Here is a 57,671-nt window from a genome sequence, read left to right on the forward strand (position 1 = left end):
TGGAAAACGCCAATGACATCAAAGTCGGCCAGGTTTTGCGGGTCCAGCCCCCGGATGGCAGCTCAGGGTCCACCGGTGGCGCGCAGATTGGCAATGTGGCGTCCGGCTCAGGGGTTGAGGTAAGGTCGCTGTCGGCGGCGTCGTCCACTGCTGCGGCAGGTAATTCCGGCAATGCCGGCAACAAGAGCGGGCCGCGTGGCGACAAGCGTCCGTATTCCGATAGCGCGCTGGCGGAGTTGCAAAAGCCGGATGCGGCATCCTCCAGCGAGGCGCCGAAGGCGGCGCCGGCAGCCGCGGCGTCTGCTGCTACTGCTGCGGCCAATACCGCAGCCAATACCGCAGCCTCGGCGGCGCCGTCGTCCGGCGATGAGGATCGTGTGGACTGGATGTGGCCGGCAGAAGGCAAGCAGGTCGGCTCTTTCGATCAAGGCAAGAAAGGCATCGATATTTCCGGCAAGGCCGGGCAGTCCGTGGTTGCGGCAGCCGGCGGCAAGGTGATGTATGCGGGTAGCGGTATTCGCGGTTACGGTAATTTGGTTATCATCAAACATACCAGCAACTTGTTGTCCGCTTACGCGCATAATAAGACTATCTTGGTGAAAGAGGGGCAGACGGTGAGCAAAGGCCAGAAGATTGCCGAAATGGGGAATTCGGACAGCGATTCAGTCAAGCTGCACTTCGAAATTCGCCAGCAGGGCAAACCTGTCGATCCATCGAAATTCTTACCTAATCGATAAATGAGCAAACGGCCGACAGATCATCAGGATGACGAGCATGATGCATCGTCGGAGCAGCTTGCCGACGACGATCAAGAGGATATCGATGCTGCCGTCGCCGGACAGGACGCAGACGACGAAGTCGTGGTTGATGGCGTCGTCGTTGTGGTTGATGGTGTCGAAGAGCTCAAGAAAGTGTTGGCAGCCGAGCTGTCGACCGACACCACGCAACACTACCTGAATCAGATCGGCACCCGGCCGCTATTGTCGGTGACGGAAGAAGTGCATTTCGCGACCTTGGCGAAACAAGGCAATTTTGAAGCTCGTCAGAAAATGATCGAGCACAATCTGCGCCTGGTGGTGTCGATTGCCAAGCACTATATCAACCGTGGCGTAGCCTTGCTCGATTTGATCGAGGAAGGCAATCTCGGCCTGATGCGGGCGATCGACAAGTTCGAGCCCGAGCGCGGCTTCCGCTTTTCTACTTATGCCACCTGGTGGATACGTCAGAGTATCGAGCGCGCCATCATGAACCAGGCGCGCACCGTCCGCTTGCCGGTGCACATGGTGCGCGAATTGAATCAGATTCTGCGTGCCAAATACCACCTGGAAGCGCAGCACCACGACGGCAAGGATGCCAGCGCTGAGGATATCGCCCATCTGGTGGACCGTCCGGTGGAAGATGTGCAGGATGTGCTGGCGCTGTCGGAGCATGCGGCATCGCTGGATGCGCCGCTGGACCAGGATCCGCTCGCCAGCCTGATGGATCTGTTGCCGAGCGCGACTGAGGAAAATCCCGATTCGCGCGCCGAACAGCAGGAAATGTCGATCCTGGTGCGGGTTTGGCTGGAAAAGCTGACGGACAAGCAGCGTAACGTGATCATGCGCCGTTTTGGGCTCGATAATGACGATCCTTCGACGCTGGAAGAGTTGGCGGCTGAAATAGGCGTTACGCGCGAGCGGGTGCGGCAGATTCAGCAAGAGGCATTGATCAAGCTGAAACGCCTGCTGGGCGCCAAAGGTGTCGGCAAGGACTCCTTTTTGTAGCGTGGGCTCAGGTTGCGCATAAGGTAAATATTGGGTGCCCGTTCGGGCAAACATGGCGCCGCTGCATTTTTTCTCGCTTTTTTTCTCGCTTTTTTCTTTATAATCCACCCCTTCATCTGATCAGCCAGGGACAGCGTAATTCGCCACAAGGCACACCTTGGCGGCTCTTGAGCACTTTCCCGTAATTCTAGAATTTTCTATGCAACAAGATACTATCGATATCAAATCCCTCGACATGGATGCGCGCGGGATCGGCCATCTGCAAAATGAAGACGGCAGCCAGGGCAAGGTCATTTTTGTCGAGGGCGCTTTGCCGGGCGAGCGCGTCAGTTTCGTGTCGTATCGCAAGAAACCGAAATGGGAAGCGGCCACCATGACCGCCTTGCACAACGAATCGGTATTGCGGGTAAAGCCGCGCTGCGCGGTATTCGGCCTGTGCGGCGGCTGCGCCATGCAGCATCTGGAGCCGACTGCGCAGGTAGCCATCAAGCAGCGGGTGCTGGAAGATAATTTGTGGCATATCAGCAAGGTCAAGGCGGAATCAATGTTGCGCCCGATTTACGGACCGACCTGGGGATATCGTTACCGCGCTCGTATTTCGGTGCGTAATGTGCCAAAAAAAGGCGGGGTGCTGGTCGGTTTTCATGAAAGAAAATCATCTTTCATCACGGACATGAAAGCCTGTGAAGTCTTGCCGGCGAATGTCTCGGCGATGCTGGTGCCGTTGCGCCATCTGATCGGTTCGCTGAGCCTGATCGACCATATTCCGCAGATCGAACTGGCGATCGGCGAGGGGGCGCAAGGCAAGGTTACGGCACTGGTATTGCGCATCATGGCTGCGTTGACGGCAGACGACGAGATCAAGCTGAAAGCGTTCGCCGACCAATATCAAGTCAGCTGGTGGCTGCAAACCGCTGGCCCGGACAGCGCTTATCCGTTTTATCCCGAACAGAGCGAGTTGTATTACACCTTGCCGGAATTCGGCGTGCGCATGCCTTTCAAGCCCACCGATTTCACCCAGGTGAATCACCAGATCAACCGGGTAATGGTGGCACGTGCCTTGCGTTTGCTGGATGTGCAGCCGCATGAGCGGGTGGCGGATCTGTTTTGCGGCCTGGGAAATTTCACTCTGCCCCTGGCTACCCAGGCGCAGGAAGTGGTCGGTATCGAAGGTAGTCAGGCCCTGATTAATCGTGCGGGCGAGAATGCCGCAGTGAATCAGCTGGGCGACAAAACCACTTTTTATTGCCGCAATCTGTTTGAGGCGAGCGCCGAGGATTTTGTCGCACTGGGCAAGTTCGACCGGATGCTGATCGATCCGCCGCGAGATGGCGCAGCGGCAGTGTGCGAGGCGATCGTTGGCCTGGCGGCAATTGGCCAGGCATCGCTGATGCCAAAGCGGATTGTGTACGTCTCCTGCAACCCTTCAACCTTGGCGCGTGACGCCGGCTTGCTGATGGCTGGCGGCTATCGCTTGAGCCAGGCGGGAGTGGTGAACATGTTTCCGCATACTGCGCACGTGGAATCGATGGCGGTGTTTGATTTACCCTGAGCAATGGGTTTGACGCCACAAATAAAAAACCGGCCAAAAGGCCGGTTTTTTGCATGAACAACAGGTTTCACTCAGTTCCGGTTACCGCCGAAAATGCCTAACAGGGACAGCAGATTGACAAAGATGTTGTAGACATCCAGGTACAGACTCAGTGTTGCCGAAATGTAATTTGTCTCGCCGCCGTTGATGATGCGTTGTACGTCATACAAGATGTAGGCCGAGAAAATCGCGATGGCAATTACCGATACCGCCAGGTAAAGCGCTGGTATCTGCAGGAAAACATTCGCCAGAGACGCCAGCAGCAGCACGACTACGCCGGCAAACAGCCATTTTCCCATGTTAGAGAAATCACGTTTGCTGACCGTTGCGATGCTTGCCATGACAACAAAAACACTGGCAGTGCCGCCGAAAGCCATCATGATCAGTGTGGCGCCGTTGGAGAAGCCAACCAGCGTATGGCCGATCAGGCGTGACAGCATCAGGCCCATGAAGAAGGTGAAGCCGAGCAGGAGCAATACGCCCCAGCCGCTGTTTTTGGTCTTTTCAATTGCATAAAAGAAACCAAACGCCACGGCCATGAAGGCCATGAAGCCGATCAGCGGACTGTTTCTAAAGAAACTGAAATCCATCTGTACCCCAAGCCAGGCGCCGGCAATCGTCGGCAGCATGGATATTGCCAGCAGCCAGTACGTATTGCGCAGTACGCGGTGCTGCACGCTCAGTGCGGTGCTGCCCGGCGAGTAGGTCGATTGCAGATTTTGATCCATCAGGAACTCCTTTGAAAATTGCAAAAGTATTAAACTGTTGCGATCATAGCATTTACCGACACATCTCTACATCAGACAGTAAAGCCGCAAAGTGGTTCTCTGCGCGTTGTCTACGCTGCTTAATGACCGGCAACTTGCGTTTTGGCTGGTTTTGACGATTCTATATAGGTGTTTCGTGTTAAAATCAAAGGTTGATTGAATTAGCTTGAATTCATTTTGAATCATTAGGCGATCATTTAAATAAGCACCTTAACCCTTTCTTTTTATTGGAGTTTTTCAGATGGCAATTGAACGCACCCTGTCGATTATCAAACCGGACGCAGTCGCAAAGAACGTAATCGGCCAAATTTACACCCGTTTTGAAAACGCTGGCCTGAAAATCGTTGCTGCCCGCATGACACATCTGTCGCGCGCAGAAGCTGAAGGCTTCTACGCTGTTCACAGCGAGCGTCCTTTCTTCAAGGACCTGGTTGATTTCATGATCTCCGGTCCAGTGATGATTCAAGCGCTGGAAGGCGAAAACGCAGTATTGAAGCACCGCGACCTGATGGGCGCAACCGATCCTAAGAAGGCAGAAAAAGGCACTATCCGTGCTGATTTCGCTGATTCGATCGACGCTAACGCAGTACACGGTTCGGACGCAGTTGAAGCGGCAAAAGTTGAAATCGCTTATTTCTTCCCGGCTGCCTAATTGTTGCAAGTAAGTGCTGTAAGTAAGTGTCGTAAATAAGTGCTGCCGGCAAGTCAAAATAAGTCAAAACTTGTTTGTGGCTTGCCGTGCAAACTGATGTAATTGCTTTAAATGTTTTGCTTAGTTGGGGGCAGGGTAATTCGCCGCACTTAGGCGGCTTTTGAACTCTGTCCCACAATTATTTTAAATTGGAAATACCATGACTGCTCTCACCAACCTGCTGGATCTGGATCCCGCACAACTGACCGCTTATTGCGGTGAGTTGGGTGAGAAGCCGTTTCGCGCAAAACAACTGCTGCGCTGGATTCATCAATTCGGTGCACACGATTTCGATGCAATGACCGACCTTGCCAAGTCATTGCGTGACAAGCTGGCTACCCGGGCGATGATCGCCGCTCCCGCCGTGATCAGCGATCACACCTCGACCGACGGCACCCGCAAGTGGCTGCTTGATGTTGGTCAGGGCAATGCGGTGGAGACGGTGTTTATCCCTGAAGAGAACCGCGGCACCCTGTGTATTTCCACCCAGGCCGGCTGTGCGGTGAATTGCCGTTTTTGTTCTACCGGCAAGCAAGGCTTCAGTCGCAACCTGACGGTCGGTGAAATTATCGGCCAGTTGTGGATGGCTGAATTTGAATTGCGCAAATCCAAAGGCGTCGAGCCAGGCCATAAAGGCGAACGCCAGATCACCAACGTGGTGATGATGGGCATGGGCGAGCCCTTGTTGAACTACGAACCGACAGTGACAGCGCTCAAGCTGATGCTCGACGATAACGCCTACGGTTTGTCGCGTCGGCGGGTAACTCTGTCTACTAGCGGCGTGGTGCCGATGATCGACAAGCTGTCGCAGGATTGTGCGGTGGCGATGGCGGTATCGCTGCATGCTTCCAACGATACCTTGCGCGACGGCCTGGTGCCGCTGAACAAGAAATATCCGCTGCGCGAACTGATGGCTGCCTGCAAGCGCTATCTGGAATTTGCGCCGCGCGACTTCATTACCTTCGAATATTGCATGCTGGATGACGTCAACGATACCGACGCCCATGCGCGCGAATTGATCGCTCTGGTACAGGGTCATGCAGGCGGGCCTGCGGTCCCTTGCAAATTCAACCTGATTCCGTTCAATCCGTTCCCGGAATCCGGTTTGAAGCGCTCGAATAATCCGCGCATCAAAGCGTTTGCCCAGATCCTGATGGACGCCGGCATCGTCACCACCGTGCGCAAGACGCGCGGCGATGATATCGATGCTGCCTGCGGCCAGCTCGCCGGCGAGGTGCAGGACCGGACAAAGGTGCAGGAGCGCATGCAGAAAATGACCGAATATCAACAAAAATTCGGCAAGAATTTTGGTCGCATCATCGAGGTGTCTCAGTGACAAAACAAGTAGGTAGCAAGCTGGGGAGCTGGCGTAGCCGGCTGTTGTTCGCCGCGGCGGGTTTGTCGCTATTAACCGGCTTGAGTGCTTGTGGCAATCAACCGCTTACTCGCGCCGACGAGGGTGGCTCAAGCCGCGAACTGGCCACCAGTTCGGATCAGACCGAGGCGCAGCGCCGGGCAGGGATTCGTTTGCAGCTGGCGGTCGGTTATTACGAACAGCACCAGCTGGAAGTCGCGCTGGATGAGATCAAGCAGGCGGTGGCGGCAGATCCGGATCTGGCCGATGCCTATAGCGTGCGCGGGCTGATCTACATGGAAATGGGCGAGAACCGGCTGGCCGACGATAATTTCCAGCGTGCCTTGCGGCTTTCCCCGAGCAATCCGGACTTTGCCAATAACTATGGCTGGTTCCTGTGCCAGACCGGACGGCCGAAGGAGTCGATTGCGCATTTCGAGACAGCTCTGAAAAGCCGTAACTACCAGTCGCCGGCAAAGGCGCTGACGAATGCCGGTGTTTGCAGCCTCAAATTCAACGACACCGTGGCGGCGCAACGCTATCTGTCGCAAGCGTTCCAGTTTGACGCCGGCAATCCTTTGACGAACGCCAAGCTGGCGCAGCTGGCGTATGAGCGCAACGATTATGAGCGGGCCCGGTTTTATATTGGTCTCGTATTAAAAACCGATGTGCAAAATGCGGAAGCATTATGGACAGCAATCAAAGTGGAGCGAAAGTTGGGTGACACAGCTGCAGAAGCAAGTTTGGTGACGCAATTACGCCGTCGGTTTGGCAGCTCCTCGGAGTTCGCAGCATACCAGCGCGGAGCATTCGATGAGTGACCCTGGACAGCTGAAAACCGAACATGGCGAGCCGGCAGACGTGGAGCATGCAGCTCCCGAATCGGCTAGTGTCGGCCAGCTCTCGCTCGGCGCGCAACTGGCCAGCAAGCGCGAGCAGCTGGGCTGGTCGGTGCCGGATGTGGCTAGCCACCTGAAGCTGGCGCCACGTCAGATCGACGCCATCGAAGCCGATAATTATGCTGCTTTGCCGACCATGGTGATGACGCGCGGTTTTATCCGTTCCTACGCAAAATTGCTGGGCCTGGATGCGGCCGCTTTGCTGGCAACCATTTCGCCTGCTGTTGCTGCGCAACCGGCGGCCAGCCCGATCCATAGCCAGTTGTCGACGCCTTTCTCCGAATCGCCTTTCCATTTGATGGGGCGTAGCAAATTTGCCTATAAATGGCTGGTGGTGCTGGCTGTGTTGCTATTGCTGCTGGCGGTGGCGATACGGATGGATGTAGTGCCCGGTTTGCAGAACGCGATACAGTCGCTGAGTGAGAAATCGGCTGCTTCGGCAACCGATGGCGAAGATAGTAAGGCTAGTTTGCCTGCAGCCACAGAATTACAAGCTGCCGATGCCGCAGCTAACGCTGCCTTGACTGCCGTGCCAGCTTCGTCGGCAAATGCGGGGGCTGTTCCTGAGGCTGGCGTGAATGCTGTGCCGGCAACCACTGCAACAAACACGGCAACCAACGCCGCGGCAGCCAATCAGGCTACCGCCAGCGGTGGTGAACTTGTCTTGAACTTCCGGCAAGATTCTTGGGTCGAAATCAAGCGCGCTGACAACACCGTGCTGATTTCGCGTCTGGTCAAGGCCGGTAGCACTGAATCGGTCGACATGTCGCAACCGGTCAATGTCATTATCGGTAATCTTGCCGGTGTCGACGCTTCGCTGCGCGGCGCGCCGCTGGATCTGAAGGCCGGTTCCAAAACCAATGTGGCCCGAGTGACGTTGAAATAAGCGTGATCGAAAGAGATAAGCGAGAGAAGCCCATGACGGATACAAATCTGCCGATCGGTTCAGGTCCAAGCGTGCGCCGCCTTAGCCGCAGCGCGCTGATCAGCTATGGCGAGTGCAAGATAATGGTTGGCGGCGGTGCGCCGGTAGTGGTGCAGTCCATGACCAATACCGATACCGCCGACGCCATCGGTACCGCGATCCAGATCAAGGATCTGGCGCGTGCAGGTTCCGAGCTGGTGCGCATCACGGTAAATAATCCGGAAGCGGCAGCCGCAGTGCCTGCGATCCGCGAGCAGCTGGACAAGATGGGTATAGATGTGCCGCTGGTCGGAGATTTCCACTACAACGGCCACACGCTGTTGAATGACTATCCAGACTGCGCCAAGGCGCTGTCGAAGTATCGGATCAATCCGGGCAATGTCGGTAAAGGCGCCAAGCGCGATACGCAGTTTGCGCAAATGATCGAGGCTGCCTGCAAGTATGACAAGCCGGTGCGGATCGGTGTCAACTGGGGTAGCCTGGACCAGGCTCTGCTGGCCCGTATCATGGATGAGAACGCCTTGCGCAGCCAGCCGTGGCCGGCGCAAGCGGTGATGTATGAAGCCCTGGTTACCTCGGCGATAGAGAATGCGCAGAGAGCGGAAGAGCTGGGTCTGAAGGGTGATCGCATCATCTTGTCTTGCAAGGTATCCGGCGTGCAGGATCTGATCGCGGTATATCGCGAGCTGGCGCGGCGCTGCGACTATCCGTTGCATCTCGGTTTGACTGAGGCCGGTATGGGCAGCAAGGGCATTGTCGCTTCGACCGCGGCCTTGTCGGTGCTGCTGCAAGAGGGTATTGGCGACACCATACGGATTTCGCTGACCCCTGAACCGGGTGGCGACCGCACCAGAGAAGTGATTGTCGGACAAGAGATCCTTCAAACCATGGGCTTGCGAAAATTCGCGCCGATGGTAATTGCCTGCCCTGGTTGCGGTCGTACCACCTCGACGGTGTTCCAGGATCTGGCTGACAAGATTCAAACCTATTTGCGCGAGCAGATGCCGGTCTGGAAAAAAGCCTATCCCGGCGTCGAAGGCATGAATGTGGCGGTGATGGGTTGTATCGTGAATGGCCCTGGCGAATCGAAGCACGCCAACATCGGCATCAGCTTGCCAGGCACCGGCGAATCGCCGGCGGCGCCGGTGTTCATCGATGGCGAGAAAAAATTGACGCTGCGTGGCGACAAGATTGCCGAAGAGTTCCAGGCAGTGGTGCTGGATTATGTGAAAAGCCATTACGCGCAGCCCGCAGCCTGACGTTGAACTGTCAAAAATTAATCACGAAAAATTAATCACTATTGGTGAATTGAAAAAGAATGTCTGAAAATAAGAAGGCCGACAAGATCGTCGGCGTAAAAGGGATGAACGATATCCTGCCGGCCGACGCGGCCTTGTGGGAATTGTTTGAGAACACGGTACAGTCCGTGCTGAAGAGCTATGGCTTTCAAAAAATCAGTACGCCTATCGTCGAGTCCACCGCCTTGTTTGCGCGCGGCCTCGGCGCAGTGACCGATATCGTCGAAAAGGAAATGTATTCGTTCACCGATTCGATGAACGGCGACAACCTGACCTTGCGCCCTGAAAGCACGGCCGGCGTGGTACGCGCTGCGATTGAACACAATCTGACTTACGACGGCCCCAAGCGGCTCTGGTACAGCGGTCCGATGTTCCGCCATGAGCGTCCGCAACGCGGCCGGTACCGGCAATTTCATCAGGTTGGCGCCGAAGCCATCGGCTTTACCGGCCCGGACATCGATGCCGAGTTGATCATGCTGTGTCAGCGGCTGTGGGACGATCTCGGCTTGCAGGATGTGAAGCTGCAATTGAATTCGATCGGCGATGCCGAGGAACGCAACCGTCACCGTGCCGACCTGATCGCTTATTTTGAACAGCATCAGGCTTTGCTGGATGCTGATGCGCAACGGCGTTTGCATAGCAATCCCCTGCGTATCCTGGATACCAAGAATCCGGCCATGCAGGAAATGGTCAACGGTGCGCCGCAATTGCTCGACTATCTGGGTGAAGAGTCGCGCGCCCATTTCGAGGGTGTGCAGAAAATCCTGAATCACAACAACATTCCTTTCACCATCAATCCACGGCTGGTGCGCGGCATGGATTACTACAACCGCACCGTGTTCGAGTGGGTCACCGATCAACTCGGTTCGCAAGGTACTGTGTGCGGCGGCGGTCGTTACGATCCGCTGGTGGAAATGTTTGGCGGCAAGCCGACCCCGGCCTGCGGTTTTGCGATGGGCATCGAGCGTTTGCTGGAATTGATGCGCGCCAATGGCGAGCAAGCCGTGCGTAACGAATGCGATGTCTATCTGGTGCACCAGGGCGAGGCGGCGCAGCTGCAATCGTTCGTGCTGGCTGAACGTTTGCGTAATGCCGGGCTGGATGTTGTGCTACATTGCGCTTCGTCCAATGCCAGTGGCAGCTTCAAGTCGCAGATGAAGCGCGCGGATGCCAGCGGCGCCGCCTACGCCATCATCATCGGTGAAGACGAAGTGGCTAACCATACCGCTACCGTCAAGACGATGCGCGCCGAAGGCGACAGCGATGGCGAAAAAGCTAGTGCCGGCAATCAAAGTGTCGTACCTTTCGATGCGGTCAGCGATTATCTGGTTGATCAGATCGTCGGCGCAGGCGGCGACCATGATCATGACCATGGCGATCATGAACACGTTCATTATCACCACTAATTGCAGCACTGATTTCATGACTGAAATCACCACCGAAATTACCACTACCCTCATCACTAAAAACTAAAATCATATGGCATTCGATCTCGACGAACAGGAACAACTGGCAACGCTTAAGGATTGGTGGAATAAATACGGCAATTTGACGACCTGGGTGGTGATTATCGCCCTGGGTGCTTACGCCGGCTGGTCTGGCTGGAATTACTACCAGCGCAGCCAGTCATTGCAGGCGTCGCAGCTTTACGACGAGCAGCAAAAGGCCGTGGCGGGTAAAGACAATGCCAAGGTACAACGCGCCGCTACTGACATTGAGCAGAAATTCGGACGTACCGCCTATGCCGGCATGGCTGCACTGTCGGCGGCTAAGGTCGCTTTCGATGCAAACGATCTGAACACAGCGAAAGATCAGTTGCAATGGGTGGTCGATCATGGTCGCAGCGACGACTACAAGGCTCTGGCCAGAATCCGTTTGGCTGGCATCCTGTTGGACCAGAAGGCTTATGACGATGGCTTGAAAGTACTGGCGGCAGACCTGCCGGCGCCTTTCGCCAGCGCCGCAGCTGATCGCAAGGGTGACATCCTGGTAGCGCAGAACAAGCTGGACGAAGCGCGCGCCGCTTACCAATTGGCTTTGGATAAGATGGACAGCAAGAATCCTGGCAAGGAATTGATTCAATTGAAACTTGATGCGATTGGCGGAGCTCCCGCCAAAGCTGCCGCCTGATAATTCGGAAAAAGGAAGAATATGCGTGTGAAGACTATGCGAGCGGTTACTGCGGTTGTTTATGCTGGCGCCTTGTTGGTATTGGGCGGCTGTTCCCTGTTCAGTGGTAAGAAACCGAGTAATCCGCCGGCGCCTTTGGTCGAGTTTACGCAGAGCCTCAAAGTACACACCGCCTGGACCCAGTCGATAGGCAAAGCCTCCATCTTCACTTTCTCGCCTGTTGTCGCCGGCGATAGCGTCTACGCGGCGGCGGCTGACGGTACTGTTGCGCGTATCGATGCCGCCACTGGCAAGGTTGCATGGAGCATCAAGGCCGGCATGAACCTGACCGGCGGCGCCGGCAGCGACGGCACTACAGTTGCGGTGGCGGGCGAAAAAGGTGTTGTGCTGGCGTTTGATGCCCAGGGCAAAAAATTGTGGCAGGTGCAAGCTTCGAGCGAGGTATTGTCTGCTCCGGCTGTCGGCCAGGGCTTGGTTATCGTACGCAGCCAGGATAATCGGGTCGCCGCTTATGATGTGGCGACCGGCGAACGTCGCTGGGCCGTGCTGCGTACCTTGCCGACACTGACTTTGCGTTCGGCGCCTGGTATCCTGGTTGTGCCGCAAGCAACTTTCCTGTCCTTGCCTGGCGGCCGTCTGTCAGCGTTGAACCTGACCAACGGTGGTCCATGGTGGGAGATGGCAATCGGCGATCCACGCGGCACCACAGAGCTGGAGCGGATTGCCGATGCTTCCGGTACGCCGGTGATTATCGGGCGTGACGTCTGCGCTGTCGCCTACCAGGGCCGGGTTGGCTGCTTTGATGCCGGCAGCGGTACCGCACACTGGGTCAAGCCGTTCTCCAGCGGTGTTGGCGTCGGTAGTGATGGCAAGAACGTGTATGCCGCCGACGAACATGGCGCCATATCGGCGTTCACCGTGGACAGCGGTGCGGTAGTATGGCAAAACAAACAGCTCGCCAACCGTGCGCTGACTACTCCGGTAGTATTAGGCAATACGGTAGTCGTAGGTGATTTTGAAGGTTATATTCACTTCTTGTCACGTGACGACGGCGCACTGAAAGCACGTATTCGTGCTGATAGCAGCCCGGTTCTGCCAAATCCGGTGGTAGCAGGCTCTAATGTGATTTTTCAAACAAAATCCGGAACACTAATTGCTGTTACTTCAGAGTAATGGCTTAAAACCTGTTTAGGATCTGTAGCGAGCGGGCGTCAGTTGGTGATAAACGGCGCGGAGAAACCGGAATGTACTTAAGTACATGAGGATTTCGAGCACCGTTTAGCGCCAAATCACGCCCGCGCAGTAAGATCATAAATAGGTTCTTAGTGAAAATAACTTAGTGAAAACAACTTAATGAAGCCAGTAATTGCACTTGTAGGACGTCCCAATGTCGGCAAATCGACGTTATTCAATCGCCTGACGCGTTCCCGTGACGCGTTGGTCGCCGATTTGCCCGGCTTGACTCGCGATCGCCATTATGGCGAAGGGCGGGTCGGCGAACGCCCGTTCCTGGTGATCGATACTGGTGGTTTCGAGCCGGTTGCCAAAGACGGCATCATGCACGAGATGGCGAAGCAGACCAAGCAGGCGGTGGCTGAAGCCGATGTGGTTATCTTTATCGTCGACGGCCGTCAAGGTTTGACGCCGCACGACAAGACCATCACCGATTTCTTGCGCAAATCCGGCCGCTCCGTAATGCTGGTGGTGAATAAATCCGAAGGCATGAAATACACCTCGGTCACCGCCGAATTCTATGAGCTCGGCATGGGCGACCCGTACGTAATTTCGGCTGCCCACGGCGACGGCGTCACCGATCTGGTGGAAGAGTCGCTGGATCTGGCGTTCGCACAGCGGCCGCCAGAAGTGGAAGAGCCAGAGGGCAAAGAAGATCGCGGCATCAAGATCGCTATCGTCGGTCGCCCGAACGTCGGTAAATCCACATTGGTGAATACCTTGCTGGGTGAAGAGCGCGTGATTGCGTTCGACATGCCAGGCACCACGCGCGACTCGATTGAAATTCCGTTCGAACGCGACGGCAAGAAATATACATTGATCGATACTGCCGGTATCCGGCGCCGCGGCAAGGTTTTCGAAGCTATTGAAAAATTTTCCGTGGTCAAGACCTTGCAATCCATTTCGGAAGCCAACGTGGTTTTGCTGTTGCTCGATGCGCAGCAGGACATCTCCGAACAGGACGCCCACATCGCCGGCTTCGTGCTGGAGACAGGGCGCGCATTGGTGGTCGGCGTTAATAAATGGGATGGCTTGACCAGCGATCGCCGCGATGAAATCAAGATGGATATGGATCGTAAATTGAATTTCCTTTCATTTGCGAAATTCCATTTTATTTCCGCACTGAAATCAACCGGCATCACGCCTTTGATGAAATCGATCGATTCCGCCTATGCAGCGGCCATGTCCAACCTGACTACGCCGAAGCTCACGCGCGCCTTGATCGAGGCAGTAGAGCATCAGCAACCGCGTCGCAAGGGCTCTATCCGTCCAAAGCTGCGTTATGCCCACCAGGGCGGCATGAATCCACCTATCGTGGTCATTCATGGCAATGCCTTGGAATCGATCGAAGATAACTATAAGCGTTATCTGGAAAAACATTTTCGAGAAACTTTTTCGCTGGTTGGGACTCCATTACGCATCGAGTTCAGATCCAGTCGGAACCCTTACGCGCGCCAGGAAAAATAATCTTTTAAAAACACTTTTTTTCTGAGCAGTAAATCCGAAAATCGTTTACATTCGTAAAACACCCACCGAGTCATTCGCTAGAATCATATTGGTTCTATATTTAATTTGCATTTGACTTCTAATCACAACAACACAGTGGAGTAGCCATGAGTAATAAAGGGCAATTGTTACAAGACCCGTTTTTGAACGCCTTGCGTAAAGAGCACGTCCCGGTTTCCATTTATTTGGTCAACGGCATCAAGCTGCAAGGCCATATCGAATCCTTTGATCAATACGTAGTTTTATTGCGTAATACCGTTACCCAAATGGTATACAAACACGCCATCTCAACCGTAGTTCCGGCACGCGCTGTCAATCTGAATCTTGAATCTGAAGCAGAATAACTATTTGCTATCGGCAAGGGCCGCAGCTACTACACGAATGAACCCATGCGCGCAGCGCTAGTCGGAGTGGACTTCGGCAAAGGTGACTTTGCCGCAAGTCTCGAAGAGCTGTCATTGCTGGCCAAGTCAGCCGGCGCGGTTCCGCTTGCCACCATTACCGGTAAGCGCAGCAGTCCGGACGCTGCCTTGTTTGTCGGCTCCGGCAAAGCACAGGAAATAGCCGACGCCGTGTTTGATGATGAGCTTGAAATCGTCATTTTCAATCATGCCTTGTCGCCAGCCCAGCAACGCAATCTTGAACGTGTACTAAAAGTAAGGGTTCTGGATCGCACCAGTCTCATACTCGACATCTTTGCCCAAAGAGCCAAAAGCCATGAGGGTAAAGTGCAGGTGGAGCTTGCTCAGTTACAACATCTGGCAACGCGGCTGATACGCGGCTGGACTCACCTGGAACGGCAAAAGGGCGGTATCGGTTTGCGTGGTCCGGGTGAAACCCAGCTTGAAACCGACCGTCGTTTGTTAGGCGATCGGGTCAAAGCCTTGCGCGCCCGGCTGGACAAGCTACATCGGCAACATGCAACGCAACGGCGCGCACGCGGGCGCAGTGCGACTATTTCGATTTCGCTGGTAGGTTACACCAATGCTGGCAAATCAACCTTGTTTAACGCGCTGGCAAAAGCCGGCGTATATGCTGCGGACCAGTTGTTTGCAACGCTGGACACCACTTCCAGAAGGGTTTATCTGGGCGAGGCGGGCAGTGTGGTGATTTCCGATACGGTCGGATTCATTCGCGAACTCCCGCATCAACTGGTTGCTGCATTCAGGGCGACACTGGAAGAAACCATCCACGCCGATTTGTTGCTGCACGTGGTGGATGCAGCAAGTCCGGCGCGTATGGAGCAAATCGAACAGGTGAACCTGGTGCTGAAAGAAATCGGCGCCGATCATATTCCCCAGATTCTGGTGTGGAACAAGATCGACGTTGCAGAACTGGAGCCGGGGGTAGAACGTGATGAGTATGATAAAATTCAGCGAGTTTTTGTTAGCGCGCAAAAGGGCCAGGGTCTGGATTTATTGCGGCAGGCTATCACCGAATTCGTAACCGGCAATCCGGTGGCAACGGCATATTCATTGCCAGCCATCGAAAGCACACAGCAGGTGTAAAACCGTTCTAAATTAAATAAAAGTAAACGCCTCTAACGAGCATTCCAACCTATTTGTTTTATTTACTTAAAGATAACGATCGAATGCTTGGTACCTTATTCAAAAAACTTGGCTTGAAATTTTCGTTGAACGACCCGCAATGGGGTCGGAATTCGCAAAATGACAACAAGCAAAACAACGATGGCAAAAAGCCAAACAGCGGCCCTCCGGATCTGGACAAGCTTTGGCAAGATTTCAATCAACGCCTGACACGCTGGCTGGGTAACAAGAGCGGCGGTGGTGGCGATTCAAATGGCGGCGGTTTTAATCCGGGCATGAAAGGCGCCGGAGTCGGCGCCGGCGCGATTGCAGTCGTGGTGGCTCTGTTGTGGCTGGCCAGCGGTTTCTTTACCGTCCAGGAAGGCCAGACCGGCGTTGTCATGACTTTCGGCAAGTACAGCCATTCGACCACCCCAGGTTTCAACTGGCGCTGGCCGTACCCGATTCAGAGTCATGAAATCGTCAACGTTTCGCAGGTGCGTACGGTCGAGGTCGGCTATCGTGCCAATGCCAAGAACAAGCAACCAAAAGAAGCCCTGATGCTGACCGATGATGAAAACATCATCGATATCCAGTTTGCCGTCCAATACACATTGAAGAGTGCATCCGACTGGATTTTCAACATTCGCGATCCGGAAGAAACCGTGCGCCAGGTGGCCGAAACTTCGATTCGTGAAATCGTCGGTAAAAACAAGATGGATTTCGTGCTGTACGAGGGCCGGGAGAAAGTGGCTCTGGATACCAGCCAGTTGATGCAGCAGATTCTGGATCGCTATCAGGCCGGTGTGCAAATTACCAATGTCACGATGCAAGGCGTGCAACCGCCGGAGCAGGTGCAAGCTGCGTTTGACGACGCGGTAAAAGCCGGACAGGATCGCGAGCGCCAGAAGAATGAAGGCCAGGCCTATGCCAATGACGTGATTCCAAAGGCACGCGGTGCGGCATCGCGTTTGCTGCAGGAAGCGGAAGCGTACAGCGCCCGTGTTACTGCCAACGCCGAGGGTGATGCTTCGCGTTTCAAACAGGTTCTGACCGAATACCAGAAAGCGCCTGCCGTAACGCGGGACCGTATGTATCTGGATACCATGCAACAAATTTTTGCAAATACGACAAAAGTAATGGTTGATGCTAAGAGCGGGAGTAATTTATTGTATTTGCCATTGGATAAGCTGATTGCACAATCGGCAGCCGCCGCAGTGCCGGGTGCCGGTTCAGGCAGCGCAGCAAGCGGTGCCGCGCCTTCAGTGATGAAGGATGGCGCCAGCACGATCGAATCGCGGCCGCAGACAGATGATCGTTCGCGTGATAGCCGGGACTCGCGTGATCGGGAGGGCAGATAATGAATCGCCTTATCTCGTTGCTGATATTCGTCTTCGTCGCGCTGTGGCTGATGCTCTCAACCATCTTCGTGGTTGACCAGCGCCAATATGCAATCTTGTTCGCTTTTGGTGAAGTGAAGCAGGTGATTAGCCAGCCTGGCTTGCATTTCAAATTGCCGCCGCCGTTTCAAAATGTGCTGTTCCTGGATAAACGGGTCTTGACTATCGATCCGCCGGATACAGACCGTTTTATTACTGCGGAAAAAATGAACATCCTGATCGACGCCTTTGTAAAATGGCGGATTACCGATCCCAAATTGTATTTCGTCAGTTTCGGCGGTGATGAAAAGCGCGCCCAGGACCGCATGTCGCAAATCGTCAAAGCCGCTTTGAACGATGAAATTACCAAGCGCACCGTGCGTGAAGTGATTTCCGGCCAGCGTGGCAAGGTGATGGATTCGATTCGTCAAAAGGTGCAGGATGAATCCAAGCAGATTGGTGTCGATATCATTGATGTCCGCCTGAAACGCGTGGATTACGTCGACCAGATCAATGCCTCGGTTTATGATCGCATGAAGTCGGAGCGTTTGCGGGTAGCTAATGAATTGCGTTCGACCGGTTCCGCCGACTCGGAAAAGATTCGTGCCGATGCTGATAAGCAACGTACGGTGATTCTGGCAGAAGCCTATCGCGATGCTGAAAAGATGCGCGGTGAGGGCGATGCCAAAGCCTCGCAGATTTATGCCCAGGCATTTGGTCAGAACCCGGAGTTTTACAAGTTCTATCGTAGCCTCGAAGCTTATCGTGCCAGCTTCAAGACGCGTCAGGACTTGATGGTGGTTGATCCGAATTCGGAATTCTTTAAATATTTCCGGAGTCCGGCCGGCGGCGGAGCAGCTGCACCTGCTAAAAAGTAAGTCTTTTCTGCAAGAATAAAGTTGTCCGGGAATGGCGCCCTCGCTTGAGGCGCCATTCCTTATTTTCGACGGCCGTATATTTGTGTTGTTTTTTTATAAAAAAATAATCGAAATAATCGATCGATTGATTAATTTATCAAATTAATCAAATCTTCAGTCTTTAGCCGAATTGATTCACAAAAGTAATTTTCCCTAGATTCATTTTTAATATGCCGAACTGGCTTCTCCCTGAAAATATTGCCGATGTCTTGCCTTCGGAAGCACGCAAGATTGAAGATCTGCGTCGCCTGATACTGGATAATTTCCGTTTGTATGGCTACGAACTGGTCATGCCTCCGATGCTGGAATATCTGGAATCCTTGCTGGCCGGCGCCGGCCAGGATACCGATCTGCGGACCTTCAAGCTGGTTGACCAGCTGTCCGGCCGCACGCTCGGCATTCGTGCCGACATGACCACCCAGGTTGCCCGTATCGATGCGCATTTGCTGAATCGCGAGTCGGTTACCCGTCTGTGCTACGTCGGCAGTGTCTTGCATACCCGCCAGATCGGCTTGCACGCCACCCGCGAACCGTTGCAGATCGGTGCCGAGATATACGGCCATCTGGGGCTTGAAGCCGATGCCGAAATCCAGGAACTGGCGCTGGCGACCCTGGCCTTGGCCGGAATTACCCAGGTGCGGCTGGATTTGTGCCATGTTGGCATTTTGCGCACAATTATCGGCGGCGACGATGCCGCCAAAGTGGATGAAAGCGAACTGGTCGCGTTGCTGGAAGCAAAGGATTTGCCTGGCTTACGCACCATCAGCGTCAATTACAAGCCAGAGACCCGCGCCGCCTTGCTGGCGCTGCCCGGTTTATACGGCGATGCCAGCGTATTGCAGCAGGCGCGGCAGGTGTTGCCGGCTTTGCCAGCCATCGCCAAGGCGCTGGACGAACTGGAAACCCTGGCGGAAGCCGCCGGGAAAGATTGCGTTACCGTCGATTTAGCCGACTTACGCGGGTATCATTACGAAAGTGGTTTGATTTTCGCCGCCTACGTGCCCGGTTTGCCGAACGCCATATTGCGCGGCGGCCGTTACGACGTCGGTGCGGCATTCGGCCGTTCGCGTCCGGCCACCGGCTTCTCGATGGATTTGCGCGAGTTGGCAAGACTGATTCCGGTAGCAATCCGCAAGCGCGCAATTCATGCACCTTGGGGAGTTGAAGCAGGTTTGAAGGAAAAGATCGTTGAGTTGCGCAAGGCTGGGGAAGTTGTGATCCAGAGTCTGCCCGGCCACGAAAACGATCAAGACGAGTTCGATTGCGACCGAGCGGTCGTACTCGAAAATGGAAACTGGATTATCAAAAATTTGGACTAAGTGATGTTACAGAAAAGCACCGCAAAAAACGTCGTTGTGATTGGCACCCAATGGGGCGACGAAGGAAAAGGCAAGATCGTTGACTGGCTTACCGATCACGCACAAGCAGTTGTGCGTTTTCAGGGTGGCCATAACGCTGGCCATACATTGGTCATCGGCGGTCACAAGACGGCATTGCAGCTGATCCCGTCCGGTATCATGCGGCCCGGCGTGGCCTGCTATATCGGCAACGGCGTCGTGCTGTCGGTTCCCGATTTGCTGCGCGAGATCGATAAATTGGAGGCAGTCGGAGTGGAAGTCGCTTCGCGCCTGAAAATCTCCGAAGCTTGCCCGATCATCCTGCCTTACCACACCGCTCTCGATGCGGCGCGTGAAGCGGCGCGCGGCGATGCCAAAATCGGCACCACCGGCAAAGGGATCGGCCCCGCCTACGAAGACAAGGTAGCACGCCGCGCGATTCGCGTTGCCGACCTGCTCAACGAGAAGCGCTTTGCCGAAAAACTGGCAGCCAATCTGGAATATCACAATTTCGTCCTGACCAATTACCTGAAGGCGCCGGCTGTCGATTATCAAAAGACGCTGGATGATGCACTGGCAACAGTGGAACGCCTGCGACCAATGGTGGCAGACGTTTCGAGCGACCTGTACGCAGCCTACAACGACGGCGCCAGCCTGTTGTTCGAAGGCGCGCAGGGTAGTCTGCTGGACGTTGACCACGGCACTTATCCGTTCGTCACATCGAGCAACTGCGTAGCGGGCAATGCCGCTGCCGGTAGCGGTGTCGGCCCCAACATGCTGCACTACATCCTGGGCATCACCAAGGCTTACACTACCCGTGTCGGTTCCGGCCCGTTCCCATCCGAACTGGCGACCGACCAAGGCGTTGGCAAGCATCTGGCGAGCGTAGGCCATGAATTCGGCACCGTCACCGGTCGCGCACGTCGTTGCGGCTGGTTCGATGCCGCGCTGCTGAAGCGTTCGGTGCAGATCAACGGCGTGTCCGGCATGTGCCTGACCAAGCTGGACGTGCTGGATGGCCTGGAAACACTGAAATTGTGCACCGGCTACACACTCAACGGCAAGACGGTCGATATCTTCCCGGTCGGCGCTGAAGAAGCTGCATTGTGCCAGCCTATCTATGAAGAAATGCCAGGCTGGACCGAGTCCACCGTTGGCGCCAAATCCATGGATGCCTTGCCGGCGACTGCCCGTGCCTACATCAAACGTATCGAAGAATTGGTGGGTGTGCCTATCGATATGGTGTCGACCGGTCCTGACCGTGAAGAAACGATCGTATTGCGCCATCCATTTAAATAATTGCAAAATAAGAGCAATATGAACAAGTCAGATGATAAAGACCTATGGGTCTCGTGGGATGAATATCACCGCATAATTGAAAAACTGGTATTGAATGTCCATGCCTCCGGCTGGCAGTTCGATCAGGTGCTGTGCCTGGCGCGTGGCGGTTTGCGTCCGGGCGACGTGTTTTCACGTATTTTCGATGTGCCGCTGGCGATCTTGTCGACCAGCTCCTACCGCGAAGATGCCGGCACGGTTCGCAGCGAACTCGATATCGGCAAACACATCACCATGAGCCGCGGCGCCTTGTCCGGCCGGGTTCTGGTGGTGGATGACCTGGTCGATTCCGGCGTTACGCTGGACAAGGTCTTGCATCACCTGAAAGAAAACTATGCACCGGTAACCGAGGTGAAGTCAGCGGTAATCTGGTGGAAGGCATGTTCTTCGCTCAAGCCGGATTTTTACGTCGATTACCTGCCGACCAATCCATGGATTCACCAGCCTTTCGAAGAGTATGACAGCCTGCGTCCACATCAGCTGGAAGCATGGAGTAAAAAGGGCGTATCGAGATAATCGAGCGCGCTTGCAAAGAAAGCCTCGTTGCTCACACAACGAGGCTTTTTTACATTCCTACCGAGGCAGGTTGACCCAACTCGAATCCTGCGCGTGGCTGCGCAGTACGGCCTCGATAAATTCCATTCCCGATACACCGTCCTTGACGGTCGTCAGATAGCGGCTACTGTCGGGCAGGGGCTGCCCGCCGCTCAGCGCGGCGATTTGCGCAGCAGCGTCTACGTACAGCTGGGCAAACGCCTCCAGATAACCTTCCGGATGCCCGGCCGGCACACGCGTGGCGTGCGCCGCCGCCTGGCCTGACGCACGGCCGCGCGTGATGCATTGCGCCTGACCACCTTGTGGGGTGAACCATAGATGGTTCGGGTTTTCCTGGTCGAAGGCCAGGCTGGCTTTGCTGCCATACAAGCGCAGCCGTAGCGCATTTTCGCAACCGGTGGCGACCTGGCTGGCCCACAAGGTTCCGCGCGCGCCGTTGGCGTAGCGCAGCATCACTTGCACATGATCGTCTACCTGTCGTCCCGGCACAAAGGTGTGCAGTTCGGCCAGCAGTTGCGTCGGCGTCGCGCCGCTGATGTATTGCGCCAGCTGATAGGCATGGCTGCCGACATCGCCCAAGGTGCCGGCCGGGCCGTTACGGACTGGATCCGAGCGCCAGCCGAGTGCGCCTGGATCTTGCGCGCCGCTTGCGGCAGCTGCGGCGGCCGCAGGTATTTCAGCGGCCAGCCAATCCTGGGAGTATTCGACCTGCAGCAGCCGCAGTTCACCTAATGCGCCGGACTCTACCAATTCCTTTGCATGGCGCACCAGCGGGTAGCCGGTATAAGTGTGGGTCAGAGCGAACACCAGGTTTTTCTGTTGTGCCAGGGCCGCCAGTTCTTGCGCCTCTTGCAAGGAAATGGCCAGCGGCTTGTCGCAGATGACGTGAATGCCAGCTTCCAAAAACGCCGTGGCGACCGGTGCGTGCAAATAATTGGGCGTGACAATGGCTACTACGTCGATACCGTCGGCGCGGGCCGCTTCCTGGCGTGCCATATCAACGTAACTGGTATAGCTTCGAGCCGGGTCGAGGCGAATGGCGGCAGCGCTTGATGCGGCGCGTGCCGGGTCGCCGGATAAAGCGCCGGCGACCAATTCGTAATGATCGTCCAGGCGCGCCGCCATGCGATGCACGGCGCCGATGAAGGCGCCGTCGCCGCCCCCTACCATGCCCAGACGCAGTCGCCGTGGCAGCCTGGTTTCCTGCTTGCCGTGATTGATTCCCATGGTTAGTCCAGTCCTAATATCTGTGCAATCTGCGCCGGCTGTACCTGGCCATCGGCAAAATCGTCAAAGGCCCGCTCACTGACGCGGATGATATGGTTGCGGATAAATTCCGCACCTTCGGCTGCGCCATCTTCCGGATGTTTCAGCGCGCACTCCCATTCCAGCACGGCCCAACCGGGAAAATCGTACTGCGCCATTTTTGAAAAGATCGCCTTGAAATCGATCTGGCCATCGCCCAGAGAACGAAAACGCCCGGCGCGATCTTGCCAGCCGGAGTAACCACCGTAGACGCCTTGCCGGCCGTCAGGGCGAAACTCGGCATCCTTGACGTGGAAAGCCTTGATGCGCTGGTGGTAGATGTCGATGAACGCCAGGTAATCCAGTTGCTGCAACAGGAAATGACTCGGGTCGTACAAGATATTGGCGCGCGGATGATGATCGACAGCGTCAAGGAAGCGTTCGAACGTCACGCCGTCATGCAGGTCCTCGCCGGGATGCAGTTCATAGCAAAGATCGACGCCAGCATCATCGAAAGCGTCAAGCACAGGGCGCCAGCGGCGCGCCAGTTCGGCAAATGCAGCTTCAACCAATCCCGGCGGGCGCTGCGGCCACGGATATAGATAGGGCCAGGCCAGCGCTCCGGAAAAACTCACGTGTGCACGCAAGCCCAATCGGCGTGAGGCGATTGCCGCGCAATGGAGTTGATCTTCGGCCCAGGCAGTACGCGCCGGCGAATTGCCGCGCAGCTCGGGCGGCGCAAAGCCGTCGAACAAAATGTCGTAGGCCGGATGTACTGCCAGCAGCTGTCCTTGCAGGTGGGTCGACAATTCGCTGATTTGCAAACCATGCTGCGCCAGCATGCCGGCGATATCGTCGCAGTAGGTCTGGCTTTGGGCGGCTGTTTTCAAATCAAACAGACGCACGTCGGTCGGCAGCTGCAAAGCTTTGTAGCCCAGGGCCGAAGCCCATCTGGCCAGGTTTTCCAAGGTGTCGAACGGCGCTTTATCGCCCATGAACTGGGCCAGGAACAGGGCAGGACCTTGTATCGTTTTCATGGCGCTAATCCTTTCGTTGCAAGGTCGTTGTAAGATCGTTGCTTCAAGCGTAGTGCTGCAGGCGGCAAGCCGGCGGCAGCACTACGGCCGCGAACCAGAACGGTGAATAAAACCGGCGAATTAAAACGGTGAATCAGGGAAGTAGAACTGCTTGGCGTTTTGATTGGTGATCAAGACCGAAGGAATGATGGTGGTAGGCGGCAGCTTTTCACCCTTCAGGCGGGCTTCCGCAGTCATCTTGATGGCGTCGTAAATGAATTTCGGCGAATAGGAAACGTCAGCCTTGATTATCTTGTCGCCATCGATGATTTTCTTGACCGCACCCTTAGCACCGGCGCCGCCGAAAATTTCCTTGATGTCGCTACGCTTGGCCTGGTCGATGGCTTTTTGCACGCCGACTGCCATGTCGTCATCCGCCGCCCAGACGGCGTCGATCTGGCGGAAGCGCGTCAGGTAGTCTTGCATCACCTTGAAGGCATCGTCGCGGTTCCAGTTGCCGTATTTTGCATCGAGGATCTTGATGTCAGGGTGTCCTTTCATTACAGCGCTGAAAGCGTCGAAACGCTCGTTATCCAAGGTGGTCGGGATGCCGCGCAGAACTACGATATTGCCCTTGCCATTGAGCTGTTTCGCCAGATATTCAGCCGGCAGTTTGCCGAACGCCGTATTGTCGCCGGCGACATAGGCATCCTGGGCGGAGGTGTTGGTCAGGCCGCGGTCAACCACGGTGACATAGACACCCTTGTTCTTGACTTGCGCCACAGGCTGGGTAAGCGCAGCAGATTCCAGCGGGAAGATCACCAGGGAATTGATCTTGTTGACGGTCAGCATGTCTTGCAGCTGGTTAGCTTGTTCCGACGCTGTAGCCGAGGTCTTGACAATGATCTTCAGATCCGGATGCGCTTTTTCCAGCTCTTTCTTGGCTTCGTTTGCCCACCACACGATGCCTGCGGTGAAACTATGGGTGGCGGTCGGGATGGCGACGCCTAGCGTGACTTTTTCGGCCGCGTGGGTGGGCAGGGCAGAAAGGGTCACTACGGTCACTGCGGTCACAGCGGCTGCCGATAACAAGCCACGGCTAAAAATACGGTTGATCGAATACATGGTATCTCCTCCAGGTAAAGGTGCCGGTAGCGGCATCCGGTTTGAAATGATGAAATCCACAAACGACTTTGACATTGCGTGGGCGACAGGTTTTTAGAACACCATTAATGTCGGCCGCGCTGGAAATACGCCACTGCGATGATGACGACGCCTTGTACTGCTGCATTCAGGTACACGCTGATAATGCTGGTCAGGTTAAGAATATTGCTGATTACGGATAACAAGACGGCGCCCACGATGGTGCCGACGATGCGCCCGGAACCACCTTTGAGCGCAGTCCCGCCTACCACCACGGCAGCAATCGCTTCAAGTTCCCACAGCAAACCGGTGGTGGGCGAAGCGGAGCCCAGGCGGGGCACATACAGCACGGTCGCGATACCGACGCATACGCCCAGCAGCATGTAAGTGCAGGTCTTGACGAAGTCGACGCGGATGGCGGCGTAACGGGCTACCTGTTCGTTAGAGCCGATAGCTTGCACGTGGCGCCCGAAAGCAGTGCGGTTCAAGATCAGCGCACCAGTCAGCGCCACCGCCAGGAACACCCAGATCGGGATCGGAATACCCAGCACGTTGGTGTAGTAGACCGGGCTGTACAAATCGGACAGCTGATTGTCCAGCGTCAGCGCGCCGCCATCGGCCAGATAAGTCAGCACCGAGCGAAAAATACCCAAGGTGCCGAGCGTGACGATAAAGGCTTCGATCTTGCCCTTGGTAATCAGCAAGCCGTGCAGGTAACCAAATGCCAGACCGAGCAGCAGCGCCATCGCGATGCCGGTCACGACGATGGTTAGCGGCCCTGGCGCAACGCCGCCGATGCCACCCATCAGCATATTCATGAGGTAAATCATGCTGCCGGCGATTAACGCAGCCATGGAGCCGACAGACAGGTCGATCCCGCCTGAAATGATGACAAAAGTCATGCCGACCGCAATGATGCCGATGAACGCGGTGCGGGTAAGCACATTCATCAGGTTGTCGATAGTGGCGAAATCGCGATTGAGCAGGGTGCCGGCGATACACAGGCCGATCAGCCCGATCACCGGGCCGAGGCCCTTCAGGTGATTGAGGTATTGCGTGAGGTTTTGCATGAGCCGGGCGGATGCGCCGGAATCAACGGGTGCCGGTAGCATGGGAAATCAACTCCTCTTCGGTCAGCTGGTCGCTGGCTAGCGTGGTTTGCAAAACGCCCGCGCGCATGACTGCGACGCGATGGCAGAGACCGATCAGTTCGATCAGTTCGGATGAAATGACGATCACCGCGCGGCCTTCGGCTGCGAGGCGATGGATCAGGAAATAAATATCGCGCTTGGCGCCGACATCGACGCCGCGGGTCGGCTCATCCAGGATCACCACGCGCGGATCGGCATGCAGGTATTTGGCCAGCGCCAGCTTTTGCTGGTTACCGCCGGACAGCATGCGAGCTTTTACTTGTGGATTGCCGGTGCGGATGTTGAAGTCTTGAATTGCGCGCGAAAGTGCTTTCTTTTCGGACGCCAGATCCAGCCAGGGATGGCCGTAGCGCTCCAGCGTCATGATGGTCAGGTTTTCGCGCAGGCCGAGGTCGACGTGTAAGCCCTTGCCCTTGCGGTCTTCACTCAGGTAGGTCAAGCCGTGCTGCATGGCTTGCCGTGGCGTGCGCAGGTCGACCTCCTTGCCATCGATGGCAATGCGGCCGCCGCTGCGAGGGCGCAAGCCGATCAACGCCTCCATGGCTTCGGTACGTCCGGCCCCGACGAGTCCGGCAAAGCCGAGGATTTCGCCGGCGCGCACTTCAAAACTGAGATCGGGAATCCAGCCCGGCACCGCCAGATACTCCACCTTCAGCAGTACCGGAGCATCTGCCGGTGGTGGCGCCTTGGCCGGGAACATGTCCGATACATCGCGTCCCACCATCAGGTTCGCCATCTGGTGGCGATCCAGGCTGGCGGTCGGCTCGCGGGTGATGAAACGGCCGTCGCGCATGATGATGACTTCATCCGTATGGCTTTCGATTTCATCCAGCTTGTGCGAGATATATATGATGGTGACGCCTTGTTCCTTGAGCAGCGCCATCAATGCAAACAGTCTTTGCGTTTCAGTCGACGTCAGCGTCGCGCTGGGCTCGTCCATGATCAGCAAACGTGCCTTGCGCGACAAGGCTTTGGCAATTTCAACCAGCTGTTTTTCCGCAACGATCAGGCTGCTGACCTTGGTGTCCGGACTGACGTCCAGGCCCACCTGGGCCAGGCAGATAGCCGCTTCATCACGCATGGCGGCATCGTCGAGCAGCCAGCCTTTACGCTTTTCGTGGCCCAGGAAAATGTTCTGGGCTATCGTTAGATGCTCGGCCAGATTGAACTCCTGGTGGATCAGGACAATCCCGCAAGCCTCCGCCTGAAGCGAACCGGTGAATTGACGGCTCTGGCCATCAATGAACAACTCGCCTTCGGTAATGCTTTCGTAGCCTGCCAAAATCTTCATCAAGGTGGATTTGCCGGCGCCGTTTTCGCCGAGCAAACCGTACACCCGGCCCAGCTTCAGATCGAAGCTGACGCCATGCAGCACCCGCACCGCGCCAAAATCCTTGCGAATATTCACGAAGCGCACCGCAGCGGCCATGGTTAGCTACTCTCTCTCTGGATCAGATGATGATCTAGCAGTACGCCTTGCACCTTGGCCTCCGGATCCGCCAGGCGTAGGAGCAACAGCTTCGCCGCAGTTTCCCCAAGCAGCCGCATGGGCTGGGCGATGGTGCTCAGCGGCGGCCAGGTTTGCGCTGCAATTGCGATATCGTCGAAACCGATGACGGCAACCTCTTCGGGTACGCGCTTATTCAGCTGGCGCATCGCGCTTAGCGCACCGATAGCAAGCGTATCCGATACCGCGAATATGGCGCTGGGTGCTTCTGGCTGCGCCATCATTTGCAACGCTGCGTGTTTGCCGGCATCGTAGTCTAGACTTTCGACCAGTTGACGCCATTCAGGGTGTATCGGTAATCCTGCTGCTCGCATGGCGTCAAGGTAGCCGCGCTGGCGCTCACGCGCATAGCGGTAGCGTTGATCCGAATTGATTAATCCGATACGTGTGTGGCCGCGTTCGATTAAATGGCGCACGGCGTCGCCGGCGGCGCGATAGTTGTCCACCCCTACATACGGCACGGCGATGGCGGGATCGAATTCGCAACACGCGACCCACGGTAAAACGTTCGATTCATTGGCTAGTGCGTGTTGCACCGTATCCGGATCGAGGCAGATCGCGCCGTCGGCCCGGTGCGTGCGCAACAGATCGAAATATGCGCTTTCGCGGCCTTCGTCGGCGCCGGTATCGCACAGCATGACGAAATAACCGTGCTCGCGCGCGACGCTATCGATGCCACGGACGATTTCGGAATAAAACGGATTGCCCACATCCGGCACCATGGTCAGCAACAGCCGGCTGGCGGCCGTGCGCAGATTGCGGGCCAGGTGATTCATGCGATAGCCCAAGGCCGTCACGGAGGCCAGCACCTTGTCGCGCGTCACCGGCCGCACGCCATCCAGGCCGTTCATCACACGCGATACGGTCGCTACAGATACACCTGCGTGCATGGCTACAGCGGCAATCGAGACGGGCGTGTTTTTTGATGGCATGTGCTGGAAAACGTTGCTCTGGTAAATTTAAATGTAATCGATTACATTCGATTTATACGTGCTCGCCAAACTCTTTGCAAGATGAATTCATGTTGTGATGCAACATCGCAATCAGGTGTGAAAGAAGGGGGAGGAGAGGTATAACGTAGGGGAAGCACTGAGGAATCGTTGCAGAAAAAACCCGTCTGGCTATCGCAATAGCCAGACCAAAATAAAGGGATTTAACTATGAGCAGCACGGCAATCGGCAGTAAAGCAGCCAGCACCGCAGCACCATTTGAACAGCACCCGCAAACCTGGCGCGCTGTCATTTCATCGTCGATCGGCAATGCATTGGAGTGGTTCGATGTTTTGCTTTACAGCGCCATGGCGGTCACTATCGCCAAGCTGTTTTTCCCGACCGAGAACCAGACCGTTTCACTGTTGATTACCTTTGCTACCTTCGGCGTTTCGTTTTTCATGCGGCCGCTGGGTGCGGTTGTTATCGGCGCCTACTCTGATCGCGTCGGCCGCAAGGCCGCACTGACACTATCGATCCTGCTGATGATGATCGGTACATTGCTGATCGCGATCATGCCGACTTACGCCCAAATCGGCCTGTGGGCGCCGGCCGGCATCGTTGCGGCCCGCTTGCTGCAGGGTTTTTCCGCTGGCGGCGAATTCGGCAGTTCGACCGCATTCCTGGTGGAGCATGCGCCGCACCGACGAGGATTCTTTTCCAGCTGGCAGGTTGCCAGCCAGGGCCTGAGTATCGTGCTGGCTGCGGTAGCCGGCGCACTTCTGTCGTCGCAATTGTCTACCGATCAGCTGGAGTCCTGGGGCTGGCGTTTGCCATTTTTCTTTGGTTTGCTGATCGGGCCGGCCGGCTACTACATCCGCCGGAATCTGGAGGAGTCGCCTGAGTTTGCCCAGGCCAGCGCCACCAGCACACCGCTGCGCGACATCATGACCAGTCAGAAAATGCGTTTGCTGATCGGTTCCGGCAGCGTCATCATGGCCACCGTATCGGTCTACCTGGTGGTCTACATGCCGACCTATGCGGTCAAGCAGTTGGGCATGACCTCGACGGCATCGTTCAGCGCCACCATCCTGGCCGGCGTGATCATGCTGTTGTTCTCGCCATTGGTTGGCCATCTGTCCGACAAATACGGCCGCACGCCGTTCATGTTGTGCAGCAGTGTTTTGTTCGTACTGCTGACTTACCCGTTGTTCTCCTGGCTGTCGCTCAATCCGAGCTTTATCAACCTGTTGCTGGTGCAAGGGGTGATCGGGCTGCTGATGACCATGTATTTCGCGTCGATGCCGGCACTGCTGTCCGATATCTTTCCGGTCCAGACACGCGGCACTGGCATGTCCTTGAGCTACAACATCGCCGTGATGATTTTCGGCGGTTTCGCCGGCATGACCATTACCTGGCTGATCGCTGTTACCGATAACAAGCTGGCAGTGACTTTCTATGTGATCGGCGGGGCATTGTTGAGCGTGATCGCTACGCTTGCGGCGCGTTATAGGTTACGCCTGCGTTAAAAGTTGTTTAAGAGTTGTTTATAACTGCATGGCAGGCGAGCAAGCAAGCTCGCCGTCATGCAAAAAATATTCGATTGTAAAAATAAACGAAAAATTGTTTCTATTTTTAAGATTCGTGCCTACAATGGCAGAAAGCGAAAGTAAAACCAGTCCATAAACGGAGACCAGACATGATTGACGTGGCAATATTCGGCGCCGGCCGTATCGGTAAGATCCATGCGGGCAATCTGGTGCTGCAACCGGGCGCCAATCTGAAATACGTCAGCGATATCAATACCCAGGCCGCGCAAGAGCTGGCGACACAGCATGGCGCGCAGGTGGCGGATATCGATCGCATTCTGGCCGATCCGAACATAGGCGCAGTACTGATTGCCTCCAGCACCGACACCCACTCGGAGCTGATCATGCGGGCAGCGGCAGCAGGCAAGGCGATTTTTTGCGAGAAGCCGGTCGACCTTACGCTGGAACGCGCCAAGGCATGTGCCAGCGCCGTCGCGAAAGCTGGAGTGACTTGCATGATCGGCTTCCAGCGCCGCTTCGACCCGACCTTCGATGCCCTCAAGACGCGCCTGGCCGCGGGGGAAATCGGCGATCCCGAAATGCTCATCGTCACCAGCCGCGATCCCGGCGCGCCGCCGGTTTCCTATATCAAAAGCTCAGGCGGTATTTTCAAGGACATGCTGATCCATGACTTCGATATCTTCCGCTGGATACTGGAAGACGAGGCGGTCAGCATCTCGGCTACCGGCAGTTGCCTGAGCGATCCGGCGATTGCCGAGGCCGGCGATATCGATTGCGCGGCAGTCACTATCCGCACCCGCCGTGGCCGCCTGTGCCAGATCAATACCAGCCGCCGCGCCGCCTACGGCTACGATCAGCGCTTCGAAGTATTGGGCAGCAAAGGCATGCTGCAGGCCGGAAACCACAAACCGACCGAAGTGACCGCTGCGACTGGGCAGAGCGTCAGTGCCGACAAGCCGGAACATTTCTTCCTGGAGCGCTATCGCGCAGCCTATGCCCGTGAGATCGCCCATTTTTTTGACGCAGTAGTCAACCAGGTCGCGGTGCGCACCACGATAGAAGACGGTGTCAAAGCGTTGGAACTGGCCGAGGCGGCGACGCTGTCGTGGCGTGAAAACCGCACCATCGAGTTGGCAAAATGAGTCACGCTCCAACATTGAAAGTCGGCATTGTGGGCCTGGGCAGGCTAGGGCGGCGCCACGCCGAAAACCTGGCATCGCGCGTTGCCGGCGCCGAACTGGTCGCTGCATGCAGCCCCTTGCCTGCAGAGCTCGAGTGGGCCCGCGACACGCTTCAGGTACCGCATCTGTATGCCGATTACACGGCGATGCTGACGCATGACGGGCTGGATGCGGTGTTCCTGGTGACGCCGACATCGTTGCATCCGCAGCAAATCATCCAGGCTTTGCAAGCCGGAAAACATGTGTTTTGCGAAAAACCCTTGTCGCTGGATCTGGAAGATTGCCGCCGCGTCAGCGCCGAGGCAGCACGGCATCCGCAATTGAAAGTAATGATAGGTTTTGTGCGTCGCTTCGACGCCAGCTATCAGGATGCCTGGAAGAAGATCCGGCAAGGCGCGATCGGCTCGCCGTTCATGGTGCATTCGCAGACTTGCGACCAGTATGATCCGGATGGCTTTTTCGTTAAATTCGCTGCCACCAGCGGCGGCATATTCCTTGATTGCAGCGTGCACGATATCGATCTGGCGCGCTGGCTGCTCGGCAATCCGCAGCCGGTCCGGGTCTACGCCAGTGGCACCCGGGCCATCCATCAGGATTTACAACAGTTTCAAGACGTCGATAATGGCGTCGCCATCTGTGAATTCGACAACGGCCGGATAGCAACCTTTTACGCCTCGCGCACCATGCCGCACGGACATGACACCATGACTGAAATAACCGGTACGGCAGGGCGTTTGACTGTGGGGAGCAATCCGCGCAAGAATCGCCTGGAAATTGCCGACGCTCACGGTTTTCGCAACGAATGCCTGCCGAGTTTCTTCGAGCGTTTCGAGGATGCCTTCCTGACGGAAGTCAGTACTTTCGTGGATGCCATACGCTGGCAGCGCAAACTGGAGTTGACTCTCGATGATGCTACCGAGGCGACGCGCATCGGCATCGCCATGCGCGAATCGCTGCTTTCAAAACAGCCAGTGATGTTATGAAACCCGTGATGAACCCCGGAGACCACCTGCGAGTTGTGCTGTTAAAAGCAGATTGGACTTAAGTTTTTACTTGAGTTGCTACGAAATAGACCATGGAAACCAACACCCCTGCAATACCGATGAGTTTCCAGGTCAAACCATGCAATTCCTTATGCATGGTGGATTCAAGGTCTTTGACATCGGATTTTGTGGCACATGCTTCCAGCCTTTCCTCTATGCGGGAAAGGCGGTCGCGGGTATCCAGCGCAAATCCTTCAAGTTTGGCGATTCTTGCATTCATGTCAACAACATAGCCGCCGCCGTCGCCCGCGGCAAGCCTTGATTTTTCGTTGCGCGGTTGAGCACGTTTGCCAGTCATCTGTTTAAGTTCCGCCATAGTCAGCCCTAAGTGCATGAAAGCATTTGATGAAGGGAATTCTATTGCAGTTTCCTGGTCATTTACTCGTCATAACCCTCAATTGCGCCGCTTTCCTCCACATTAAGCTCTAACCTATAAGCCAAGGCGATAAACAACGCCTGGCACAGGCACATCGCATTGGTCAGTGAACGGAAGGCGAAGGCGCTGCCTTCTTTCACGGTAAGCAATACCGAGGCATGCCTGGCCAGCGGACTCAGCTGGCTATCGGTGATGACCAGCGACTTGGCCTGATGGTGATGCGCAAGCCGGACGCAAGCCTGGGTTTCCTTACCGTAGGGCGTAAAGCTGATGGCGATCACCACGTCGTTCTTGCCTATGCTGCGGATCTGCTCGCGGATCATGCCGCCAAGGCCGGACAGCAGGTGCACCCGCTTGTTAGTGTGTTGTAAGGCATACACGATATAGGTGGCGATCGGGAAAGAGCGGCGCACGCCGATGACATAGATATTCTCAGCCTTCTGCAGCAGCTTTACAGCTGCATCAAACTGCACGTCGTCCATGCCGTTCAATAATTCATCGAGGCCGCTGCGGCTGGCGGCGATGAATTCGCGTGCCATCGAGCCGCCGGTGAGCGGGGTAGGCTTAGCGTCGATCAGCTTGCGGATGCGTTGCTGATAGTTCTGCGACGGAATCGCCTGCGCCGTATAGGCATCGCGGAAAACCGCCTGCATCTCGCTAAAGCCGCTGAAGCCGAATTGCTTGGCAAAGCGCACGATTGCGGACGGCTGCACCTGACAGTGCTCGGCGATATCGCTGATTCGTTCCAGCATCAGGCTGCTGCGATGCTGTTCTACGTAGGTGGCAATGATCTTCAACTGCCGCGAAAGTGTTGCGTATTGTTCCGCGATTTGCAGCATCAACTGATCGACAGTCGGTGTATCTGCCATGGCGTTCTTTCTAATTTATATTGTGAAGCAATTATAAAGACATTCTATGGATTCAATCCAACACATGGAAATAAAATTCTAAATTAAATTTAATTGAAAAAAACGTTGCATACCGAATGCGCTTGTTCTATTGTTTAGTACCGATGACGCTATCGGATCCGGGCGGTCAGCCTGCAAGTAATGAATAAAACAACAACGGAGATAACTATGCAACGACTCAGATGCAAGGGCCTGGCCAAGGTCCTGATGGTGACGGCGCTGGCGATGGGCTTTGGCGCCATGAACAGTAGTTATGCAGCAAATGAGAAATTCGTTCTGATCAGCCATGCACCGGATTCCGACTCATGGTGGAACACCATCAAGAATGCCATCAAGCAGGCCGGTGAAGATTTCAATGTCACCGTCGATTACCGCAATCCGCCGAATGGCGACCTGGCCGACATGTCGCGCCTGATCGAGCAAGCGGCAGCACGTCACTACGATGGCGTGATCGCCAGTATCGCCGATTACAGCGTGCTGAAAAAAGCCATGGAAAACGTCACCGCCAAGAAAATTCCACTGGTGACCATCAATTCCGGCACCCAGAAGCAAAGTGAAGAACTCGGCGCCATCATGCATGTCGGCCAGCCGGAATACGATGCGGGCCATGGCGCCGGTGAAAAAGCCAAGGCTGTAGGCATCAAATCTTTCCTGTGCGTCAATCACTACGCAACTAACCCGTCTTCGTTCGAGCGTTGCCGCGGTTTTGCCGATGCCATCGGCGTCGATTATAAAAAATCAACACTGGATGCCGGCCAGGATCCTACCGGTATCGAGAGCAAGGTAAGCGCTTATCTGCGGAATAACCCGGGTACGCAAGCGGTATTGGCGCTCGGTCCGGATTCGGCCTCGCCAAGCCTGCGCGCACTGCAAAAAATGGGACTGAAGGGCAAGATGTGGTTCGCCACTTTCGACTTGTCTGAGGAAGTCGCCAAGGGCATCAAGGATGGTTCGGTGCAGTTTGCGATCGACCAGCAACCCTACCTGCAGGGCTACATCCCGGTTGCTGTCCTGGCCATCATGACGCAAGACAAGATCACCGATGTCGCTGCCATTCAGGCCAAGCTGAAAGCCAATCCGAAGTTCCAGGCACGACTGGCAGAATATGGCCTGGCGCCGATCTATGGCCCGCGCCACATCAGCTCCGGCCCTGGCTACATTACCAAAGACAATCTAGACAAAGTGGTGAAATACGCAGGCCAATATCGCTGATCTGGCGCCTCGCCTCGCCTTGCCCTACACGACTGTCCGTAGCAACGACGCTGCGGACAGTCGGTAAATTGAAATCCACGGGGTACGAATCACCCGGGCCGTGCTACGTCCGAACGATCTCGCCACACCCCGTCAAGTCGCCAGTCTGAATCCGGGTTTGCAGCCTGACTACTGGCCAACACAGCAGGAGATACAGTCATGAATTCAAGCAGTGCGCACGCTGACAAGCTAGGTGCCGACGGCAATAGCCCAGCGCAGCAGAACGTCGCTCCGAAAGACGAGCGGGTTCGCAAGGAAGGCTCGCTCAAGCGTTTCCTGGGACGTCCGGAGTTTGCCTCGCTGGCCGGCGCTATCCTGGTGTTTATCATCTTCGGTTTTGCCGCAGGCGATTCCGGCATGTTCAACCTGGACGGCGTAATCAACTGGATGCAGGTGGCGGCCTACCTGGGCCTGATCTCAATCGGCGCGTGTGTGCTGATGATCGCCGGTGAGTTCGATTTGTCGATGGGTTCGATGATCGGTTTTGCCGGCATGATGGTGGCGATTCCTACCGTCTATTTTCACTGGCCGTTCTGGCTGGCAATCCTGTTTGCATTTGCCGGTTCCATGGCATTGGGCTGGCTCAACGGCTACCTGGTGGTCAAGACCAAGCTACCTTCTTTTATCGTCACGCTGGCGTTCATGTTTATCTTGCGCGGTTTGACGCTGGCGTTGTCGATCATGTTTGCCAACCGTACCATTGTCAGCGGCGTCGGTGACCTGGCTGCGCATGACTGGCTTGGCAGCATGCTGTTCACTGGAAATTTCGGCAGCGGGCTGTTTCACTGGCTGGCCAGCCACGGCTGGATCGCCACCGTGGCTAATGGCCAGCCGCTGATTGCCGGCATCCCCAAGGTCATCATCTGGTGGCTGGTGCTGGCGGTGGTTGCAAGTTTCGTCCTGGCGCGGACCCGATTCGGCAACTGGATCTTCGCTGTTGGCGGTGACGCCAATGCCGCCAAGAACGTTGGCGTACCGGTGAAACGGGTCAAGATTACGTTGTTTGTGTTTACCGCCTTCTGCGCCTGCCTGTTCGCCGTACTGCAAGTGGCAGACGTCGGTTCGGCGGCGGCAGATCGTGGCTTGCAAAAGGAATTTGAAGCCATCATCGCTGCGGTAATCGGCGGAGCCTTGCTGACCGGCGGCTATGGTTCGGTGATCGGGGCTTGCTTCGGCGCCTTGATCTTTGGCGTGGTGCAGATAGGCATCACTTATACCAATCTCAATTCAGACTGGTTCCGGGTATTCCTCGGCGTGATGCTGCTGGTGGCTGTGTTGTTCAACAATTATGTCCGTCGCCGCGTGACGGAGGCGAGGTAATCATGAGTGACACTATTCTGGCTCTGGAAAACGTCAGCAAGTATTTCGGTTCGGTGATTGCTTTGCAAAATGTCACCTTGCGTTTGAAAAAAGGCGAGGTGCATTGCCTGCTGGGTGATAACGGCGCCGGTAAGTCGACCCTGATCAAGACGCTGGCCGGCGTGCACAAGCCGTCGGAAGGGCAATACCTGGTCGACGGCAAACCGGTCTCTTTCAACTCACCGAAAGAAGCGCTGGATGTTGGCGTGGCAACCGTTTACCAGGATCTGGCGCTGGTGCCGCTGCTGTCGGTGGCGCGCAATTTCTTCATGGGCCGCGAGCCGACCAAGAAAGTGTTCGGCATCACCGTCATGGACATCGACTATGCGGCCGAGACGGCGCGTGAAAAGCTGGCGGAAATGGGCATCATGGTGCGCGATCCGCATCATGCGATCGGCACCATGTCCGGCGGTGAAAAACAATGCCTGGCGATCGCCCGTGCGATTCACTTCGGCGCCCGGGTGTTGATTCTCGACGAGCCGACCGCGGCGCTGGGCGTCAAGCAATCGTTCAATGTTCTGAAGCTGATCCACAAGGCGCGCGAGCGTGGCATCTCGGTAATTTTCATTACCCACAATGTGCATCACGCCTATCCGATCGGTGATTCCTTTACCTTGCTCAATCGTGGCAAATCGATGGGCACTTTCACCAAGGACAATGTCAGCAAGGATGAAGTACTGGACATGATGGCGGGCGGCGCAGAAATGCAGACACTGATGAATCAGCTGGAAGGGATACAGGTCTAGGCCCGAGCCTACATCTATGCATCTCAGTTTAAGCATCTAAGATCAAGTTAAGGACGCGCTCATGCAACACACCAACAACACCTTCGCACCTGGCCGCAAGCTCGACGTGGTTTGTATCGGTCGCCTGGCGGTGGATCTGTACGCGCAGCAAATCGGCGCGCCGCTGTCGGATGTCAGCAGTTTTGCTAAATACCTGGGCGGGTCTTCAGCCAATATCGCTTTCGGTTGCGCCAGGCTGGGATTGAAATCGGCGATGCTGGCACGGGTCGGTAATGAACATAATGGCCAGTTTTTGACGGCCGCCCTGGCGGCGGAAGGTTGTGATGTCAGCCATATCAAGGTCGATCCGGAACGGCTGACTGCGCTGGTGATGCTGGGCTTGAAGGATAAAGATACCTTCCCGTTGATCTTCTACCGCGACAACTGCGCCGACATGGCGCTGGCGGAGGAGGATATCGATGAAGCCTTCATCGCTTCCAGCAAGGCGCTGCTGATTACCGGCACCCATTTCTCTACGCAGCAGGTGCATCGTAGCAGCAGCCTGGCGTTGGAGTATGCGCGCCGCAATAATGTCCGCACGGTGCTGGATATCGACTACCGGCCGGTGCTGTGGGGGCTGACCCAAAAAGGTGATGGCGAGACGCGCTTTATCGCGAACGATGGCGTAACCGCGCATCTGCAAGGAATCTTGCCGAAATTCGACCTGGTGGTCGGCACCGAAGAAGAATTCATGATTGCCGGCGGCGGCCGGGACATCATCGCTTCTCTGCAGGCAGTGCGTGCGGTCAGCCAGGCTTCGCTGGTAGTCAAGCGCGGCCCGCTGGGCTGTAATGTAATTCATGGCGCGATTCCTGAGGCGCTGGATGACGGATTCAACTATAAGGGTGTGCAAGTCGAGGTGTTAAACGTGCTGGGCGCGGGCGATGCCTTCCTGTCGGGATTCCTGAAAGGCTGGCTGAATGGTGAAAGCGATGAAAATTGCTGTCGCTATGCCAACGCGTGCGGCGCCTTGGTAGTGTCGCGCCATGCATGTGCGCCGGCGATGCCGACGCCGGTCGAACTGGCTTATTTTCTAAAGCATGCCGAACGCATGCAGCGACCGGACCAGGACGCGCATCTGCAGCGTTTGCATAGGGTAACCGTGCCGCGTAAAAACTGGGATGAAGTCAATGTATTTGCCTTTGATCACCGCAACCAGTTCTTTGAACTGGCACGTGAATCTGGCGTCAGCGAAGCGCGCTTGCCGCAGCTCAAGCAGTTGCTGGTGCAAGCCGTCGCCGCGACCGAACAGGCGCTGGGCTTGCAAGGCAAGATCGGTATCTTGTCTGACGACAGTTACGGCCAGGATGCACTGAACGCCGCCACCGGGCGTGGCTGGTGGGTCGGCCATGCGGTCGAACTCCCGCTTTCGAATCCGCTGGAATTCGACTATGGCCGCTCGATAGGCTCGCATCTGCTGAGCTGGCCCAAGGAACACGTGGTCAAGTGCCTGGTGCAGTTTCACCCGGATGACGCGGTAGAAAAACGGCTGGAGCAGGAAGCGCAGATTCGCGGCTTGTATGACGCGATCCAGGTCAGCGGCCATGAATTGTTGCTGGAGATCATCCCGCCCAAGGATTTGCCGAAGGCGGACGATACCGTGCTGCGTGGCATCAAGCGCTTGTACAACCTGGGCATTTATCCAGAGTGGTGGAAGCTGGAGTCCATGTCGGCGCAGCAGTGGGATGCGATCGATCGCCTGATTGCCGAGCGCGATCCTTATTGTCGCGGCGTGGTGTTGCTGGGCCTGGCGGCGCCGGTGGAAGAACTTGCGGCCGGTTTCCGCGCCTCGCGCCATAGCAAGACTTGCCGCGGTTTCATGGTTGGACGGACGATTTTCCATGAGCCATCCAAGCGCTGGCTGCAAGGGCAGATAGATGATGCTACGCTGATCCAGCAGGTGCGGACGACTTTCGAGCAGCTTATCGGTGTCTGGCAAGCCAGCCGTAGTGAAGATCAACCCAACACAGCGGAGCGCGCAGCATGAGTGCAGCCAAAACCATACGCCTGACCATGGCGCAAGCGCTGGTGCGCTATCTGGCGGCCTTGCGCGTCGATACCGCAGAGGCAGGTAACGAGGTGCCTTTGTTTGGCGGCGTGTTCTCGATTTTCGGCCATGGCAATGTAGCCGGCCTGGGCGAAGCTTTGTATCAACACCGGGAACAATTGCCGACTTATCGCGCGCACAACGAGCAAGCCATGGCGCACGCCGCAATCGCCTATGCCAAAACCCATATGCGTCGACGCATGATGGCGGTCACCAGTTCGATCGGGCCAGGCGCTACCAATTTGTTGACCGCTGCAGCGCTGGCCCACGTGAACCGCTTGCCGGTATTGCTGCTGCCGGGCGATATCTTTGTTTCGCGGCGTCCTGATCCGGTATTGCAGCAGGTGGAAAATTTCCAGGATGGTGGCGTTTCCGCTAACGATGCGTTCAAGCCTTTGTCCCGCTATTTCGACCGCATCTACTATCCGGAACAGTTGCTGACAGCGCTGCCGCGGGCGATCCAGGTGTTGACCGATGCCGCCCAATGCGGCCCGGTGACGTTGGCTTTGCCGCAAGATGTGCAAACCATGGCTTACGATTATCCGGTCGATTTTTTTGCACCGAAAACGGTGAAATTCCGCGCTCAGGGGCCGGCTGTGGATGAGCTGCAGGCGGCGCTGGATTTGCTGAAGGATGCGAAGCAACCTCTGATCATTGCCGGCGGCGGCGTATTGTACGGCGAAGCGACCGAAGCACTGCGCTGTTTTGCTGAAAAACATGCCGTGCCGGTGGCGGAAACGCAGGCCGGGAAAAGCGCTTTGGCCTGGCGTCACCCCTTGCAGCTGGGCGCACTCGGCGTAACCGGTTCGCCGGCAGCGAATGCCTTGGCGCAAAAGGCGGATGTGGTGATTGCGGTTGGCACGCGGCTGCAAGATTTTACGACTGGCTCACACTCTCTGTTCGGTCAGGCGAAACTGCTCAGCATCAATGTCAATGCGGTGGATGCCATCAAATGGCAGGCGACGCCGATGCTGTCCGATGCGCGGTTAGGCCTGGCAGCCTTGTCGCAGGGTTTGAAAGATTGGCGCGCCGGCACGGACTGGCATGCGCTGGCGCTGGAACAGGCCAACTCATGGCGTGCTACCGTCGACAACATTACCGGCAGGCGTGAAATTGAAGCCCCGGCGCTGCCGTATGACGGTGAAGTGATTGGCGCGGTGCAGCGCTCCAGCATCGATTCGACCGTGCACGATATCGTGGTTTGCGCCGCCGGTACTTTGCCGGCCGAGCTGCACAAATTATGGCGTACCTCCACTCCCGGCGGTTATCACGTCGAGTATGGCTACTCCTGCATGGGTTACGAAATTGCCGGCGGCCTCGGCGTCAAGCTGGCGCAACCGGACCGCGACGTGATCGTGATGGTTGGCGACGGCAGCTACCTGATGATGAATTCGGAAATCGCTACCTCGGTCATGCTGGATAAAAAATTGATCATCGTGGTGCTGGATAACCGCGGCTATGGTTGCATCAACCGCCTGCAGCAGGCATGCGGCGGCGCGCCATTCAACAACATGCTGGAAGATTGCCTGCAAGGCCAGCATGGCGCGCCAGCCATCGATTTTGCGGCGCATGCAAAGTCACTTGGCGCGCTGGCGGAAAACGTCAAGACCATCGCCCAGCTGGAAGCGGCGCTGCAACGGGCGCGTGCTGCCGACCGCACCTATCTGGTATGTATCGATACCGATCCAACGCGTACCACGGAAGAGGGTGGTTGCTGGTGGGAAGTGGCGGTGCCGGAAGTATCGCAGCGGCAGCAGGTGCAGAAGGCAAGAGCTGAATACGAGCAAACCCGGCACAGCCAAAAAATCTGAGTGATAAGTGTGAATGTTAATAGAGAGATAGATACGGTGAGAGAGACCATGACATTTAACGTAAAGATCGGCATCAACCCGATTTCCTGGATGAACGATGACTTGCCATCGCTGGGTGGCGAGACGCCGCTGGAAGTGGCGTTGAGCGAGGGTGTGCAAATCGGTTATCGCGGCTTCGAGCTGGGCAACAAATTTCCGAAGGAACCTGCGGCGCTGGCGGCACTGCTCGGTAAATATCAGCTTGAATGCATCTCGGGCTGGTATTCCGGTCGTCTGGCGACTGGTTCCGTGGAGGATGAAATTGCTGCAGTCGGCCCGCATCTGCGTCTATTGGCGGAAAACGGCTCCAAGGTAATGGTGTACGGTGAAGTTGCCAATGCCATCCAGGGCCGACCGGATCCCTTGTATAAGCGCCCGCGGTTTCTGAACGATCTGGAATGGCAGCAATACGCCGACAAACTGACCGCCTTTGCGCGCTTTACTTTGTCGCATGGCGTGCGCCTGGCTTATCACCATCACATGGGCGCCTATGTCGAGACTCCCGCCGATATTGACCGCCTGATGGCATTAAGCGGCGATGAAGTCGGCTTGCTGTTTGACAGCGGCCATGTCACGTTTGCCGGCGGCGATCCTCTGAAAGTGCTGGAGCAGCATATCAAGCGCGTCTGCCATGTCCATTGTAAGGACGTGCGGCCGGCAGTCGTGAAGATGGCGCGCAACGGCAACTGGAGTTTCCTGCAGGCGGTGATCAATGGCGCTTTTACCGTACCGGGCGATGGCGCTATCGACTTTGACGGTCTGTTGCGCTTGTTGTATCAGCATGGCTACGCCGGCTGGTTGGTCGTTGAAGCAGAACAGGATCCGGCTGTCGCCCCGAGCTATCAATATGCCGAAATGGGTTATCGTCATTTGGCGGATCTGGTGAGCGCCATCGAGGCAGGAAGTGCCAAGGAGGCGGCATGAGCTTGCTCGTCAAGGGACACGCGCAAGGACGGGAAATCGTCAGTGTTACGCCGCAGTCGGCGAGTTGGCGCTTTGTCGGCTTTGCGGCATATCGATTGGCGGCAGCAGAGAAAATCAGTTTCGATACGGTCCGGCGCGAAGTATGCATCGTAGTGCTGCGCGGGGTGGTCAGCGTGCAGGCTGGCGATCACGCTTGGAAGGAAATCGGCGAACGTCAAAGCGTATTCGATCAAAGCTCGCCGTATGCGGTGTATGTGCCGCATAGCCATGGCGTTACCGTCACCGCGCATGGCGATGCTGAAATCGCGGTCTGCAGCGCTCCCGGCCATGGCGATCTGGGTGCGCGCCTGATAGAACCTGGAATGGCGAAACGTTCAGTGCGCGGGCAGGGCAGCAATACGCGTTATGTCTGCGATATCCTGCCGCAAAGCGAGCCGGCCGATCATTTGCTGGTGGTGGAAGTGGTGACGCCGGGCGGCCATTCATCGAGCTATCCGCCGCACAAGCACGATACCGACAACCTGCCGCAAGAGAGTTTTCTCGAAGAGACCTATTATCATCGCCTGAATCCACCGCAAGGTTTTGCGTTCCAGCGCGTGTATACCGACGATCGTTCGCTGGACGAATCGATGGCAGTGGAAAATCACGATGTGGTCATGGTGCCGCGGGGATATCACCCGGTGGTGGCGCCGCACGGCTACGACAGCTATTACCTGAACGTGATGGCCGGGCCTAGGCGCGAATGGCATTTCAAGAACGATCCGGTGCACGAATGGTTGTTGCAACGCTGATCCGCCGCCGATTTGCGACGCCAGCCATGAAGCACGACAATTAATTGCATAAAATCGCAAACTTCGATTGACCGAATCTATCAAATGCACGTATTATTCTGTCTTCGGAATTGCAGTGAGCCTTACTGGGCTTCGCATTACGGCCCACGTGGCGGAATTGGTAGACGCGCATGGTTCAGGTCCATGTGCCGCAAGGTGTGGGGGTTCGAGTCCCTCCGTGGGCACCAGGTAACTGGTGTTGGTAGTATAGAGAAACCGCATAAACATCAATGTTTATGCGGTTTTTTTCTTTTCCGGAGCGAAAACCCGGTGCAATTCCTGCTGGTATAGGCTCTTCTGATTACGTTTGGCGTTGCTTCTGCCATACTAATTATTGTTGCAGGTAAAACGATTGCCGTATCATGTGAAAACAATAACAACCTTGGGCGTCCTCAATGGTATTAATCGTTTCACTCTTGTTGGTCTCTCTGTTCGTCCTGTGGGGCGCACTGTCACCGCTCAGCCTGGCTGCACTGATGCAGTCGGCATTGGGCGCCACCATCGCCAATTTCGGCTGGTTCTACTTGTTGTCGATGTTCGGTTTCCTGGTGTTTGCGCTCTATCTTGCATTCGGCCGTTTTGGCACCATCCGGCTGGGCGGCGAGGATGCCGAACCGGATTTCAGCCGCCATAGCTGGTTTGCCATGTTGTTCGCCGCCGGCATGGGCATCGGACTGGTGTTCTGGGGCGTGGCGGAACCGGTTTCTCATTTTGCGACGCCGCCTAGCGGCCCCGCCGGTGGCCCCGAGGCGGCACGGCTTGGTTTGCGTTATGCCTTTTTCCATTGGGGCTTGCATCCTTGGGCTGCGTATTGCGTGGTGGCGCTGGCGCTGGCTTTTTTCCAGTTCAACCGCAATCGCCCGATGTTGATGAGCACCACCTTCGAGCCGCTGATCGGCAAGTATGCGCTGGGCCCGTTGGGTAAGACTATCGACATTCTGGCGGTACTCGCCACTGCCATCGGCGTCGCCACTTCGCTCGGTTTCGGCACGCTGCAAATCAGCAGCGGCCTGCACACGGTATTCGGCTTGCCGAATGGACTGACCTTGCAGTTGACGGTGATTGCAGTAGCTGCCGGCTTGTACCTGGCGTCTTCCCTGAGCGGCCTGGACCGGGGCGTGAAAATTCTGAGCAACCTCAATATGGTGTTGGCGCTGCTGCTGATGCTATTTGTGCTGATGCTGGGGCCGACGCTATTCATCATGGATTCGCTGACTACTACGCTGGGCGACTACCTGGACAGTCTGGTCAGCATGAGCATGCGTATGACGCCGTTTTCAAAAGGTACCTGGATTGCCGACTGGACCTTGTTCTACTGGGCGTGGTGGGTTACCTGGGCGCCGTTCGTCGGCACCTTCATCGCCCGCATCTCGCGCGGCCGCACTATCCGCGAGTTTGTTACCGGCGTGCTGCTGGTGCCATCGCTGATCAGCTTCATGTGGTTCGCCACATTTGGCGGCGCTGCGTTGCATGGCATCATGTTCGAACACTTGCCGCTGGTCGAGATCGTCAAGCAGGATAGTTCGCTGGCGTTGTTCGCGCTGCTCCAGCATCTGCCTTGGAGCACACTGACTTCGTTGATCGCAATTATCCTGGTCTCGGTATTTTTCGTTACTTCAGCGGATTCCGCAACCTTCGTGCTGGGCATGATGACCAGCAGTGGTAATCCGGCGCCTTCAGCCAGGATCAAGCTGGCATGGGGCGTGTTGACCGCACTGATTGCAGGGGTGCTTCTGATGGCCGGGGGCTTGAAGGGGTTGCAGACGACTTCAATCGTAATCGCCTTGCCGTTCATGATCATCATGCTGATCATGTGCGCCAGCCTGTTCCGGGCCTTGGGCGAGGAGGCCGACAGGCTGGAGCGTCGGCGCAATGCGCGCGACCGGTTGTTGGAGCGGCTGTTGCGCGAGCGTGAGCAAACGCCTTCCTGACCTGATGCTTTTCTGTTTACCCGGCAAATTGTCTGGCAAGTCCGCAGGCCTTGCCAGATCCAGGTTTAATTCTGACTCTTATCCTGATCAGTTCTTTGCCGGTGCCGCCGGGCAGCCGCGCCAGTTGGTTGCCGCTGGAATCGATTCGCCTTTCATGACCAGCGTCAGTGCGCCCAGTTTGGCGTTGTCGTTGACCACCGCACCGTACAGCACAAAGCTGCGCGGCCCCATGTAGACCCGGCTGCCGATGTTGACGTGGTCGATCTTCATGACCCGGTCTTCGAACAGATGGGTTTGCGGGCAAGCCTGCGCATTCAGTTCGCTGTAGTCGCCGATGGTGACGCAATCGAACTCGGTGATGTCGGTGGTGTTCATGTAAACCCCGCGGCCGATACGGCAGCCCAGCAGATTCAGGGCCAGCGGCAGCCACGGCGTGCCGCGCAGGTAATTCATGAAATTCGGTATCGCAATCCCTTCATACAGATTGGTAACACCCTCCGAGAGCCAGACGAATGGCGTCCACATCGGGATGCTGCACTTCTTGTAGCGCCCGATCAGCAGCCATTTCAGGGCGGCGATAAAGATGAAGGTGCCGATGCCGTACAAAAGTCCGGCAGTGGTGAGCAGGGAGATCACTTCACCCCACTGGCCGGCGCCAGCCAGCGGCATCAGGTTCAGCACCACGGTGTAACCGACCGCGATCACGATCGCATGCGGAGAAACGATACGGAAACCTTCCACTAATGCACGGCCCAGACGGCGCCGGCGCGATGGCCGGAACGTCAAATGCTCGGGGAAGCCGCTGGTTTGCTCCCGCGCCGGCAGGTTGATCGGTGGCGAGCCGAGCCAGGTATCGCCCGGTTGCATGCGGTGATTGTCCGGTGTGCGCGAATGGACGCCGATCAACACGTTTTCCGGCAGGATGCTACCGTCAGGCACGTAGGCGCCGTTACCGACAAAACTGCGGCGCGAGATGACGGTTGGCTTCATGGTCATCCAGCCGCCGTCGATTTGCTCGTCGCCTAGCAAGACGGCGTCGGCGATGAAGGTGTCTTCGCCTAGGGTCAGCATGTCAGGTACCACGCCGAGTGCAGTCGAGATCTCGGCATGGCGGCCGACTTTCGCTCCCAGCAGGCGGTACCAGATCGGCGCGTAGACGGTTGCATACACGCCATGCAATACGCTCAGGCTGGATTCCTGGATCTGGTTGACCAGCCATTTGCTGCAATAGATGTTGCTGCGCACCGGCCAGCTGCCGGCCCGCATGCGCGGCAGCAGGCTCCAGCGAATCCCGGCCGAAAGCAAAGCTGTACATACGATCAGTACGGCTGTGGCAGGGAAAGCCATGACGAAATATTTGGACAGCTGGAACGCCACATTACCGTTACTGGACAGCCACGGGAAACGATCGGTATCGTCGAGCCAGTCGATCAGGATGAAGCTGGGGAACACCGGCATGAAGAACAGTGTGGTGATCAGGAAGGCGCCGAACAGGAAAAATATCGACTCGCCCAACTGGCGCCTGTATGTGACTGGCGGCCGTGGCGGTTTGGAGGCCTGGTCGAAAGCGCCTGCGTCGCGCGCCGGTGAGCCGGTCCAGATGCGGCCGGCCGGCACTGTCTGGCCTTCGCTGATGGCGCTCTGGCCCTCCACATGGCCGAACGCGCCGACACCAGTGTTGCCTTCCATAACGGCGTAGGAGCCGATGCAGCTTTCGCGCTGCAACGTGATCGGGCCAAGCCACAGTTCGCCATGTTCGACACGGGCATTTTCAAAATTGACAGCATTGCCGATGCTCACGCCATCCTCTATGGTGAGCAAATCGTGCGCGCGCAAAGTCATGGAGCCGATCACGACTTCGGAGCCGATACGTGCACCGAGCGCCCTCAGCCACCAGCTATACAGGGTCGAACCGCTCAGCAGGTAGGCAGGCGCTGCCTCGATCAGGCGGTCGGCCAGCCACCAGCGGTAATAGGTAAGGCCCCAAAGCGGGTAGCGGCCGGCTTTCAGTCGCCCTGCAATCAGCCATTTTGCGGCAATCGCAATTGCGAATTCAAACAAGGTAGCCAGCAGGAACACGCCGACCGATACTACGATCGCCACGGCGATGGAGTCACCCGGATCGCCGGTGAAGAAGTGATAAGTAAAAAACGGCGCCAGCCATTGCATCATGCGCATCGCCACCAGCCACGGCACGGCAGCTGCCTGCGCCGCGCCGCAGACCCAGCGTTTCAGATCCGACGGTGCAGTCCAGCTGGTATCGACTGCGATACCGGCAACCGGCGCTACTGCCAGTACCTGAGCGATACGGCCGACGGTGCGGTTCATGTAAATGTCGCGCACGGTCACATGGGCGAAATCGGGATTGGCGCGCAATGCGGAGGCGAGTTTTGCCGCGAACAGCGAATGACCGCCGAGATCGTTGAAAAAATCTGCGCTGCGCTGGATAGGCTGACCGGGAAACAGTTTGTTCAGCGCGCCGAATAGTGCGATTTCGGCCGGCGTTTCGGGAGTATCCGAATCAAGGCCGGCGTTGCCTGCACTAATTGCGGCTAAAGGTCGCGCTTTCAGCGCCTTGCGGTCGATTTTGCCGGAGGTCAGGCGCGGCATTTCCTGCATCGGCTCAAAGAAACCTGGCACCATGTAGGGCGGCAGACGCTCGGCCAAAGCACTCCTCAGCACCGCGGGCGCAAGCTCAGACCCACTCTCCGCTACGATGAAAGCAATCAACTGGTCGATGCCGTCTTCCTGGCGCAACACCACCGCTACGGTGCCAACGCCCGGCTGACGCGCCAGCACTTCTTCGATCTCACCCAGCTCCACGCGAAAACCGCGAATCTTTACCTGGTCGTCGGTACGGCCCAGGCATTGGACCCGGCCGTCGGCCTCGATCCGTGCCAGGTCGCCGGTACGGTACAGGCGGCGGTCATGGTGGCCGCTCGACCACGGATTTGCCAGAAATTTCTCGGCGGTCAGCTCGGGGCGTCCCAGATAACCTTCGGCAACTCCAGGACCGGTGATGCACAATTCGCCCACTTCGCCGCGCGGCAGCAGAATCAGGCCATTTTCTACGGCGGGATTAATCACCAGCAGGCCGTAATTGGGCAACGGGCGGCCGATGGTTACCGGTTCATTGGCGTGCAGTTCGGCCAGGCTGGCCGATACCGTTGCTTCGGTCGGGCCGTAGGTGTTGAATATATGGCGGCCGGATTCAGGTTTGGCCCAGCGTGCGACCAGCGCTTCCGGACACATTTCGCCACCGAGATTGATGATGCGCAAGCTCGGCACATCCTGATTGAACAGCGCCAGCAGGGTTGGCACGGCATGCAATACGGTGACGCCGTTTGCGGCGAGTGCCAGCGGCAACGCTTCGGGATCGGAGGCCAGCTCCTTGGGGGCGATCCAAAGGGTGGCGCCAACCAGGTAACTGATCCAGATTTCTTCGAACGACATGTCGAACGCTACCGAAAAACCTTGATAGACGCGATCGCTGCCGGTGACGCCCAGCACGGCGTTTTCACTGCGCAGGAAATGGCAGATTGCGCCTTGCGTGATGGCGATGCCTTTCGGCTTGCCGGTTGAACCTGAGGTATAGATGACATACGCCGGATCGCTGCGCCGGGCATTTTTGCGGCGCTGCAGCAGTGCGTCAGCTGGCGCCAGCAACTGCTCGGCGGTCCAGACCTGGCAGCCGAACTGCCCCGGCTCCAGGCGCGCGGCGAATTGCTGGCAACTGACAATCCCTGGCGCTTGCGCGTCTTCCAGGCAGACGGCAATGCGCTCAACCGGCGTATCGGCATCCAGCGGCAGCCAGGCGGCGCCGGTTTTGGCGATGCCGGCTTGCATGATCAGCAGGTCGATGCCGCGCGGCAGCCACAATCCGACAATCTGGCCTGGCCCCACACCGGCAGCGATCAGGCGTGAAGCCACCTGGTCGGCACGTTGGCTGAGTTCCTGATAGCTCAGCCGGCGCACGCCAAAAATCAAAGCGATCTGGTCTGGTACGCGCGCAGCGGTAGCCTCCAGCAGATCGGCCAATACCTCATCGCGTATCAAGTCAGCCTGAGCTGTCCCGTGCAAAATGTCCGGGTTGGTAGAAAAACTGCTGGCGACTGCGCTATCAACGTGCAAAGACTGGGTCATGGATGAGGCAAGTGAAAATAATCAGAAAAGAAGGCAAGCCAGCGATGGTAGCACGGCCGATATAGGTGGCGTTCAGACAATTTTGTGCTGTTGCATTTGCCGATGCATGATAGCGACATGGATGGCGATTTTCGTCTCAAGACGGCCATCGCCAGCTGTTGTTTCCGGGTATTTGCAAGAATATAAACAAGGCATTACTTTATTCCTTGCCAGTGACTTGCTACTTAGAAACTATTGGTCGTATGATGGGGCATTCGATACTTGGACTCAAGTAGTGTCGTTTTTTCGCAATGTCCAGCGAGGGCGCTCAAGCTTTCTGACTGTATAAATTCATCAGCGAGGTTTTGTGAAACAGCGATTGCAGAAATTTTGGACTAAAGACGGCGGCATGCGCTGGATCAAGGTGACTTTGCCTTTTCTGGCGATTGTGCTCTCGATGGTAGGGCTGCTGATGTTCAGCATGAGTATCCTGTCTTCTGTGCGGGCGTTTGTCGGCGGCGAAGGCTTGTGGTCGAAGGCGCAGAAGGAGGCGGTATCCTATCTGGTTCAATATGCGGTTACGCAAGCCGAGACTGACTACCAGAAGGCGCTGCAGGCGCTGGCGGTGCCCATGGGCGATCGCCGCGCCAGGGATGAGCTGGACAAACCGGTTCCAGATCTGCAAGTAGCACGCCAAGGGTTTCTGGAAGGCGGCAATCATCCCGACGATATCGATGGCATCATTTTCCTGTATCGTAATTTCAAGAACTTCAGCCTGCTGGCAGAGCCGCTCGCCAACTGGCAGATTGGCAACCGGCTGATTGAAGAGTTGGCTGCAGAGGCAACGCGTTTGCATGCGGCGATCGCTGCCGGCAACCCGGAGTCATCGACGCTGACGGCTAGTCTCGCCCGTATTCGTGACATAGACGCCCGTCTGACGCCTTTAGAGTTACGCTTTTCGGCCAGCTTGGGAGAGTCTTCTCGACAGGTCCAGCGTTTGTTGTTGTTTGCGACATTGGCGATTGCCATTGCACTGACGATATTCGGCAGCTGGATTTCACGTTATCTCCTGAACAAGAGCGATGCGTTCGAAAAAGCGTTGAAGATCAGCCAGGAACGCCTGCATCTGGCGCTTGTCGGGAGTAACGATGGTTTGTGGGACTGGGATATCCAGGCAGACAACATCTACTATTCGCCACGCCTGACGGAATTGCTGGGTTACACACTGGACGATGGCGAGCCGACTCCGGTGCAATTCCTTAACTGTATCTATCCCTCGGATCTGGCGTCGGTCCGGGCAAAACTGACATCCCATCTGTACGATAATTCGCCGTGCGACATCGAATTCAGAATCGTCACCAAGTCGGGCGATTTGCGCTGGGTGCGCTCTTGCGCGCAGTCCACTAGCAATGCCGCTGGCCAGCCGGTGCGCATGGCTGGTTCGTTTACCGATATCACCGCCCGCAAACGGTCCGAAGAGCAACTATATGCAGCAAAGGAACGGGCTCAGGTCACGCTGGAATCGATAGGCGAGGCGGTAATTACCCTGGGCACCGACGGTTTGGTCGAATATCTGAATCCGACTGCGGAAATATTAACTCGATGGACACTGGCGTCGGCGCGCGGCCTGCCGCTGGCAAAAATTCTGAGCGTGGTGGGTGAGGCGTCCGGCAAGCGGAATACTGATCTGATCAACCAGATTCTCGAGAATGGCAATCCGGTCGACCGTGAAACCAATTTGTTGTTGATATGCAATGATGGTAGCGAGGTGGCGGTCAATCTGTCGGCCGAACCGATACGTAACCTGAGTGGCGAAACCATTGGCACCGTGCTGGTTTTGCATGACGTCAGCAAGGAGCGCGAATACGCGGCGCAGCTGTCCTATCAGGCCAGTCACGACGAATTGACCGGGCTCATCAATCGGCGCGAGTTCGAACGCCGCCTGACGGTGGCGATGATTACTTCGCGCGATCAGCAGCGCCAGCACGCAGTGCTGTATCTCGACCTGGACCAGTTCAAGGTGGTCAATGACACTTGCGGCCATGCCGCCGGCGACGAACTGATCCGGCAAATAAGCGTACTGTTGAAACAGCATTTGCGAGACGCCGACACCATCGCGCGTCTGGGAGGTGATGAATTCGGCGTATTGCTGGAGAACTGTCCGGTCGAATATTCGCAGCGGGTCGCGGAAGGGCTGCGGCAGACGGTCGCCGATTTCCAGTTCCTATGGGCCAACAAGCCGTTCACCATCGGGGTTAGCATCGGCCTGATTAATCTGGCGGGAGAAATGCATACCTTGGGCCAGATCATGAGCGCGGTCGACGCTGCCTGTTATCTGGCCAAGGAAAAGGGCCGAAACCGGGTGCATGAGTACCGGCTAGATGACAGTGAACTGTCAACCCGGCACGGCGAGATGGAATGGATAACCCGTATCAATGAAGCGCTTGTCAAAGATAGATTTTGCTTGTTCTCACAAGATATAGTCGCTTTGGGCACACCGTCGTCCGCTCACGGCGTGCATTTTGAAATCCTGCTGCGCATGCTGGACAAGGACAACAATCTGGTGCTGCCGATGGCGTTCATTCCTGCCGCGGAACGTTACAACCTGATGCCGGCTATCGATCGCTGGGTGGTCTCTACGGTATTTGCCACGCTGGCGAAAATGCATCAGCAAGGGGGAGGGCAGGATATTGAGAGCTGCGCCATCAATTTGTCCGGCGCCAGTGTCGGGGATAACGATTTTCTCAATTTTGTGCGGGAACAGCACGTGAAATACAACATAGCGCCGCAAAGTATCTGTTTTGAAATTACAGAGACCAGCGCTATTGCAAATTTTGCCAAGGCCGCACACTTTATCCAGGAATTAAGAAGTATCGGGTATCGTTTTGCGCTGGATGATTTCGGCGCAGGCATGTCTTCGTTTGCCTACCTGAAGAATTTGCCCGTCGATTTCATCAAGATTGACGGTTGTTTTGTAAAGGATATGTTGAATAGCCCGACCGACTACGCGATGGTCGAGGCGATCAACAAAATCGGCCACCTGATGGGGAAACAGACGATTGCCGAATTTGCCGTAAATGAACGGATTATCGGTACGCTGACTGAGATTGGTGTGGATTTTGCTCAGGGATACGGTATCGGGCGGCCGCGCGCCTTTGGCGTCGAAACCAGTAAAATCTTGCAGAGTGTTGGTTAGGCAACTCGAGTTGAGTAACTGAAATTAAGCCAGCGCTGCTTTCAACATGCTTCTAAAGGCGCGTGGCGTGCATTGATCTATCACTACGCGCGGCGTACCGTGCCATGCGGCAAGACGCTGTAATGCTGCGGCCAGTTCAGTTACGAGTCGTACGCTGGTGCGCGTCCCCGGTTCCAGATATAGCGCCTTCACTTGAAACACGCCTTCGCTGCGGTGTGCTTTAGCATCCAGTCGTCCTGTCAGCGCGCCGCGATGCAGGATTGGCAGCGTGAAGTAGCCATAGCTGCGCTTGGCTTCCGGCGTATAGCATTCAAGCCGGTAATCGAAATCGAATAATTCCAATGCGCGCTTGCGGTCCCATACCAGTGGATCGAAGGGCGAGAGCAGGCTGGTGGCGGTCGGTTTCAACAAGCCGTCGGCTGCTGCCAGCGCCAGTTCGCGATGGGCCGGGTGAATATATACCGGCTGCTGCCAACCTTCGACCGTCGCCCTGAGCAGGTTGCCGTCGTCGACCAGGGTTTCGGGGTCGGGTTCGGGGCGGCTCTTGGCGGTGCGGAAATAATCGCCGATCCAGCTGGCTTTCGCTACTCCTAATGCTTGCACTGCCTTGAGCAGCAGGGTGCGCTGCGTATCTGCGGTGGACGGCATGTTGGCATCGTCCCAGTCCGGCAAGATGCGTTCGGCGAGATCGTAGATCCGATGAAAATTATGGCGCTTGGCGATCATCAGGCGACCGGCGGTAAACAATACTTCCAGCGAGCGTTTTTCCGGTTTCCATTCCCACCAGCCGCCGCCTTTACCGTCGGTACGCTTGAAATCGGCCGAGCGCACCGGGCCGTGCTGGCGGATATGCTGCACTAGCTGCTCTATGGTGGCCCGATGCTCTTCCATCCATTTGGCGGAATATTTCCAGCCCATCGAACCGGGATCGACCATACGGTGGCGGTACAAACCGTAATCTTCGATCGGCAGGAAACTGGCTTCGTGCGCCCAGTACTCGAACAACTGGCGTTCCTCCAGCAGCTCGTCCAGCCACTGCTGCTGATAGCTGCCGAGCCGGCTCCACAGCACCAGGTAGGGGCTGCGCGCCACCACATGGATGGTGTCGATTTGCAGTACGCCCATTTGCCGGATAGCGGCCAGTACGTCTTGCTTGACGGCTTTCTTGCGCACCGGATTGAGCAAGCCTTGCGCTGCCAGTTGCAGGGCGCGCGCGGCAGGCAAGGAAAGCTGGATGGAGGTCACGTAGAACTTTTGCTCAGATGCCGATGCTGGTCAGGTCGAGACGGCTGTCACTAATTGGCGGGCACCAGTAGTAGCCGCCGGTCACCGGCCGTGAAAAGCTGAACAGGGCGTCGACGATATTGTCTTCGTGGCCCAGCATGCGGCGCAGGACGTTTTCGAAGCGGTCGCTGGACTCGCCGTAAGCGATGAATTCTGTGCCTTGTTGCAGGCCGGTATCCCACGGCATGGAGTGGCGCACCATGTAAGCTTCGGGCGTAAAACTTTCCTGAGCCGTACGTTTCGCATGGGCCGATTCGGGAGCGTCCTCGATTTCCTCGTTGTCGCTAATCTGGCGGCCGATGGTGGCATCGCGCTGCGCTGCCGGGAATCCGCGGAAACGCGTCAAATCATGGATCCAGCGTTGTACTGCGACAAAGCTTGAACCTTGACGTCCTGTGCCTTCCGCTACCAGCGCAGCGGCAATGGCGACCGCATCTTTGGGGTTTTCGGTACCATCCTCATAACCGGTCAGGTCGCGGTTGTCCCGATAACGGAAGGTGTCCAGTGCGTCTTCCAGCACCAGCGCATCGCCCAGTAGTTCGACCAGCTGCGCGGTGCGCTCGAACAGGCTGCTGCGCTCGCTGCCGCGCAATAAAATCCACATGGCTTGCTGGGTGGACGGTGCAGCGCAGCCGTGTCCTTCAAGCGCCGGGAACGGACGCAGGCCAGCGACATGCTGATCCATAGCATCGACCAGGGGTGTACCCAGGCCGACGACGCCCCAGTCAGCCGCGAACACTTCGCGCAACCGGGTCAGGGCCGCTTGCAGATTGTGAGCGTTGCAATGTTCATTGAGGCGAAAGGTGAGCGAACGGCCGAGTGGCGCTAGTGTGTCGAGAATTCCTGGTTGGGCTTGAGCTGCGGTTACGGGCATTACTTATCCTTTTATCCTTTGATACTGAAGTGAGTGAAGAGGGAGTGATGGGTGATATTAGCGGATTTTGATAACTTTTTCCGTTGCCAGCAAATTTGTATGGGTCTAAGTCAGGTTTCAGGGTTGTGTTGCAAGCCTGGCCTGCCGCTTGCGCAAGCCAGCGATGATGTCGCGTCCCATGAAATATTCAGTCAGCCTGGTTTTCTGATGCGGCAGTAGCTGGCTGGCGGCAATCAGCGCCGGCCATGCCGACAAGGCCTTTTTGCAGACGTCGGTAATGACCTGGCGCAGCGGCGGTTCCAGCATGCCGCTGCGATTGGCGAAAGCGCGCAGGGTCTGCGGCGACAGGAAAGACCGTTTGGCCTGGCCGTCGGCAAATTTGAGGGCGTGGCCGCTACCGTTCAGGTACACGCTATATGCCACCACATCGTAGGCCGGCGAGAATTCAATCTGGCCGTCGGCCAGATAGCGGATGCCGAAATTTTTCAAATGGGCGTCGTAATTGCCTATCAGTTCGTTGACGGTGATACGACGTAGCAGTTCATGGCAGGCCGTTTCGCCCAGCCCCGGCACGGCCCGCATCACCAGCGCCATGTCGGCGTAGGTGGCGCCGGTATATTTCTTGTCGGGATCGACACCTAGTATCTGGCAAAAATCTTCCACGTGCAGCCGGCCCGGCTGATCCCGGTCGAATCTTTGCACGGCCAGGAACTGCTGGTTTTCTCCTGCGGCATACGGATGCTCGGCCATGATCGCCGCCAACGGTTGCAAGCTGGCGCTGCACACGGTAACGCCGGCAGCCTGGGCCAGTTGCAGCGATAGATGTTCGACTTCCGGCAGATGGTCGTATTGCGAGGTTGGCAGCTTGCCGATGATATGCGCGTCTTTGTGACGGGTGCGACTGACATATCTGCCGCCTTCCCGGATCAGGGCCAGCTTCGGTTGCATGCCGGAAATCGAGACGCCGTCCACCAGCGGCGCCGCTATCACGCTTTCTTCTATGGCTTCGTGGCCTTGGGTTACCAGGCGCGTCATCATGGAGCGCGTCAATTTGGTTGGGATAGTCCTGACTGCGCCCGGCAAGTCGCGGCCGCAGGCAGCCAGCAGTTCGAAATGATCGTCTTCCGCGCATTGGCGCTCGATGGCGATTTGCTTGCGCAATACGCCTTCCGGCAGCAAGTTCTGAAAAAAGGCAGGCAGCCGCATCTGACCAGGCGAATTGAAAATCGCCGCCAGTGGATTGAGCAGTAAAGCCATGTCCTGTTGCGGCGTGGCTGCGCGCATCGATAGCGACAAGGTCGGCCGCTGCGGATCCTGGGCATAGGCGGGGTCGACCTGGAAGCGCACCATATCGCCATATCGGAACAGGATGCCGACCTGGCGATCCGCCACAAAAATATCCAGTGCGCTCAGATTCATCGATCGTTCCTTTCGTTCCTTTTCTGGGCCAGTGCCGCCGCCACCAGGCTTAGCACTTCTTCTTCAGCCGGCGGGTTTGCCGCAATCGAGGAAGCCATGGCTTTAGGCAGCAGCATCACCTCCAGTCCCAATTGATCGGCAATCGTCATCAGGGTGCTGAGGCGAGGATCGTTCTTGCCGGCAAGAACGCCGCGTATTGTTACTGCCGTCAATCCGCTGTTGCGGGTCATGGTGATGACCGGTAGCGCCATTCTGTCTTTGGCTTGCCGGAGGATCGCGGATAGCTCGCTTAAGGTTTTCATGAGATCAATAAACTATCTTTTATGGATTTAAGAATAGTATAGTATCTTTTTTTGAAAAAGATATTTAAATATCTTTATTGACGATAAGCATATTTAACTATCTCTTCGTGAATGTTTGTGTCAGGCAAAAACCATATAAGTATTGCTGAAAACCTTCGTTTTAGAAGTGGCTTGAATCGATTAACTTGGCGCAAAGGCCGAATAACTTCGCCATCAGTTCCGTTAACCGGATTTATCACTTTTTATCACTCAGCCAATTCAATCACCAGGAGGGTTTGCATGATCGCTCGTCTTTTCAAACATTTGCCGGTTTTAGCGGCAGCTTCAGTCATCGCGGTGCTGGCCTGTCAGGCTTGGGCAGCCGGACAGGAAGTCAATGTCGCCTACCAGACGGTGGTCGAGCCAGCCAAAGTCGCTCAGGCGGACGGCGCATATGAAAAGGCCAGCGGCTGGAAAATAAACTGGAAAAAATTCGATAGCGGCGCTGACGTCATTACCGCGGTAGCTTCCGGCGATATCCAGGTGGGATATGTCGGTAGCAGCCCGCTGGCAGCAGCGGCGACGCGTGAACTGCCGATCGAAACCATCTTGATAGCGGCGCAGATCGGCCAGGCCGAGGCGTTGGTGGTCCGCAACGGCAGCGGCATTAACACGGCGCAGGACCTGATCGGTAAAAAGATCGCCGTGCCATTTGTTTCAACCACTCACTATAGCTTGCTGGCGGCCCTCAAACACTGGGGCGTTCCTGCATCCAAGGTGCAGATCCTGAATCTGCGTCCGCAGGAAATTACCGCGGCATGGCAGCGCGGTGATATCGATGCCGCTTACGTGTGGGATCCGGCGCTGGGCAAGGTCAAGGAATCGGGTAAAGTCCTGACCGACTCGGCCGAGGTGGCGAAGTGGGGCGCGCCGACTTTCGACGCCTGGATCGTGCGCAAGGATTTTGCGCAAAAGCATCCTGATTTTGTGACTGCCTTCGTCAAAGTCACCGGTAAAGCCTATGCCGATTACCGTAGCAGCGGCGCAGACTGGAAAGCCGGTTCACCGCAATTCGAGAAAATTGCGCGGCTGACCGCGGCCAAGCAGAGCGACATCGCCGAGCTACTGGCCGGCAGCGGCTTTCCTACGCTGGCCGAACAGGGGCAACTGCTGAGCGGTCCTACCGTCAAGGCGCTGGCCGCAACCGCCGGTTTCTTGCAAGAGCAAAAGAAGGTAGAGCGCGTATTGCCGGACTATCAACCCTATGTCAATCCGGCATTTGTCAAGCAAGCAGCGCTTCAATAAGGAGTCCACATGATTCGTCTGCAATCGGTGAGCGTGGCGTATCCGAACGCTGTGCGACCGCAAGAAGTCTTGCGCGATATTTCGCTGGATCTGCACGATGGCCGGTTTACGGTAGTGATCGGCGAATCCGGCTGCGGCAAGACCACTTTGCTCAACCTGATTGCCGGTTTTTTAAAGCCAAGCTCAGGTTTCGCCAGTATCGATAACGTACCGATTACCGGGCCAGGCGCCGAGCGCGGCGTGGTTTTCCAAAGCGATACCTTGCTGCCTTGGCAAACGGTACAGGAAAATGTGGCATTCGGGCTGCGGTTGGCCGGGCAATCGGCGCAACAGCGCCAGGCCAAGGCGCGGGAATACCTGGCGCTGACCGGGCTCCGGGATTATGCCGATGCAGCCATCTGGGAATTATCAGGCGGCATGCGCCAGCGCGTCAGCCTGGCGCGCGCGTTGGCGGTAGATCCTCGTTTCCTGCTGCTGGATGAACCGTTGGGCGCACTTGACGCCCTGACGCGCGAACAGATGCAGGAGCATTTGCTGCAGGTCTGGAAGGCGTCCGGTAAAGGCATCTTCATGATTACCCATAGCGTCGAAGAAGCCTTGTTCCTGGCAACCGACCTGGTATTGCTGCGGGCGCGGCCGGGAAGAGTGGATAGCGTGAGCCAGCTTGAATTCGGCGCCCGCTTTGCCGCTGGCGAGCCGGCGCGCAGCATCAAGTCAGATCCGGATTTCGTTCGTTTGCGCCAGGAAATCCTGGAGCAACTGCTGCATCCGCAAGCACAGCACCATCCCCGCAGCGATGTTGTATTGGAGGACGTCTTGGCATGAGTGAATTATCTGTCACGTTTTCACCGCTGGAATATGAGTTGCAACCGGAGCCGCCGGATTATGCAACGCCACTATCGCCGGCCCCGAAAATCAAAGCCGGGCACGCCATTTCCGAGCGCAGCATCACCTT

Annotated in this window: 48 protein-coding genes and 1 tRNA gene (2 of these 49 cut by a window edge); 35 read left to right on the forward strand and 14 right to left on the reverse strand. The window is 56.6% G+C overall.

The window, feature by feature from the left end:
* From BM029_RS01115 to rlmD, 3 genes are all read left to right on the forward strand, one after another.
* Window positions 1–737, forward strand: partial view of a peptidoglycan DD-metalloendopeptidase family protein gene (locus tag BM029_RS01115; RefSeq protein WP_092431817.1) — the 3' portion only. The gene continues 247 nt to the left of window position 1, outside the view; the window shows 737 of its 984 coding nt (coding positions 248–984); its start codon lies off the left edge, out of view; the stop codon is at window positions 735–737.
* The gene (gene rpoS / locus BM029_RS01120) at window positions 738–1,763 is read left to right on the forward strand and encodes an RNA polymerase sigma factor RpoS (RefSeq protein WP_092415570.1); all 1,026 of its coding nucleotides are present in this window, start codon (window positions 738–740) and stop codon (window positions 1,761–1,763) included.
* A gap of 199 nt (window positions 1,764–1,962) precedes the next feature.
* The gene (rlmD, locus tag BM029_RS01125; protein WP_092431819.1) at window positions 1,963–3,315 is read left to right on the forward strand and encodes a 23S rRNA (uracil(1939)-C(5))-methyltransferase RlmD; all 1,353 of its coding nucleotides are present in this window, start codon (window positions 1,963–1,965) and stop codon (window positions 3,313–3,315) included.
* A 71-nt stretch (window positions 3,316–3,386) separates the two neighbouring features.
* Here the strand turns inward: rlmD and BM029_RS01130 are convergent, their stop codons facing one another.
* Window positions 3,387–4,082, reverse strand: coding sequence for a Bax inhibitor-1/YccA family protein (locus BM029_RS01130; protein WP_092431821.1), 696 nt, complete (start codon window positions 4,080–4,082; stop codon window positions 3,387–3,389).
* Between the two features lie 280 nt (window positions 4,083–4,362).
* Between BM029_RS01130 and ndk the strand changes: the two genes are divergently transcribed.
* The 16 genes from ndk to BM029_RS01210 all read left to right on the forward strand — a co-directional run bounded on the left by ndk (window position 4,363) and on the right by BM029_RS01210 (window position 21,170).
* On the forward strand, window positions 4,363–4,773 hold the full coding sequence (gene ndk, locus BM029_RS01135; protein WP_092415567.1) for a nucleoside-diphosphate kinase: 411 nt from the start codon (window positions 4,363–4,365) through the stop codon (window positions 4,771–4,773).
* 199 nt (window positions 4,774–4,972) lie between these two features.
* Complete coding sequence (gene rlmN / locus BM029_RS01140; protein WP_092415566.1) at window positions 4,973–6,148, forward strand: dual-specificity RNA methyltransferase RlmN; 1,176 nt, start codon at window positions 4,973–4,975, stop codon at window positions 6,146–6,148.
* Window positions 6,145–6,987 carry a type IV pilus biogenesis/stability protein PilW gene (gene pilW / locus BM029_RS01145; RefSeq protein ID WP_092431823.1) on the forward strand — a complete coding sequence of 281 codons (843 nt, stop codon included), beginning with the start codon at window positions 6,145–6,147 and terminating at the stop codon, window positions 6,985–6,987. Before rlmN ends, pilW begins: the two co-directional genes overlap by 4 nt.
* On the forward strand, window positions 6,980–7,951 hold the full coding sequence (locus BM029_RS01150; protein WP_092431825.1) for a helix-turn-helix domain-containing protein: 972 nt from the start codon (window positions 6,980–6,982) through the stop codon (window positions 7,949–7,951). Before pilW ends, BM029_RS01150 begins: the two co-directional genes overlap by 8 nt.
* Before the next feature lie 32 nt (window positions 7,952–7,983).
* Window positions 7,984–9,249, forward strand: a complete 1,266-nt coding sequence (ispG, locus tag BM029_RS01155; protein ID WP_092431826.1) for a flavodoxin-dependent (E)-4-hydroxy-3-methylbut-2-enyl-diphosphate synthase — start codon at window positions 7,984–7,986, stop codon at window positions 9,247–9,249.
* A 59-nt stretch (window positions 9,250–9,308) separates the two neighbouring features.
* Window positions 9,309–10,694, forward strand: coding sequence for a histidine--tRNA ligase (gene hisS, locus BM029_RS01160; protein ID WP_092431828.1), 1,386 nt, complete (start codon window positions 9,309–9,311; stop codon window positions 10,692–10,694).
* A gap of 73 nt (window positions 10,695–10,767) precedes the next feature.
* Window positions 10,768–11,418: a YfgM family protein gene (locus tag BM029_RS01165; protein ID WP_092431829.1), complete on the forward strand. Its 651-nt coding sequence runs from the start codon at window positions 10,768–10,770 to the stop codon at window positions 11,416–11,418.
* Window positions 11,419–11,439: 21 nt separating this feature from the next.
* A complete protein-coding gene (bamB, locus tag BM029_RS01170) occupies window positions 11,440–12,591 on the forward strand; it encodes an outer membrane protein assembly factor BamB (protein WP_092431831.1) in 1,152 nt (383 codons plus the stop codon).
* Between the two features lie 180 nt (window positions 12,592–12,771).
* On the forward strand, window positions 12,772–14,118 hold the full coding sequence (der, locus tag BM029_RS01175; RefSeq protein ID WP_092431833.1) for a ribosome biogenesis GTPase Der: 1,347 nt from the start codon (window positions 12,772–12,774) through the stop codon (window positions 14,116–14,118).
* A gap of 146 nt (window positions 14,119–14,264) precedes the next feature.
* Window positions 14,265–14,501 carry an RNA chaperone Hfq gene (gene hfq / locus BM029_RS01180; protein ID WP_019141241.1) on the forward strand — a complete coding sequence of 79 codons (237 nt, stop codon included), beginning with the start codon at window positions 14,265–14,267 and terminating at the stop codon, window positions 14,499–14,501.
* Window positions 14,502–14,546: 45 nt separating this feature from the next.
* Window positions 14,547–15,665: a GTPase HflX gene (gene hflX, locus BM029_RS01185; protein ID WP_092415559.1), complete on the forward strand. Its 1,119-nt coding sequence runs from the start codon at window positions 14,547–14,549 to the stop codon at window positions 15,663–15,665.
* 83 nt (window positions 15,666–15,748) lie between these two features.
* Entirely contained in the window at window positions 15,749–17,044 is a 1,296-nt protein-coding gene (gene hflK, locus BM029_RS01190) for an FtsH protease activity modulator HflK (RefSeq protein ID WP_092431835.1), read from the forward strand.
* Window positions 17,044–17,940 (forward strand): protease modulator HflC, encoded by an 897-nt coding sequence (gene hflC, locus BM029_RS01195; protein WP_092431837.1) that lies wholly within the window; start codon window positions 17,044–17,046, stop codon window positions 17,938–17,940. Before hflK ends, hflC begins: the two co-directional genes overlap by 1 nt.
* 209 nt (window positions 17,941–18,149) lie before the next feature.
* Window positions 18,150–19,298, forward strand: a complete 1,149-nt coding sequence (locus BM029_RS01200; RefSeq protein ID WP_092431838.1) for an ATP phosphoribosyltransferase regulatory subunit — start codon at window positions 18,150–18,152, stop codon at window positions 19,296–19,298.
* Window positions 19,299–19,301: 3 nt separating this feature from the next.
* Window positions 19,302–20,615 carry an adenylosuccinate synthase gene (locus BM029_RS01205; RefSeq protein ID WP_092415555.1) on the forward strand — a complete coding sequence of 438 codons (1,314 nt, stop codon included), beginning with the start codon at window positions 19,302–19,304 and terminating at the stop codon, window positions 20,613–20,615.
* 18 nt (window positions 20,616–20,633) lie between these two features.
* Window positions 20,634–21,170 (forward strand): phosphoribosyltransferase, encoded by a 537-nt coding sequence (locus BM029_RS01210; protein ID WP_014005912.1) that lies wholly within the window; start codon window positions 20,634–20,636, stop codon window positions 21,168–21,170.
* Window positions 21,171–21,227: 57 nt separating this feature from the next.
* On the opposite strand, the gene BM029_RS01215 is transcribed toward BM029_RS01210, so the two are convergent.
* From BM029_RS01215 to BM029_RS01240, 6 genes are all read right to left on the reverse strand, one after another.
* Window positions 21,228–22,436, reverse strand: coding sequence for a Gfo/Idh/MocA family protein (locus BM029_RS01215; RefSeq protein WP_092431840.1), 1,209 nt, complete (start codon window positions 22,434–22,436; stop codon window positions 21,228–21,230).
* A gap of 2 nt (window positions 22,437–22,438) precedes the next feature.
* A complete protein-coding gene (locus tag BM029_RS01220; RefSeq protein WP_092431842.1) occupies window positions 22,439–23,491 on the reverse strand; it encodes a sugar phosphate isomerase/epimerase family protein in 1,053 nt (350 codons plus the stop codon).
* Between the two features lie 120 nt (window positions 23,492–23,611).
* Entirely contained in the window at window positions 23,612–24,595 is a 984-nt protein-coding gene (locus tag BM029_RS01225; protein ID WP_092431844.1) for a substrate-binding domain-containing protein, read from the reverse strand.
* Between the two features lie 104 nt (window positions 24,596–24,699).
* Window positions 24,700–25,725: an ABC transporter permease gene (locus BM029_RS01230; protein ID WP_092431846.1), complete on the reverse strand. Its 1,026-nt coding sequence runs from the start codon at window positions 25,723–25,725 to the stop codon at window positions 24,700–24,702.
* Window positions 25,706–27,193 carry a sugar ABC transporter ATP-binding protein gene (locus BM029_RS01235; RefSeq protein WP_092431848.1) on the reverse strand — a complete coding sequence of 496 codons (1,488 nt, stop codon included), beginning with the start codon at window positions 27,191–27,193 and terminating at the stop codon, window positions 25,706–25,708. The genes BM029_RS01230 and BM029_RS01235 overlap by 20 nt, the downstream gene beginning before the upstream one ends.
* 2 nt (window positions 27,194–27,195) lie before the next feature.
* Window positions 27,196–28,203, reverse strand: coding sequence for a LacI family DNA-binding transcriptional regulator (locus BM029_RS01240; RefSeq protein ID WP_092431850.1), 1,008 nt, complete (start codon window positions 28,201–28,203; stop codon window positions 27,196–27,198).
* A 227-nt stretch (window positions 28,204–28,430) separates the two neighbouring features.
* Between BM029_RS01240 and BM029_RS01245 the strand changes: the two genes are divergently transcribed.
* The 3 genes from BM029_RS01245 to BM029_RS01255 all read left to right on the forward strand — a co-directional run bounded on the left by BM029_RS01245 (window position 28,431) and on the right by BM029_RS01255 (window position 31,914).
* Window positions 28,431–29,729 (forward strand): MFS transporter, encoded by a 1,299-nt coding sequence (locus BM029_RS01245; protein WP_092431852.1) that lies wholly within the window; start codon window positions 28,431–28,433, stop codon window positions 29,727–29,729.
* Window positions 29,730–29,899: 170 nt separating this feature from the next.
* Window positions 29,900–30,892: an inositol 2-dehydrogenase gene (iolG, locus tag BM029_RS01250; RefSeq protein WP_092431854.1), complete on the forward strand. Its 993-nt coding sequence runs from the start codon at window positions 29,900–29,902 to the stop codon at window positions 30,890–30,892.
* Window positions 30,889–31,914 carry a Gfo/Idh/MocA family oxidoreductase gene (locus BM029_RS01255; RefSeq protein ID WP_092431856.1) on the forward strand — a complete coding sequence of 342 codons (1,026 nt, stop codon included), beginning with the start codon at window positions 30,889–30,891 and terminating at the stop codon, window positions 31,912–31,914. The genes iolG and BM029_RS01255 overlap by 4 nt, the downstream gene beginning before the upstream one ends.
* A 58-nt stretch (window positions 31,915–31,972) precedes the next feature.
* On the opposite strand, the gene BM029_RS01260 is transcribed toward BM029_RS01255, so the two are convergent.
* Together BM029_RS01260 and BM029_RS01265 are read right to left on the reverse strand one after the other, a co-directional pair.
* A complete protein-coding gene (locus BM029_RS01260) occupies window positions 31,973–32,290 on the reverse strand; it encodes a hypothetical protein (RefSeq protein ID WP_139217164.1) in 318 nt (105 codons plus the stop codon).
* 62 nt (window positions 32,291–32,352) lie between these two features.
* Window positions 32,353–33,219, reverse strand: coding sequence for a MurR/RpiR family transcriptional regulator (locus BM029_RS01265; RefSeq protein ID WP_092431859.1), 867 nt, complete (start codon window positions 33,217–33,219; stop codon window positions 32,353–32,355).
* Between the two features lie 207 nt (window positions 33,220–33,426).
* Here BM029_RS01265 and BM029_RS01270 point away from each other — a divergent pair, with 207 nt between their 5' ends.
* From BM029_RS01270 to BM029_RS01310, 9 genes are all read left to right on the forward strand, one after another.
* Window positions 33,427–34,470, forward strand: a complete 1,044-nt coding sequence (locus tag BM029_RS01270) for a sugar ABC transporter substrate-binding protein (protein ID WP_092431861.1) — start codon at window positions 33,427–33,429, stop codon at window positions 34,468–34,470.
* A gap of 198 nt (window positions 34,471–34,668) precedes the next feature.
* Window positions 34,669–35,829 carry an ABC transporter permease gene (locus BM029_RS01275; RefSeq protein ID WP_092431863.1) on the forward strand — a complete coding sequence of 387 codons (1,161 nt, stop codon included), beginning with the start codon at window positions 34,669–34,671 and terminating at the stop codon, window positions 35,827–35,829.
* Window positions 35,830–35,831: 2 nt separating this feature from the next.
* Complete coding sequence (locus BM029_RS01280) at window positions 35,832–36,614, forward strand: ATP-binding cassette domain-containing protein (protein ID WP_092431865.1); 783 nt, start codon at window positions 35,832–35,834, stop codon at window positions 36,612–36,614.
* Between the two features lie 61 nt (window positions 36,615–36,675).
* Complete coding sequence (gene iolC, locus BM029_RS01285; protein WP_092431866.1) at window positions 36,676–38,640, forward strand: bifunctional 5-dehydro-2-deoxygluconokinase/5-dehydro-2-deoxyphosphogluconate aldolase; 1,965 nt, start codon at window positions 36,676–36,678, stop codon at window positions 38,638–38,640.
* Entirely contained in the window at window positions 38,637–40,511 is a 1,875-nt protein-coding gene (iolD, locus tag BM029_RS01290; protein WP_092431868.1) for a 3D-(3,5/4)-trihydroxycyclohexane-1,2-dione acylhydrolase (decyclizing), read from the forward strand. The genes iolC and iolD overlap by 4 nt, the downstream gene beginning before the upstream one ends.
* A gap of 48 nt (window positions 40,512–40,559) precedes the next feature.
* The gene (gene iolE, locus BM029_RS01295; protein ID WP_092431869.1) at window positions 40,560–41,474 is read left to right on the forward strand and encodes a myo-inosose-2 dehydratase; all 915 of its coding nucleotides are present in this window, start codon (window positions 40,560–40,562) and stop codon (window positions 41,472–41,474) included.
* Window positions 41,471–42,265, forward strand: a complete 795-nt coding sequence (iolB, locus tag BM029_RS01300) for a 5-deoxy-glucuronate isomerase (protein ID WP_092431872.1) — start codon at window positions 41,471–41,473, stop codon at window positions 42,263–42,265. The genes iolE and iolB overlap by 4 nt, the downstream gene beginning before the upstream one ends.
* A 142-nt stretch (window positions 42,266–42,407) precedes the next feature.
* Window positions 42,408–42,492, forward strand: a tRNA-Leu gene (locus tag BM029_RS01305).
* A gap of 207 nt (window positions 42,493–42,699) precedes the next feature.
* Window positions 42,700–44,235, forward strand: coding sequence for a glycine betaine uptake BCCT transporter (locus BM029_RS01310; RefSeq protein WP_092431875.1), 1,536 nt, complete (start codon window positions 42,700–42,702; stop codon window positions 44,233–44,235).
* A gap of 87 nt (window positions 44,236–44,322) precedes the next feature.
* On the opposite strand, the gene BM029_RS01315 is transcribed toward BM029_RS01310, so the two are convergent.
* Window positions 44,323–48,378, reverse strand: coding sequence for a Pls/PosA family non-ribosomal peptide synthetase (locus BM029_RS01315; protein ID WP_092431877.1), 4,056 nt, complete (start codon window positions 48,376–48,378; stop codon window positions 44,323–44,325).
* 358 nt (window positions 48,379–48,736) lie between these two features.
* On the opposite strand from BM029_RS01315, the gene BM029_RS01320 reads away from it, so the two are divergent.
* On the forward strand, window positions 48,737–51,553 hold the full coding sequence (locus BM029_RS01320) for an EAL domain-containing protein (RefSeq protein WP_092431880.1): 2,817 nt from the start codon (window positions 48,737–48,739) through the stop codon (window positions 51,551–51,553).
* A gap of 24 nt (window positions 51,554–51,577) precedes the next feature.
* On the opposite strand, the gene BM029_RS01325 is transcribed toward BM029_RS01320, so the two are convergent.
* From BM029_RS01325 to BM029_RS01340, 4 genes are all read right to left on the reverse strand, one after another.
* The gene (locus tag BM029_RS01325; RefSeq protein ID WP_092431882.1) at window positions 51,578–52,798 is read right to left on the reverse strand and encodes a winged helix-turn-helix domain-containing protein; all 1,221 of its coding nucleotides are present in this window, start codon (window positions 52,796–52,798) and stop codon (window positions 51,578–51,580) included.
* A 13-nt stretch (window positions 52,799–52,811) separates the two neighbouring features.
* Window positions 52,812–53,711 carry a Dyp-type peroxidase gene (locus tag BM029_RS01330; RefSeq protein WP_092431884.1) on the reverse strand — a complete coding sequence of 300 codons (900 nt, stop codon included), beginning with the start codon at window positions 53,709–53,711 and terminating at the stop codon, window positions 52,812–52,814.
* Window positions 53,712–53,828: 117 nt separating this feature from the next.
* Window positions 53,829–55,130, reverse strand: a complete 1,302-nt coding sequence (locus tag BM029_RS01335) for a type II toxin-antitoxin system HipA family toxin (protein ID WP_092431885.1) — start codon at window positions 55,128–55,130, stop codon at window positions 53,829–53,831.
* Entirely contained in the window at window positions 55,127–55,432 is a 306-nt protein-coding gene (locus tag BM029_RS01340) for a helix-turn-helix domain-containing protein (protein WP_139217166.1), read from the reverse strand. Before BM029_RS01340 ends, BM029_RS01335 begins: the two co-directional genes overlap by 4 nt.
* 279 nt (window positions 55,433–55,711) lie before the next feature.
* Between BM029_RS01340 and tauA the strand changes: the two genes are divergently transcribed.
* The 3 genes in view from tauA to tauC are tightly spaced (at most 9 nt apart) and all read left to right on the forward strand, a layout consistent with a single transcriptional unit that may run on beyond the window.
* Window positions 55,712–56,716, forward strand: coding sequence for a taurine ABC transporter substrate-binding protein (gene tauA, locus BM029_RS01345; protein WP_092431889.1), 1,005 nt, complete (start codon window positions 55,712–55,714; stop codon window positions 56,714–56,716).
* Between the two features lie 9 nt (window positions 56,717–56,725).
* The gene (locus tag BM029_RS01350; RefSeq protein WP_092431891.1) at window positions 56,726–57,541 is read left to right on the forward strand and encodes a taurine ABC transporter ATP-binding protein; all 816 of its coding nucleotides are present in this window, start codon (window positions 56,726–56,728) and stop codon (window positions 57,539–57,541) included.
* Window positions 57,538–57,671 carry the beginning of a taurine ABC transporter permease TauC gene (gene tauC, locus BM029_RS01355; protein ID WP_211482421.1) on the forward strand. 739 nt of this gene lie beyond the right edge of the window, so the window shows 134 of its 873 coding nt (coding positions 1–134); its start codon is at window positions 57,538–57,540; its stop codon lies off the right edge, out of view. The genes BM029_RS01350 and tauC overlap by 4 nt, the downstream gene beginning before the upstream one ends.

The organism is Collimonas sp. OK607 (assembly GCF_900111995.1).
Classification (GTDB): domain Bacteria; phylum Pseudomonadota; class Gammaproteobacteria; order Burkholderiales; family Burkholderiaceae_D; genus Collimonas.

Coding starts and splice junctions, on each gene's coding strand:
- rpoS (WP_092415570.1), top strand. CDS start 738: ATGAGCAAACGGCCGACAGATCATCAGGATGACGAGCATGATGCATCG.
- rlmD (WP_092431819.1), top strand. CDS start 1,963: ATGCAACAAGATACTATCGATATCAAATCCCTCGACATGGATGCGCGC.
- BM029_RS01130 (WP_092431821.1), bottom strand. CDS start 4,082: ATGGATCAAAATCTGCAATCGACCTACTCGCCGGGCAGCACCGCACTG.
- ndk (WP_092415567.1), top strand. CDS start 4,363: ATGGCAATTGAACGCACCCTGTCGATTATCAAACCGGACGCAGTCGCA.
- rlmN (WP_092415566.1), top strand. CDS start 4,973: ATGACTGCTCTCACCAACCTGCTGGATCTGGATCCCGCACAACTGACC.
- BM029_RS01150 (WP_092431825.1), top strand. CDS start 6,980: ATGAGTGACCCTGGACAGCTGAAAACCGAACATGGCGAGCCGGCAGAC.
- ispG (WP_092431826.1), top strand. CDS start 7,984: ATGACGGATACAAATCTGCCGATCGGTTCAGGTCCAAGCGTGCGCCGC.
- hisS (WP_092431828.1), top strand. CDS start 9,309: ATGTCTGAAAATAAGAAGGCCGACAAGATCGTCGGCGTAAAAGGGATG.
- BM029_RS01165 (WP_092431829.1), top strand. CDS start 10,768: ATGGCATTCGATCTCGACGAACAGGAACAACTGGCAACGCTTAAGGAT.
- bamB (WP_092431831.1), top strand. CDS start 11,440: ATGCGTGTGAAGACTATGCGAGCGGTTACTGCGGTTGTTTATGCTGGC.
- der (WP_092431833.1), top strand. CDS start 12,772: ATGAAGCCAGTAATTGCACTTGTAGGACGTCCCAATGTCGGCAAATCG.
- hfq (WP_019141241.1), top strand. CDS start 14,265: ATGAGTAATAAAGGGCAATTGTTACAAGACCCGTTTTTGAACGCCTTG.
- hflX (WP_092415559.1), top strand. CDS start 14,547: ATGCGCGCAGCGCTAGTCGGAGTGGACTTCGGCAAAGGTGACTTTGCC.
- hflK (WP_092431835.1), top strand. CDS start 15,749: ATGCTTGGTACCTTATTCAAAAAACTTGGCTTGAAATTTTCGTTGAAC.
- hflC (WP_092431837.1), top strand. CDS start 17,044: ATGAATCGCCTTATCTCGTTGCTGATATTCGTCTTCGTCGCGCTGTGG.
- BM029_RS01200 (WP_092431838.1), top strand. CDS start 18,150: ATGCCGAACTGGCTTCTCCCTGAAAATATTGCCGATGTCTTGCCTTCG.
- BM029_RS01205 (WP_092415555.1), top strand. CDS start 19,302: ATGTTACAGAAAAGCACCGCAAAAAACGTCGTTGTGATTGGCACCCAA.
- BM029_RS01210 (WP_014005912.1), top strand. CDS start 20,634: ATGAACAAGTCAGATGATAAAGACCTATGGGTCTCGTGGGATGAATAT.
- BM029_RS01215 (WP_092431840.1), bottom strand. CDS start 22,436: ATGGGAATCAATCACGGCAAGCAGGAAACCAGGCTGCCACGGCGACTG.
- BM029_RS01220 (WP_092431842.1), bottom strand. CDS start 23,491: ATGAAAACGATACAAGGTCCTGCCCTGTTCCTGGCCCAGTTCATGGGC.
- BM029_RS01225 (WP_092431844.1), bottom strand. CDS start 24,595: ATGTATTCGATCAACCGTATTTTTAGCCGTGGCTTGTTATCGGCAGCC.
- BM029_RS01230 (WP_092431846.1), bottom strand. CDS start 25,725: ATGCTACCGGCACCCGTTGATTCCGGCGCATCCGCCCGGCTCATGCAA.
- BM029_RS01235 (WP_092431848.1), bottom strand. CDS start 27,193: ATGGCCGCTGCGGTGCGCTTCGTGAATATTCGCAAGGATTTTGGCGCG.
- BM029_RS01240 (WP_092431850.1), bottom strand. CDS start 28,203: ATGCCATCAAAAAACACGCCCGTCTCGATTGCCGCTGTAGCCATGCAC.
- BM029_RS01245 (WP_092431852.1), top strand. CDS start 28,431: ATGAGCAGCACGGCAATCGGCAGTAAAGCAGCCAGCACCGCAGCACCA.
- iolG (WP_092431854.1), top strand. CDS start 29,900: ATGATTGACGTGGCAATATTCGGCGCCGGCCGTATCGGTAAGATCCAT.
- BM029_RS01255 (WP_092431856.1), top strand. CDS start 30,889: ATGAGTCACGCTCCAACATTGAAAGTCGGCATTGTGGGCCTGGGCAGG.
- BM029_RS01260 (WP_139217164.1), bottom strand. CDS start 32,290: ATGGCGGAACTTAAACAGATGACTGGCAAACGTGCTCAACCGCGCAAC.
- BM029_RS01265 (WP_092431859.1), bottom strand. CDS start 33,219: ATGGCAGATACACCGACTGTCGATCAGTTGATGCTGCAAATCGCGGAA.
- BM029_RS01270 (WP_092431861.1), top strand. CDS start 33,427: ATGCAACGACTCAGATGCAAGGGCCTGGCCAAGGTCCTGATGGTGACG.
- BM029_RS01275 (WP_092431863.1), top strand. CDS start 34,669: ATGAATTCAAGCAGTGCGCACGCTGACAAGCTAGGTGCCGACGGCAAT.
- BM029_RS01280 (WP_092431865.1), top strand. CDS start 35,832: ATGAGTGACACTATTCTGGCTCTGGAAAACGTCAGCAAGTATTTCGGT.
- iolC (WP_092431866.1), top strand. CDS start 36,676: ATGCAACACACCAACAACACCTTCGCACCTGGCCGCAAGCTCGACGTG.
- iolD (WP_092431868.1), top strand. CDS start 38,637: ATGAGTGCAGCCAAAACCATACGCCTGACCATGGCGCAAGCGCTGGTG.
- iolE (WP_092431869.1), top strand. CDS start 40,560: ATGACATTTAACGTAAAGATCGGCATCAACCCGATTTCCTGGATGAAC.
- iolB (WP_092431872.1), top strand. CDS start 41,471: ATGAGCTTGCTCGTCAAGGGACACGCGCAAGGACGGGAAATCGTCAGT.
- BM029_RS01310 (WP_092431875.1), top strand. CDS start 42,700: ATGGTATTAATCGTTTCACTCTTGTTGGTCTCTCTGTTCGTCCTGTGG.
- BM029_RS01315 (WP_092431877.1), bottom strand. CDS start 48,378: ATGACCCAGTCTTTGCACGTTGATAGCGCAGTCGCCAGCAGTTTTTCT.
- BM029_RS01330 (WP_092431884.1), bottom strand. CDS start 53,711: ATGCCCGTAACCGCAGCTCAAGCCCAACCAGGAATTCTCGACACACTA.
- BM029_RS01335 (WP_092431885.1), bottom strand. CDS start 55,130: ATGAATCTGAGCGCACTGGATATTTTTGTGGCGGATCGCCAGGTCGGC.
- BM029_RS01340 (WP_139217166.1), bottom strand. CDS start 55,432: ATGAAAACCTTAAGCGAGCTATCCGCGATCCTCCGGCAAGCCAAAGAC.
- tauA (WP_092431889.1), top strand. CDS start 55,712: ATGATCGCTCGTCTTTTCAAACATTTGCCGGTTTTAGCGGCAGCTTCA.
- BM029_RS01350 (WP_092431891.1), top strand. CDS start 56,726: ATGATTCGTCTGCAATCGGTGAGCGTGGCGTATCCGAACGCTGTGCGA.